This is a genomic window from Paenibacillus sp. NPDC058071 (assembly GCF_042885235.1).
In the GTDB taxonomy this organism is placed as follows: domain Bacteria; phylum Bacillota; class Bacilli; order Paenibacillales; family Paenibacillaceae; genus Pristimantibacillus.
In genome coordinates this window covers 368,214-425,884 of the sequence record NZ_JBHVSK010000004.1, presented here as the reverse complement: position 1 = coordinate 425,884, position 57,671 = coordinate 368,214, and the positions used below count along the sequence as shown (strand labels likewise).

At 49.8% G+C, this 57,671-nt stretch carries 55 protein-coding genes and 1 pseudogene; 12 read left to right on the top strand and 44 right to left on the bottom strand.

The window, feature by feature from the left end; genetic code table 11:
- Window positions 1-206 precede the first annotated feature (206 nt).
- From prmC to ychF, 5 genes are all read right to left on the bottom strand, one after another.
- Entirely contained in the window at window positions 207-1,217 is a 1,011-nt protein-coding gene (gene prmC / locus ACFVTB_RS09590) for a peptide chain release factor N(5)-glutamine methyltransferase (protein ID WP_387747820.1), read from the bottom strand.
- A gap of 32 nt (window positions 1,218-1,249) precedes the next feature.
- Window positions 1,250-2,320: a peptide chain release factor 1 gene (gene prfA, locus ACFVTB_RS09585; RefSeq protein ID WP_387747818.1), complete on the bottom strand. Its 1,071-nt coding sequence runs from the start codon at window positions 2,318-2,320 to the stop codon at window positions 1,250-1,252.
- Between the two features lie 296 nt (window positions 2,321-2,616).
- Window positions 2,617-3,258, bottom strand: coding sequence for a YcnI family copper-binding membrane protein (locus ACFVTB_RS09580; protein WP_387747816.1), 642 nt, complete (start codon window positions 3,256-3,258; stop codon window positions 2,617-2,619).
- Window positions 3,259-3,388: 130 nt separating this feature from the next.
- A complete protein-coding gene (locus ACFVTB_RS09575; RefSeq protein ID WP_387747814.1) occupies window positions 3,389-5,023 on the bottom strand; it encodes a copper resistance CopC/CopD family protein in 1,635 nt (544 codons plus the stop codon).
- A 491-nt stretch (window positions 5,024-5,514) separates the two neighbouring features.
- Window positions 5,515-6,615, bottom strand: a complete 1,101-nt coding sequence (gene ychF / locus ACFVTB_RS09570; protein WP_387747812.1) for a redox-regulated ATPase YchF — start codon at window positions 6,613-6,615, stop codon at window positions 5,515-5,517.
- A 157-nt stretch (window positions 6,616-6,772) separates the two neighbouring features.
- On the opposite strand from ychF, the gene ACFVTB_RS09565 reads away from it, so the two are divergent.
- A complete protein-coding gene (locus ACFVTB_RS09565) occupies window positions 6,773-7,111 on the top strand; it encodes a transporter (protein WP_387747810.1) in 339 nt (112 codons plus the stop codon).
- A 187-nt stretch (window positions 7,112-7,298) separates the two neighbouring features.
- Here ACFVTB_RS09565 and ACFVTB_RS09560 read toward each other — a convergent pair whose 3' ends face one another.
- Window positions 7,299-9,140: a glycerophosphoryl diester phosphodiesterase membrane domain-containing protein gene (locus ACFVTB_RS09560; protein ID WP_387747808.1), complete on the bottom strand. Its 1,842-nt coding sequence runs from the start codon at window positions 9,138-9,140 to the stop codon at window positions 7,299-7,301.
- Between the two features lie 369 nt (window positions 9,141-9,509).
- On the opposite strand from ACFVTB_RS09560, the gene ACFVTB_RS09555 reads away from it, so the two are divergent.
- Complete coding sequence (locus ACFVTB_RS09555; protein WP_387747806.1) at window positions 9,510-9,767, top strand: hypothetical protein; 258 nt, start codon at window positions 9,510-9,512, stop codon at window positions 9,765-9,767.
- Here the strand turns inward: ACFVTB_RS09555 and ACFVTB_RS09550 are convergent.
- The 3 genes and pseudogenes from ACFVTB_RS09550 to ACFVTB_RS09540 form a co-directional block, all read right to left on the bottom strand.
- A complete protein-coding gene (locus ACFVTB_RS09550) occupies window positions 9,757-10,425 on the bottom strand; it encodes a vWA domain-containing protein (protein WP_387747939.1) in 669 nt (222 codons plus the stop codon). The two genes, ACFVTB_RS09555 and ACFVTB_RS09550, sit on opposite strands and share 11 nt — an antisense overlap.
- A 75-nt stretch (window positions 10,426-10,500) precedes the next feature.
- A pseudogene (locus ACFVTB_RS09545) lies at window positions 10,501-11,016 on the bottom strand (TerD family protein); the annotation flags it as partial.
- Between the two features lie 329 nt (window positions 11,017-11,345).
- The gene (locus tag ACFVTB_RS09540; protein WP_387747804.1) at window positions 11,346-11,999 is read right to left on the bottom strand and encodes a M48 family metallopeptidase; all 654 of its coding nucleotides are present in this window, start codon (window positions 11,997-11,999) and stop codon (window positions 11,346-11,348) included.
- 510 nt (window positions 12,000-12,509) lie between these two features.
- Here ACFVTB_RS09540 and ACFVTB_RS09535 point away from each other — a divergent pair.
- Both ACFVTB_RS09535 and ACFVTB_RS09530 read left to right on the top strand, forming a co-directional pair.
- Window positions 12,510-13,364: a DNA-primase RepB domain-containing protein gene (locus ACFVTB_RS09535; protein ID WP_387747802.1), complete on the top strand. Its 855-nt coding sequence runs from the start codon at window positions 12,510-12,512 to the stop codon at window positions 13,362-13,364.
- A gap of 216 nt (window positions 13,365-13,580) precedes the next feature.
- A complete protein-coding gene (locus ACFVTB_RS09530) occupies window positions 13,581-15,335 on the top strand; it encodes a methyl-accepting chemotaxis protein (RefSeq protein ID WP_387747800.1) in 1,755 nt (584 codons plus the stop codon).
- A gap of 177 nt (window positions 15,336-15,512) precedes the next feature.
- Here the strand turns inward: ACFVTB_RS09530 and ACFVTB_RS09525 are convergent, their stop codons facing one another.
- Both ACFVTB_RS09525 and ACFVTB_RS09520 read right to left on the bottom strand, forming a co-directional pair.
- The gene (locus ACFVTB_RS09525) at window positions 15,513-16,124 is read right to left on the bottom strand and encodes a HEAT repeat domain-containing protein (protein ID WP_387747798.1); all 612 of its coding nucleotides are present in this window, start codon (window positions 16,122-16,124) and stop codon (window positions 15,513-15,515) included.
- Window positions 16,125-16,455: 331 nt separating this feature from the next.
- Window positions 16,456-16,833, bottom strand: coding sequence for a pentapeptide repeat-containing protein (locus ACFVTB_RS09520; protein WP_387747796.1), 378 nt, complete (start codon window positions 16,831-16,833; stop codon window positions 16,456-16,458).
- 662 nt (window positions 16,834-17,495) lie between these two features.
- On the opposite strand from ACFVTB_RS09520, the gene ACFVTB_RS09515 reads away from it, so the two are divergent.
- Window positions 17,496-18,302, top strand: a complete 807-nt coding sequence (locus tag ACFVTB_RS09515; RefSeq protein WP_387747794.1) for an AraC family transcriptional regulator — start codon at window positions 17,496-17,498, stop codon at window positions 18,300-18,302.
- Between the two features lie 78 nt (window positions 18,303-18,380).
- Entirely contained in the window at window positions 18,381-19,352 is a 972-nt protein-coding gene (locus ACFVTB_RS09510; RefSeq protein WP_387747792.1) for a proline dehydrogenase family protein, read from the top strand.
- Window positions 19,353-19,486: 134 nt separating this feature from the next.
- Here the strand turns inward: ACFVTB_RS09510 and ACFVTB_RS09505 are convergent, their stop codons facing one another.
- The 7 genes from ACFVTB_RS09505 to ACFVTB_RS09475 form a co-directional block, all read right to left on the bottom strand.
- Window positions 19,487-20,530 carry a sensor histidine kinase gene (locus ACFVTB_RS09505; RefSeq protein WP_387747790.1) on the bottom strand — a complete coding sequence of 348 codons (1,044 nt, stop codon included), beginning with the start codon at window positions 20,528-20,530 and terminating at the stop codon, window positions 19,487-19,489.
- Window positions 20,531-20,570: 40 nt separating this feature from the next.
- Entirely contained in the window at window positions 20,571-21,260 is a 690-nt protein-coding gene (locus ACFVTB_RS09500) for a response regulator transcription factor (protein WP_387747788.1), read from the bottom strand.
- Window positions 21,261-21,282: 22 nt separating this feature from the next.
- Window positions 21,283-21,843, bottom strand: a complete 561-nt coding sequence (locus ACFVTB_RS09495) for a TlpA disulfide reductase family protein (RefSeq protein WP_387747786.1) — start codon at window positions 21,841-21,843, stop codon at window positions 21,283-21,285.
- A 15-nt stretch (window positions 21,844-21,858) separates the two neighbouring features.
- Window positions 21,859-22,575: a cytochrome c biogenesis CcdA family protein gene (locus ACFVTB_RS09490; protein ID WP_387747784.1), complete on the bottom strand. Its 717-nt coding sequence runs from the start codon at window positions 22,573-22,575 to the stop codon at window positions 21,859-21,861.
- Window positions 22,563-23,087 (bottom strand): hypothetical protein, encoded by a 525-nt coding sequence (locus ACFVTB_RS09485; RefSeq protein WP_387747782.1) that lies wholly within the window; start codon window positions 23,085-23,087, stop codon window positions 22,563-22,565. The genes ACFVTB_RS09490 and ACFVTB_RS09485 overlap by 13 nt, the downstream gene beginning before the upstream one ends.
- A 242-nt stretch (window positions 23,088-23,329) precedes the next feature.
- Window positions 23,330-25,591, bottom strand: coding sequence for a methyltransferase domain-containing protein (locus tag ACFVTB_RS09480; RefSeq protein WP_387747937.1), 2,262 nt, complete (start codon window positions 25,589-25,591; stop codon window positions 23,330-23,332).
- A 116-nt stretch (window positions 25,592-25,707) separates the two neighbouring features.
- Window positions 25,708-26,115 carry a hypothetical protein gene (locus tag ACFVTB_RS09475; RefSeq protein ID WP_387747780.1) on the bottom strand — a complete coding sequence of 136 codons (408 nt, stop codon included), beginning with the start codon at window positions 26,113-26,115 and terminating at the stop codon, window positions 25,708-25,710.
- 88 nt (window positions 26,116-26,203) lie between these two features.
- On the opposite strand from ACFVTB_RS09475, the gene ACFVTB_RS09470 reads away from it, so the two are divergent.
- Window positions 26,204-26,347, top strand: a complete 144-nt coding sequence (locus ACFVTB_RS09470; RefSeq protein ID WP_387747778.1) for a hypothetical protein — start codon at window positions 26,204-26,206, stop codon at window positions 26,345-26,347.
- A gap of 71 nt (window positions 26,348-26,418) precedes the next feature.
- Here ACFVTB_RS09470 and ACFVTB_RS09465 read toward each other — a convergent pair whose 3' ends face one another.
- The 3 genes from ACFVTB_RS09465 to ACFVTB_RS09455 form a co-directional block, all read right to left on the bottom strand.
- The gene (locus ACFVTB_RS09465) at window positions 26,419-28,764 is read right to left on the bottom strand and encodes an S-layer homology domain-containing protein (RefSeq protein ID WP_387747776.1); all 2,346 of its coding nucleotides are present in this window, start codon (window positions 28,762-28,764) and stop codon (window positions 26,419-26,421) included.
- A gap of 234 nt (window positions 28,765-28,998) precedes the next feature.
- Window positions 28,999-29,310: a thioredoxin gene (trxA, locus tag ACFVTB_RS09460; RefSeq protein WP_387747774.1), complete on the bottom strand. Its 312-nt coding sequence runs from the start codon at window positions 29,308-29,310 to the stop codon at window positions 28,999-29,001.
- A 66-nt stretch (window positions 29,311-29,376) separates the two neighbouring features.
- Entirely contained in the window at window positions 29,377-29,796 is a 420-nt protein-coding gene (locus ACFVTB_RS09455; protein WP_387747772.1) for an RrF2 family transcriptional regulator, read from the bottom strand.
- 316 nt (window positions 29,797-30,112) lie between these two features.
- Between ACFVTB_RS09455 and ACFVTB_RS09450 the strand changes: the two genes are divergently transcribed.
- Window positions 30,113-30,325, top strand: a complete 213-nt coding sequence (locus tag ACFVTB_RS09450; RefSeq protein ID WP_387747770.1) for a hypothetical protein — start codon at window positions 30,113-30,115, stop codon at window positions 30,323-30,325.
- A gap of 171 nt (window positions 30,326-30,496) precedes the next feature.
- Here ACFVTB_RS09450 and ACFVTB_RS09445 read toward each other — a convergent pair whose 3' ends face one another.
- From ACFVTB_RS09445 to ACFVTB_RS09385, 13 genes are all read right to left on the bottom strand, one after another.
- Entirely contained in the window at window positions 30,497-30,820 is a 324-nt protein-coding gene (locus ACFVTB_RS09445) for a DMT family transporter (RefSeq protein WP_387747768.1), read from the bottom strand.
- A 1-nt stretch (window position 30,821) separates the two neighbouring features.
- Window positions 30,822-31,217 (bottom strand): DMT family transporter, encoded by a 396-nt coding sequence (locus tag ACFVTB_RS09440; protein ID WP_387747766.1) that lies wholly within the window; start codon window positions 31,215-31,217, stop codon window positions 30,822-30,824.
- A gap of 41 nt (window positions 31,218-31,258) precedes the next feature.
- Window positions 31,259-31,861: a TetR/AcrR family transcriptional regulator gene (locus ACFVTB_RS09435; RefSeq protein WP_387747764.1), complete on the bottom strand. Its 603-nt coding sequence runs from the start codon at window positions 31,859-31,861 to the stop codon at window positions 31,259-31,261.
- A gap of 144 nt (window positions 31,862-32,005) precedes the next feature.
- Entirely contained in the window at window positions 32,006-32,572 is a 567-nt protein-coding gene (locus ACFVTB_RS09430) for a DUF6609 family protein (RefSeq protein WP_387747762.1), read from the bottom strand.
- 205 nt (window positions 32,573-32,777) lie between these two features.
- Window positions 32,778-34,454 carry a ribonuclease J gene (locus tag ACFVTB_RS09425; RefSeq protein WP_387747760.1) on the bottom strand — a complete coding sequence of 559 codons (1,677 nt, stop codon included), beginning with the start codon at window positions 34,452-34,454 and terminating at the stop codon, window positions 32,778-32,780.
- A 128-nt stretch (window positions 34,455-34,582) separates the two neighbouring features.
- Window positions 34,583-35,002 carry a hypothetical protein gene (locus ACFVTB_RS09420; protein WP_387747758.1) on the bottom strand — a complete coding sequence of 140 codons (420 nt, stop codon included), beginning with the start codon at window positions 35,000-35,002 and terminating at the stop codon, window positions 34,583-34,585.
- Window positions 35,002-36,066 carry a histidinol-phosphate transaminase gene (hisC, locus tag ACFVTB_RS09415; RefSeq protein ID WP_387747756.1) on the bottom strand — a complete coding sequence of 355 codons (1,065 nt, stop codon included), beginning with the start codon at window positions 36,064-36,066 and terminating at the stop codon, window positions 35,002-35,004. The genes ACFVTB_RS09420 and hisC overlap by 1 nt, the downstream gene beginning before the upstream one ends.
- Before the next feature lie 132 nt (window positions 36,067-36,198).
- Window positions 36,199-36,810 (bottom strand): Yip1 family protein, encoded by a 612-nt coding sequence (locus tag ACFVTB_RS09410; protein WP_387747754.1) that lies wholly within the window; start codon window positions 36,808-36,810, stop codon window positions 36,199-36,201.
- Window positions 36,810-36,971, bottom strand: a complete 162-nt coding sequence (locus ACFVTB_RS09405; protein ID WP_387747752.1) for a hypothetical protein — start codon at window positions 36,969-36,971, stop codon at window positions 36,810-36,812. Before ACFVTB_RS09405 ends, ACFVTB_RS09410 begins: the two co-directional genes overlap by 1 nt.
- A 350-nt stretch (window positions 36,972-37,321) precedes the next feature.
- The gene (locus ACFVTB_RS09400) at window positions 37,322-37,840 is read right to left on the bottom strand and encodes a GNAT family N-acetyltransferase (RefSeq protein ID WP_387747750.1); all 519 of its coding nucleotides are present in this window, start codon (window positions 37,838-37,840) and stop codon (window positions 37,322-37,324) included.
- A 157-nt stretch (window positions 37,841-37,997) separates the two neighbouring features.
- On the bottom strand, window positions 37,998-38,909 hold the full coding sequence (locus ACFVTB_RS09395; RefSeq protein WP_387747748.1) for a MetQ/NlpA family ABC transporter substrate-binding protein: 912 nt from the start codon (window positions 38,907-38,909) through the stop codon (window positions 37,998-38,000).
- Window positions 38,910-39,005: 96 nt separating this feature from the next.
- Window positions 39,006-39,671 carry a methionine ABC transporter permease gene (locus ACFVTB_RS09390; protein WP_387747746.1) on the bottom strand — a complete coding sequence of 222 codons (666 nt, stop codon included), beginning with the start codon at window positions 39,669-39,671 and terminating at the stop codon, window positions 39,006-39,008.
- Complete coding sequence (locus ACFVTB_RS09385) at window positions 39,668-40,453, bottom strand: methionine ABC transporter ATP-binding protein (protein ID WP_387747744.1); 786 nt, start codon at window positions 40,451-40,453, stop codon at window positions 39,668-39,670. Before ACFVTB_RS09385 ends, ACFVTB_RS09390 begins: the two co-directional genes overlap by 4 nt.
- Before the next feature lie 291 nt (window positions 40,454-40,744).
- On the opposite strand from ACFVTB_RS09385, the gene ACFVTB_RS09380 reads away from it, so the two are divergent.
- Window positions 40,745-42,103, top strand: a complete 1,359-nt coding sequence (locus ACFVTB_RS09380) for an LLM class flavin-dependent oxidoreductase (protein ID WP_387747742.1) — start codon at window positions 40,745-40,747, stop codon at window positions 42,101-42,103.
- A 120-nt stretch (window positions 42,104-42,223) separates the two neighbouring features.
- Here the strand turns inward: ACFVTB_RS09380 and ACFVTB_RS09375 are convergent, their stop codons facing one another.
- Both ACFVTB_RS09375 and ACFVTB_RS09370 read right to left on the bottom strand, forming a co-directional pair.
- Window positions 42,224-42,478: a hypothetical protein gene (locus ACFVTB_RS09375; RefSeq protein ID WP_387747740.1), complete on the bottom strand. Its 255-nt coding sequence runs from the start codon at window positions 42,476-42,478 to the stop codon at window positions 42,224-42,226.
- Window positions 42,479-42,502: 24 nt separating this feature from the next.
- Window positions 42,503-42,961, bottom strand: coding sequence for a hypothetical protein (locus ACFVTB_RS09370; protein ID WP_387747738.1), 459 nt, complete (start codon window positions 42,959-42,961; stop codon window positions 42,503-42,505).
- 209 nt (window positions 42,962-43,170) lie between these two features.
- Here ACFVTB_RS09370 and desA point away from each other — a divergent pair, with 209 nt between their 5' ends.
- Genes desA through ACFVTB_RS09355 form a run of 3 tightly spaced genes read left to right on the top strand, consistent with a single transcriptional unit; the run spans window position 43,171 to window position 46,044 of the window.
- Window positions 43,171-44,247: a Delta(5) desaturase DesA gene (desA, locus tag ACFVTB_RS09365; protein WP_387747736.1), complete on the top strand. Its 1,077-nt coding sequence runs from the start codon at window positions 43,171-43,173 to the stop codon at window positions 44,245-44,247.
- A 57-nt stretch (window positions 44,248-44,304) separates the two neighbouring features.
- Window positions 44,305-45,432 carry a sensor histidine kinase gene (locus tag ACFVTB_RS09360; RefSeq protein WP_387747734.1) on the top strand — a complete coding sequence of 376 codons (1,128 nt, stop codon included), beginning with the start codon at window positions 44,305-44,307 and terminating at the stop codon, window positions 45,430-45,432.
- A gap of 12 nt (window positions 45,433-45,444) precedes the next feature.
- Entirely contained in the window at window positions 45,445-46,044 is a 600-nt protein-coding gene (locus ACFVTB_RS09355; protein ID WP_387747732.1) for a response regulator, read from the top strand.
- Window positions 46,045-46,909: 865 nt separating this feature from the next.
- Here ACFVTB_RS09355 and ACFVTB_RS09350 read toward each other — a convergent pair.
- From ACFVTB_RS09350 to ACFVTB_RS09315, 8 genes are all read right to left on the bottom strand, one after another.
- Window positions 46,910-47,311, bottom strand: a complete 402-nt coding sequence (locus ACFVTB_RS09350; protein WP_387747730.1) for an RDD family protein — start codon at window positions 47,309-47,311, stop codon at window positions 46,910-46,912.
- 24 nt (window positions 47,312-47,335) lie between these two features.
- Window positions 47,336-47,692, bottom strand: a complete 357-nt coding sequence (locus ACFVTB_RS09345) for a YrdB family protein (RefSeq protein WP_387747728.1) — start codon at window positions 47,690-47,692, stop codon at window positions 47,336-47,338.
- 306 nt (window positions 47,693-47,998) lie between these two features.
- Window positions 47,999-49,660, bottom strand: a complete 1,662-nt coding sequence (locus tag ACFVTB_RS09340; RefSeq protein ID WP_387747726.1) for a glutamine--tRNA ligase/YqeY domain fusion protein — start codon at window positions 49,658-49,660, stop codon at window positions 47,999-48,001.
- Window positions 49,661-49,873: 213 nt separating this feature from the next.
- Window positions 49,874-51,223: a sodium-dependent transporter gene (locus ACFVTB_RS09335; protein WP_387747724.1), complete on the bottom strand. Its 1,350-nt coding sequence runs from the start codon at window positions 51,221-51,223 to the stop codon at window positions 49,874-49,876.
- A 187-nt stretch (window positions 51,224-51,410) separates the two neighbouring features.
- Window positions 51,411-53,123, bottom strand: coding sequence for a tetratricopeptide repeat-containing glycosyltransferase family 2 protein (locus ACFVTB_RS09330; protein ID WP_387747722.1), 1,713 nt, complete (start codon window positions 53,121-53,123; stop codon window positions 51,411-51,413).
- 34 nt (window positions 53,124-53,157) lie between these two features.
- Window positions 53,158-54,651, bottom strand: coding sequence for a tetratricopeptide repeat-containing glycosyltransferase family 2 protein (locus ACFVTB_RS09325; protein ID WP_387747720.1), 1,494 nt, complete (start codon window positions 54,649-54,651; stop codon window positions 53,158-53,160).
- Window positions 54,608-56,785, bottom strand: a complete 2,178-nt coding sequence (locus ACFVTB_RS09320; protein ID WP_387747718.1) for a glycosyltransferase — start codon at window positions 56,783-56,785, stop codon at window positions 54,608-54,610. Before ACFVTB_RS09320 ends, ACFVTB_RS09325 begins: the two co-directional genes overlap by 44 nt.
- 16 nt (window positions 56,786-56,801) lie before the next feature.
- A partial coding sequence (locus ACFVTB_RS09315) for a DUF6385 domain-containing protein (RefSeq protein WP_387747716.1) occupies window positions 56,802-57,671 on the bottom strand: 870 nt, incomplete at its 5' end.

Here is a 57,671-nt window from a genome sequence, read left to right as displayed (position 1 = left end):
ACCTCCCTGCACCCAAATGATGACTTGAAGACTAGAAATGTACTGCTTGTTGTTCTGCTCGTTGGCCAAACCAAAAACCAATAACATAAAAAAACCTGCCGATTGGTAAGCCCCTAATAGGATAATTCCTAATAGGGCAATCCCTAATGGGATAATACCGACTGGCAGGCTTTTATGATCTTAGAATATCCTGATCCCGGATGAGATCATACGGAGTTTCCATTCGATGTTCGCACAGCGATGACATGGCGTTCAATACCGTTGTAATCGGTCACGATACGCACCTCATCCCAAGCGCCGTAACGCTCCAGCATAGCTGCGATATCGGGAGCCTGGCCTATGCCGAGCTCGAAAGCAACGATGCGCGGAGGACGAGGCAGCGCAGGCAACTGCTCCAGCATTCGACGGTATGGGACTAGCCCATCCGCACCGCCATCCAACGCGAGATGAGGCTCATAATCCCTCACTTCGCGTTGGAGACCCGGGAGATCATCCGCCGGTATATACGGCGGATTCGATACGAGCACATCGACGCTAGACTCTGTCTGCCGCCGAGACAATTGCTCGGCTCCCTGCTTCGAAGCCGAAGCAGCAGCCTCCGCAGGCTGAGCCTCCGCTACCGGCAAAAACGGCTCCAGCAGATCGCCCTGCCGGAACGATACACGATCCGCCGCTTCGTGGAGGGCAGCATTGCTGCGGGCGACGGCAAGCGCGTCCTCCGACAGATCGGACGCGTTCACGCGCCAACGGGGGCGTTCCGCCGACAGTGTTACGGCAATAGCGCCGCTGCCTGTCCCAACATCGACGACCGACGGCACACCCTCGCCTCCAGCAGGCCACAGCCGATCGGCCGCTTCCAGCACCGCCTCGACGAGCAGCTCCGTCTCGGGACGCGGAATCAGCACAGCCGGCGTCACCGTGAAGGGCCTGCCGTAAAACCATTCTTCCCCGATGATATACTGCACCGGCTCGCCCTCGCCCTTCCGACGGACCGCGAGCTCCCATTCGTCCGCTCGCTCCGCCGGAAACGGTTCGTGCCATTCGCTCAACATCGCCGAGCGTGTCAGTCCCAGAATGTGCATAAGCAGCAGCTCCGCATTGGAACGCGCCTCTTCCACGCCTTGCTCCGTCAAAAACGAAGAAGCCTGCAAGCAGGCTTCTCTAATAGATAACGACGAATTGGCCGCAAACGGCCTTCCGTTCGTTTGGTCGCTCATTCTTTCAGCGCTCCTTCTCTTTAGCGAGCGGCTTAATGCAGCTCTTTTTCGAGCAACTCCGCTTGCTCCGCAATCGTCAACGAGGAGACGATATCGGCCATGTCTCCGTTCATCACCTGATCCAGCTTATGAAGCGTCAAGCCGATACGATGATCGGTTACGCGGCTTTGCGGGAAATTGTACGTCCTAATCCGCTCACTGCGGTCACCCGTACCGACTTTGCTTTTACGCTCGCCCGCATACTTCGCTTCTTCCTCTTGACGGCGAATATCGTAAATACGCGCCCGTAATACTTGCAGCGCCTTCGCTTTATTATCGTTTTGCGATTTGCCGTCTTGGCAAGTCGCCATAATCCCGGTTGGCACGTGAAGCACGCGTACGGCCGATTTCGTCGTATTGACTGACTGACCGCCGGCGCCGCTTGAGCAGAACGTATCGATCCGAATATCTTTATCCAAAATTTCGACCTCGACCTCTTCAACCTCCGGCATAACCGAAACCGTCGACGTCGACGTGTGAATCCGGCCGCCCGATTCGGTTACCGGAATACGCTGCACGCGGTGCGCGCCGCTTTCGAATTTCAGCTTGCTGTACGCGCCTTTGCCGGTAATCATAAAAATGACTTCCTTAAAGCCGCCCAAGTCGTTCTCGCTAACATCCATCAGCTCTACGCGCCAGCCTTGAGCATCGGCGAATTTGGTGTACATCCGATACAAATCGGAAGCGAACAACGCGGCTTCGTCTCCGCCCGCGGCTCCCCGAATTTCGACGATAACGTTCTTATTGTCATTCGGATCTTTCGGCAGAAGAACGATTTTGATCGTCTCTTCCAGTTCTTCCTTGCGCGCGGACAACTCTTCAATTTCCATCTTCACCATTTCGCGCATTTCGTCGTCCAGCTTCTCGCCCTGCATCAGCTTGGCGTCGTCCAGCTGCTCCGACACTTGTTTATATTCAGTATAGGCTTCGTACGCCTCTTGCAAATCCGATTGTTCCTTGGAGTATTCCCGCAGTCGTTTCGGATCGCCGGCTACGTCCGGATCGCACAGCAGTTCGCTCAGCTTCTCGTAACGATCGGCAAGTGCTTGTAAACGGTCCAACACAATTCGTCACCTCTGTCATCTTTCCATCATAATAACATTTATTATATCATAGCGGCGCCATTCTTTCGACTGGTGTATTTGACCTAACCTGCCCCTTGCTGCATGCAATCAAATGTGGCTCAAAACCGAAATCAGTGCACGACTTGAAGTGAGGAGAATCGCTGCGGGTCAGAGGGTTCTTCCGACCGCCATTAAAGCCTGAGTCCTTTATTTTATAGCTGCTGATTTTTTAGTTTGAGCCTAAAATGTTATAAAAAATCGGCCGTTCCACAAGAACGGCCGATCCTACCAAACATTTATTTTTTCTTTTTCGTCGCCGAAACAACCAGTGCTGCAGCTCCAAGCACTACTCCAATAATCGATAAAACGAGCGGCAACGTGCTGTTCGAAGACTCTTTATCGCCAGACTCCTCTGCTTGGGCTGCTTGCCCGCCGTGTCCGTCTCCGCCTCCAGCGTCAGCGGCTGTCACTTTCGTTACCGAAGCCGGTTTGTCGGAGTCAGCCCCGCCGGTCCATTCTGCCACGCTGTTGTCGCTGTATGTTTGATAAGCGCGCCATACGAGTTCCTTAGCATCCTCAGCCACTTTGCCGCTGACGCGGAATTCGGTGAATTCCGTTTCCGCAAGGCCGCTTCCTTCCGATGTCCAAGTTACGCTCGCAACGGAACCGTCTGCCGCTTTCTCGATCTCATGCTTCCAGCCCGGCTTTGGCTCAACGCGTGACACAACTGCGCCCTCGGCCGTTTTCAGCTCAACCCTAACCGTGTTCACGCCTTTCGTTTCGCTAGGCACTCGTACCGTAAACACTTGATAGGAGTTAGCCGGAACCTCCTCCGGTCTAACCGTTACGTGTGCGCTCGCCAAGCTTGCGAACAAAAATAAGCTCATCGCCACCAATGTGACGGAGGCCCAGCCCTTTACGCTTTTTCTAACTGTCATTTGCACTCCACACCTTTCCCCTAATCTTTATCCGTAACCCAGTATACGTTCGCTCGGGGACAATCACATGACTCGAACGAGCTATAACCGGTGAAAAAAATGTGTCAGCGGCTTGCGCCTCTAGCAGCCCTCAATAATTCTCAAAGTTAAAATCTCGCGGCTTCTCGAAATCGTCCTTTGTCATAATGCGAATTTCAGCCTTCCACTTGTCCGCGTACGGCAAAAACGGCCCTTTGGCGCGATAAGAAGTTCTCACAAAGCCTTCGAACGTATCGTACGATTGATCGTCGAACAGCTCCAGCGGCACTTCGATCGGCTGATCGGCGCGGCCTTCAGAGCGGAGCCGCAGTACAGCCGACTTCGGCGCTCCATCCTTGACCGGAAGCCAGATTTGAAGCGTAACTTCATTGTCTCCGCCAGGCACGTTCGGCGTAATCGACAAAGTGTAGTGCATATCCTCGCCCATCACGTGATGACGAACCGGAGCATTGGACGGCAGCGGGCTAATATACGTAAAAATCGCGGCAAGCGCAACAATAACAAGCATTAAAGCCAAATCGACGCGCAGCAATTTGCCGTCGGGCATGCCGGAGCGCTTCATCCGCACTCTCAGCCAAGCGCCGGTGGCGAGCACCAGCACCGTAGCCGCCGTTTTTATCGTAAGCAGAATGCCCCATGGAGTCAGCCATAAATAGCTAAGCTTAGGCAGGAACAGCATCGTCATCATGACGCCGCTCACAACGAGTACGATCAGGGAAATAAGCGCTCCCTTCGAAAAGCTTGCAGCGAACCTTCCCGCTTCCTTGCGGTCCTCGAACCAAAGCACGACAAGCGGCAGCAAGCCTCCGGCCCATAATGCGGCAGCAGCCAAATGAATGAAATCCATTGCGATTGTTAGCACTCTCGGATCGTTAGCAGCGGCATGTCCAATCAGACTTTCAACCCCGAGAATAAGCAGCGGCCATAGCAGCCGCAAAAACTGCGGTGCGCGCTGCACGGCAAAACCCGCAAGCGCAAGCACGATCATTTCCAGCCAAGCGCGGCCTGTCGCCGTGCCCGTAAAGTATTGTCCCCATTTGCTGAGCGGCTGACCCGCCATCACTTCCCGCACCTGCAGGAATACGAACACCAGAATGGAGATCAGCAGGACGCGCAGCGCGAGCAGCGTCAGCCGTCGAAACGTGTTTCGCACAGATTCACTCGGATTGCGATACAGCGCCGACCAAGCCATTAATCCGGCAGCAATAAGCAGCGATGCATAATACAAGATGCGGATGGTGTAGATCAGCCAGTCTCCGCTGCTTAAGCCACCTCCCGTATCTTTTGCATCGATGAACGTCGAGCCGTCTTTCCAACCCGGCGGATTGCCGACCACGAATGCATATGAACCGCTGACCGGATGTCCGTCCTCCGATACGATACGATACATAACGGTATAGACACCGTCATCGAGCGCCGGAAGAGCCAACTGAAGCGTTGTACGATCAGCGCTCAGCTTGGGAGCCTGATCGGTAACTTTCCGGGAATGCGAATCGACCACCTCAAGTGACCCAGCCCCAGGCTCAACCGCCTCGTTAAACGTTAATTCGATCTGCGGCGGCGACGACTTCAGCCTATCGTTCGCGTTCGGCTCAGTTTTCGTCAGCGTCGCATGCGCGCTTACCGTGTTCCCTCCTGCGGCAAGCGCCAAAAAGACAAGCAGCGCAAACGCAATTGCATGTTGCCAGCTTATTTTTATTTTCCAAAATTTAAATAGGTTCGTCATTGTTTCGTCACTTCCTTATCGTTTCATTCCTTTAATGACACCCTCGCTTCAGTTCCTCGCAGCTCCGAGAGCGGTTTTTCAGTGCTTAAAGGCAGTTTGACGGCTACTTTTTTGACATAGCACTGATTTTTCTGGCATCAAGTATACGCTGACCGCTCGGGAAGGGCATGACTCGAAAGAGCTATTGGGCTGTGAAGATTTTGAGGCGTTTGCCGACCTCCCACCCCAACCCGTAGCTCTGTGATATGAAAAAAAGACCGGAAGCGGTCTTTCGTATCGATTTAACCTTAGACAAGGACAACCGCTGGCGGAAAGCCAGCCGCCGAACGCTATTCTCCAGTTGGCGCCCAACTCGTCCACACTCCAAGAACAAATCGGGAATTCTGCTCACTAAAGCGCGGCCGAACGCCCAAACGGAAAAAGAATAACTGCATACTCTCATGCAGTTATTCTCCGTCATTTGCCGCAGTGCGGCTATTCAATTAATTTAATTATACGTTGAAACGGAAATGCATGACGTCGCCGTCTTTGACAACGTAGTCTTTGCCCTCAAGACGAAGCTGGCCCCGCTCGCGAACAACGTTCATCGAACCGGCATCGGCCAAGTCATCGAAGGAGACGACCTCAGCGCGGATAAAACCGCGTTCGAAGTCGGTATGAATGACGCCAGCTGCTTGCGGCGCTTTCGTTCCTTTGCGAATCGTCCAAGCGCGAACCTCTTGTACGCCAGCTGTGAAGTAAGTGTAAAGCCCCAGCAGCTTGTACGCCGCCGAAATGAGACGATCGAGACCGGATTCGTTCAAACCGAGCTCCTCCAGGAACATCGCTTTGTCGTCGCCCTCTAGCTCGGCGATCTCTTCCTCAACGCGCGCACTGATCGGCACTACTTCCGCATTCTCGGAAGCCGCAAATTCGCGAACTTGTTGCACGTATGGATTATTGTCCGTGTTGGACACTTCGTCTTCGCTGACGTTTGCCGCATACAGCACCGGCTTCATCGTGAGCAGGTGAAGATCCCGAAGAATCAACTGCTCATCGTCGCTCAAATCGAGGCTGCGAGCAGGCTTGTCGTTGTAAAGCGCTTCTTTGACGCGCTCCAGCACTTCGACCTCTTGCGCGACCTTTTTGTCGCCGCCCTTCAAGTTTTTACGGGAGCGTTCGATTTTGCGGTCTACCGAATCGATGTCAGCCAGTACAAGCTCCAGATTAATCGTCTGGATGTCGCTGAGCGGATCGATTTTGCCGTTAACGTGCGTAATGTTCTCATCTTGGAAGCAGCGAACAACATGCACGATCGCATCGACTTCACGGATATGCGCGAGGAACTTGTTGCCCAAGCCTTCGCCCTTGCTCGCACCCGCTACCAAGCCCGCGATATCGACAAATTCGAAAGCGGTCGGCACGATGCTTTTTGGCGTTACAAGCTCAACCAGTTTATTCAAACGATAGTCGGGAACTTCTACCACGCCGACGTTCGGTTCAATCGTACAAAACGGATAGTTGGCGGATTCCGCTCCCGCCTGCGTAATTGCATTAAACAAAGTCGATTTGCCCACGTTTGGCAGTCCGACAATACCAGCTTTCAAAGCCATGCGATAAGACACCCCATTTTCCGAAGTAACAATCTCAGGTCATTATACCCGATGCGGCTGTTCAAGGAAAGAGCGGTAAATATTGAATACGCCCATTCACTTATCTCCGCTCCTACATACAATGGTTTAGCCCACTAGTTAAGGAGTGACACAGAACATGTCTTTTTTACCGCCTCCTCCAGGATTCCCAGGGCAACCCGGCCAACCTGGGCAACCAGGACAGCCGCCGTCGGGACCGCCGGGAGTCACGGCTCCCAGCTCGCCTCCCCCGGGATTCGTCCCTCAGCAGCCGGCTTCGACCTTTGCTGTCGACCCTAGAGCGATTGCTGGTTGTTTATTTCGGAATACGTACGTTTGGCTCGTCAATAGAAATCAATTCTGGTTTTTCCCGGTTTTCGTAGGACGCACCTCGGTTGCAGGGTTTCAGTGGAACGGAAGGTTCTGGGTGTATACGGGATTGAGTCTGCAGTCGATTCAACAATTTACTTGTTTCTAAAAGAGCAGGGACAAAGGTTCCATTCCACTAAAAACTGCACCCCATTTGTTAGACACCATCTAACAAGTAGGGTGCAGTTTTATGCTGCTGATTATGGAAAAGCATTTTTTAAAAAGGACAGCTAAAATCTCTTAGCTGTCCTTCTATTGCTGCATCCGCTTATGCATCATTCAGTGGATATTGCACCTTAAAAATTCAAATTCATAAGCCACTGAGTCAACGCCGACAGCGGCTCCATTCGGAGCTCCTCTTCAATAGCAAACGCATCCTCGGGGAAATCGGTTATGATACCGTCGACACCCATGCTGAAGAATCGTCTCATGTTTTCCGTGTTATTCACTGTCCACACATAGATAGGCTTATGATGCCGTTTAGCTGAATCGATAACCGATTGTTTAACCATATATTCTTCCATAACAACAAAATCAGCACGAATCCGTCCCATATCCGGCACACCAGCGAACATAATATAACCGACACGAAGCTCAGGAGCCGCAGTTTTAACTTGCTGCACGATCTCATAATCCAGCGATTGCACAATACATTCCTTTTCAAAATGATTTTCCTGTACAATTCGAATGAATGTATCCACCAGATTTTTTTCCATGCCATGTGTTTTAATTTCAATGTTTAGCTTTATTTTACCTCTAGCCATCTCCATAACTTCCGCCAGACTACTGATTCGTCCTGTAAAATTACCCTGCTTCACTTCCAGCTGTCGCAAATCATCCATTGTCAGATCGTACACCTGTGCAGAAGTGCCTGTTAGCCGCTTCAGATTCGTATCATGGATGACAGCAAGGTCTCCGTCCTTCGTTTCCAATACGTCAATTTCCACATAATCGGCCTTTGCCTCAATAGCACCCTGTATGGCTTCCATTGTATTCTCAGGTCCCTTGGAAATGTATCCCCTATGGGCCATAATCTTCGTTTCCCGATCCTCTGCCTGCTCTTCAGCGATAGTTGGCAGTACAGAAATTGTTACTGCAAGCATAATAACGGAGCCAAGTATGATTAGCGTTTTTTTATGCTTATGCAGCAGCACTTGATACTGATTCTTAAAGGAACGTTCTTCCTGGCTCTTTGGCTCTGAAAGCTGCAGCACGACATGATCTGGGTTCGCCTTCGCCATATATAACCGCGTAATCGCGGTCATGTAAAGCGGCATAAAAAATAACGTCGCCAAATAGAACGATAGGATCAGACTCTTCAATGCGACTACCCGCACAACGCCGGCAAATACGGTCTGCTTCTCCCATAGGAAGTATAGAAGCCCAACCGCACCCACCAGCAGGACCACCAGCAGAATAACGACGAGCAGATATAACAGCACCACCGACAACGTGACCACTATTATGCGAATATGCCTTTTTTTAAGGAGAGCAGCACTTTTTTTAGCCGCTTTCCGAAAGCTTGCCACCCCTTCAATCACTACAATTTGAAGCAAAAAGGTCCAGCGGATATTAAAGAATACGATAATTCCGAGCACGCCGATAAGCAGCAGTGTGCCTCCGCCTGTTTTGACCAGCTCACCCGTAATGAAATTGGGAATGTCTAAAGAAGGCAGCAGCGTAGCTCCGAATCCCGCCCCTAGCGGGAGAAACAGCAGCAGATAGATCGCCAACCCTAGAAATCCATATTTGAACAGGGACGGAAGATAGGAAAGCGACTGCAAAAACGCCGGAATCAGTCCGATTCGCTGCCTCTTTTGACCATAATACGAAAGAATAATGAGAACCGAAAACTCTAAAAAAACCAGCACCGTGGCTATAGGAATCAGAATAAGCATGCATAACAAGCCATACTTACTCATCGCAAACTGCAGCAGCTCATAATTCGTAGCTCCGGCAAATCCGCCTAAGCGGAGAAAACCACGGAATAGGGATGATATGGCCGGGATAAAGACAAATAACGTTAACGCCTTATACAGAAGTTCGAAAACAAGAATTTCTCTATACGAAAAAGCAAGAATGCGAAATACATCGGCAATCTGCTTGTGTATCGGAACCTTTGAAGCCTCGTTCACCATTTTGCACCTGCTTGTAAAAGAGTCATCCATGATCTAGCTGCCTTCAAGACGGCTAGGCCGAGTTATTGTTCATTTTACCAAAAAATCGAAGAACAACGAAAGGCTGGAGTAGTGCTTCTGTGTATTTAGACTTAAAAAAGGAGGGCTTTATCGTATATTGCTTGGCATAGTAAAAAATCCACTACCTCATGCGGCAGTGGATTTAGATGGCGGAGACATATGGCGTCACCGTAAAATAAACCAACTTGATTTTTCACTGATTTGGTAATAAGCTGTTCCAAAATGGTCAGGGAATAGCTTCTTTTTACTCAACAAGTCTTATTGGTTACATCCAACCCATACTTCCAACCCATATTCAAAGGAGATAGCATGAAAATTTACAAGTCAGACCAAGTTCCTCCTCATATGTACACCAGGGCAAAATTGAGGAAAATGGGCTTTAAACCGAAATCAAAGCATATCGCCTATCTCACTTTCCCTCCTAACAAGAGGAAATATAGATTATATAGTATGGATTCTGTGGAACCGAGAAATCCTCAGATGGGATTCTCCTTACTGCAAGTAGTCGATTCTCCTCAAGCTAAAGCAAAATTTGAAGAGATAAGAAGAAGATTTATTACCGAATAATCCTTTTCTCTGTCGCAGCCTGGATCCACATTGGGAATTCATTCAGGAGCTGATCATACAGCATTTCATCGGATACCGCTGAGATATCCTCCAAATGAATGAAATTCGCATTATCGACAATTCGCCCTTCCATCGAATCCAGCTTCTTCAGCACTTCAAAATCAGAATTACCAATGCCAACAAACTGCCAAAAGATAGGTTGAATCGCGGATTCGACAATGACCTTTTTCGTCGACTTCACTGCGCCTCCATCATTAATAAAGATAATGAATGCCGGCAGGCTCGATTGTTCTTCGACGGTATATTTCTTAATGACATCCTCCATAACCAGCGGCTCATTGTTGCGGCCAAACTTATGGATATTCTTATTTTTTAATATTTGAGTCGTTACATAGGAATTGAAATCCTGCTCGGTCACAGCGGGTAATCGGCTGAATTCATGATCATAGACCCATACATCCAAAGCGCCATTGTCATCAAATTTACTAGCCACGGCCAATATACGCTCAACAACCTCTTGGACCGTTCCATTCTTGTACAAGCCCTGCATAGAGCCTGTAATATCAAGAACGATGCCCACCCTAGCCGAAATATGGGCAAGTTGCTTCCTTTCCAACATATACTGCACAATGTTCTTGCGTAAATCTATTTTGGACAATATGATCTCTTCTTTGGCTGGCGCAACCTCGACGTTCTCTTCCGACGGCTCGACCTCAAGCCCATAATTCATGCAAAGAGCAGCCAGCCCGCCATAGAATCCACTGCCGATGGCATTAAACTTCCATTCCTCGTTATATCGATACAGCTCGCCCACTACGATCGCCGTTTCCTTTGACAAATCACTTCCGTATTCAAAACGAAATAATTGTTCCCCCGTAATCGTATCTATAAGCTGCAAATAAAAGTCCGAAGCATCCTTAATCGTATGCCCTTGCTCATCCCCCGCATGAATAGTGACGGAAAAGGCTACTCTTGCAGCGCTTTTCGGAAGTTTTGAGAGCTCCAGCTTGATCGTCTCTTGACCTCCTTGCGTAGAAGCACCATGTGTAATTGCACCATATCGATCTGAAGGATTCCCATAAAAAATAAAATCCTCGTCTCGCTCGCATAGATTTTTCTCCGATAAAACAAAGCATGCTGCATCGATGCTCATTGCCGCTTTCTTCATCGTCCAACCAAACTGAAAGCTAAGGGCAGATAATTTTCTACCTTTCGTAATATCTATCTTCTGTCCTTTAAGCAGCTTCATAGGATCGCTCCCCTTTTAAGGATATATTCCAATTTTACACCAAAATATAGGAGCTTTTCTATTAGCCGCATCGGAAACAAAAAAACACAGGCACTCGGCCTGTGTAGAATACAATCATGAATAAGCCCTGCTACTACGAACAGATGACGCTAGTCGCCAACTGCATGTAGAGGAGAAGCCTTTCTTATGATTGAAGGCCGAATCAAACGGTTCATGCTATTGTTGCATTTTGCAATAAATATACTTAACACGTCGATCGCCTCCTCTCATAATGAAAACCAGTTATTAACATCATACTTAATGAAACGGCAAAAAGTCAATTCATCCCGTTATAGTGTCATGGCCTGTCCATACCTTGCTAGGAAGGCCTCCTTCTCTTTGTAATCCGGCATGACGCTGCCAACCAATCGCCAGAAGGAGCGGTCGTGATTCATATGCGCAAGATGGCATAGCTCGTGAACGATCACATAATCGATGACTTCAATCGGGGCCATGGCAAGTCGATAATTGAACTCTAATTGTTTGCTTGAGCTGCAGCTTCCCCACTTCTTACTGGAATCAACGATTTCAATCGATTTCGGCGTTAGCTTCAGCTGCCGCTGATAACCTTTTATCCGTTCCGATACAACTTTCTTACAGCTGGCAAAATAAAATTTTTTCAGCCGTTGCCGAAGCTCGTCTTCACTTTCCGCCGTCGTATCAATCAGCTCTTTCAGCGAGTAATATCGGCCAAGGTGCAGAAATCTGCCTTGATCCTCATATTCCCGAATGAACGATGCATCGCGGGATTTCTCTATCGCATCGAGTTGAGCCGAGATTCGCTCCCCATGCTGTTGCACGACGTGCACAATCGTCTCCTCGCTTGTACCGTTAGGTGCCTTCACCGTGACCAATCCAGTCGGATCGACATGGATAGACAGCTTCTTGCGAGGCCCGTACTCCACTTGAAAATTGATGATTCGTTGCCCTTGTGTAATCTTCATAAGGACTATTATAGCTTATAAGCTGGTTCGATTGTTGTGCAAAACCACAATTCGGCGGGTGATGATGTGTGTACAAGTTCACTAGGGGCTAAAGGCTAAAAACTTGTGCTCCTACGATTAGTAATATACCGATTAGAATAGAACCTACGCCTACCACTTTATTTAAAAGAATCAACATCTTTTTAATTTTCTCTTCCTTGCCAACTCCTATGGAATAATGATAAACCCCGTTCATTCGAAGCAATCTCTCGCTCTTTGCAAATTTAACTAATAAAATGCCTAAGGCTATGAACACCACACCTAATATTAAGTAGACTAATATATGAATCCCTCCTAAATCTTCTGTAGTTCTATTTATCGGTATGTAAGGTGTTTTTTGTAACGTCGGAATTCGTCCAACATCGAAAAATGGGTACTAGCACTTACACTTGTATCCCCTTGCCGGAATATGATTGTTTAGAAAAGCACCGACGGTATGACACATGCCATGCTATATAGGAGATGTGGTTAATGACGCAATATTTAAGTTCAACAAGATACTCCAGAACTTTGCGAAGATTTTCCGGCCACGCGTACCATTTTATAAACAAACTAGGCTGCAAACAGAATGAACAGCTGCATTTTATATTAGTCCATGACCCTAAAAACCAAAACAAAAGATTCAGCTCTTCTTCTAATCACCCAGCGATGACACTTCATAAACCTCTAAATCTGCTTGAAAAAAGCTCTCCTCAATTCACACTCTTCTCCAAACGAAATAAACACATCCATGTGCTCAGCCAAAACAAACGGGGCTATGCCGTATTTATGGAAATCAATTATCGAGAAACAAAGTCTAGTGAATTCAATAAAATTAGAGCGCAGTTCATCGATGTCGATCTAAACAAGATTTCCGTGCATTTAGACACAAAAGAACAAGTCAAACAAATGATTGAATCCATTAAAGCCGATCCTACCGAACAGTTTCAATCGATTACCGTTAAAAAGAACAAACAAGGCCGCTACCATCTTCTAGCTCTGCGAAAAAAACAGAGAGTAAAAAAATTGAAGAATGCATTTATAAAAAAATATAGAAATCAAATTAAGGATACGATGATCGTTGAAACGAAAAACGGTTATCACATCTATTGGGTTGTTCAAGGCGGATCTGTCAGCAAATTTGTGCCTATTCAAAAAGCTTTAGCCAAAAAATTCAGCTCCGATCCCATGATAACCAATTTATCCAGAGTCATGCGTATACCCGGCTTTTTTCATATGAAAAACCCTCAAAGCCCTTTCATGGTAAGGATTAGGCAACTGGGCAGAAAGAAGCCTTTCTCCCAAGAGGAAATTATTAATTCACTGGCATTAGGCCCTATTAAATAGCTTTTATTAAATCAACTTCAGAACAGCGACTCTTATATCTAAAACAAAAAATCCCAGCCTTACACGGTTGGGTTTATACATATGAGGATATTTGTCGATAACTAACAAAGGAAATTGCAGAATAATGGAGAATAATATCGAACAACATTTGAAATTAGGAAGGTTTTGTCGAATAACATTCAGGGAACTAGGACACCTAGGGAGAGGAACAGCTTCATGTTAAAACCTAAAAGCTACCTGGCAGTAAAATTATCCATTAGTATTCTTGCGTTACTCATCATCTTGTCCGCCACTTTCATTTACATGCAAATCCAGAACACCAAGAAGGCTAGCAATGAAACGATCGGCAACTTTAGTATTCACGTAGCTGAAGCCTACGCGCAACGATTCGATTTGAAAGCCTACAAAGAATTTCTGAAAGATCCAAAAGAAAACGATTTGTATTGGAGCATTCGCGCAGAGATGGATCAATTCCGCTCGCAGATTGGCGCGCAGTATGTATACACTTTTATGATCGACGACGAAGAGCAACCTATTCTGCTCATTGACGGCCAGCCGAAAGAATCGGATTCTGCATCGCCGATCGGGGAAGTCACCGATGTGCCCCATGCATCAATTCGTGCGTTGCTGAGCGGGAGCACGTCGAAGTCCGACGTCATCCGCAACCCCATGTACGGGGATTATATTTCTTCCTACGCGCCTTTCCGCGACTCGGATGGAACGATTATCGGAGCGCTGGGAATCGATACCAATGTATCTGTTGCGTCTACGATTCATCAGCAGATCATGAAGGATAGCATCCCATTATTCATTCTGATGGGAAGCTTAACCTTGCTTATCTTTATTCTGATCGCATGGTTCATGTCCCGTTCACTGCGGCCTTTGCGTCTTATCGTGGGCAGTGCGGAGGCAATCGCTCGCGGCGATCTTGCAGAAGCGAAGACGCTTCTGCTCTCTAAGAACGTCAAGTCCAGCGATGAAATCGGACAGGCATACTCCGCCATGAACAAGATGCTAGAGCGACTGGGGGGTACTCTTGGAGATGTTCTTGGCAATATTACGGAAACGACGGATGATCTCGTCCATTCCACCGAGCAGTTCAGCTTGGAAGTAAACCAGCTGGTCTCCTTAAACCAACAGCTTGAGCAATCGATGACAGAACTAGCCGATGGCGCACAACACCAACGTATCGCGTCCGAAGATAGCGCAAAATCGATGGAGGAAATCACGCTTGCCATCCAACGGGTATCCGCGGCTTCCGCCGACGTATCCAATGCTTCCGGCGAAGCATTGGATACGGTCGAGAACGGACGCAGCTCCATCAATGAATTGAGGGAGCAAGTCGTGTTCATGTCCCATGTCATCAAGCAGACAACAACCTCCGTACAAGCGCTGAATACATACATGTTAGAGATCGAGCCTGTCCTCCAATCCATTTCTAGCATTGCCGATCTCACCAAGCTGCTTGCGCTTAATGCATCGATTGAAGCTGCTAGAGCAGGCGAGCACGGTTCCGGTTTTGCCGTCGTTGCCGGTGAAGTGCGTAAGCTAGCGGAAGCTTCCTCGGTTTCTGCCGCGCATATTACTTCGCTTCTCCAGCAAATCCAGCAAGAATCCACACAAATCGGAGCATGGATGCTGAAGGAAAGCGATGAAATGGCAAAAAGCACAGAGCTGTTCAATCAAGTAGAGTCGCTGTTCAACCATACGGCTGATCGGTTCCTAATCGTCAACGACCAGATACAGGATATTACTGCGGCGGCTCAAGAGATTTCGGCCGGCTCCGAGGAAGTCGCCGCATCTGTCGAGCAAATCTCTCAAATCTCCATAATGGCTGCAGACAGCGCGACAGCGATCCAATCGATGTCGGCCAATCAGTTAGAGGCCACGAAACGTATTGCCGATACGACCAAACAGCTCGAGACCAGGACGACCGGCCTGGAAGAAGCGGTGCAGAAATTTAAGTTGTAGGCTGCTTCGGCTATCGTTGAAAAGCAAAATCCACACCCTCATGAGGTTGTGGATTTTTTGATGGTAGAGCATCCTTAGTTAACTGAACCATCTAACCCCCCCCCGTTACTTCAATAAAACGAAACGGAGCCACCAAGTAACCCCTGACTAAACGAACTTCGTTGATGTTTTAATGATCTATTTTTCATCTTTATAATTTTGGAGTCTATGGTAGTGAGGAGAGTCTAATTGCTCAAGAACGTGGAGTGCAGCTATCCTTTGATATTCCATTCCTGTATTCCATGAATTAAGCGCACATTTTTCTGCGTAATTTGATTTAATAATTCCTAATGCTAAAAGGGCACGTCTTTTGACGTACTCGTTTTCATCGTCGTAATACCTATAAATAATCTGTTCTGCTTCAGAATAATGGGTGGATATGCATTCCGTTAGATAATGAGCCAGTTGCCACTTTGTATCGCGGTCAGGATAACTGATCCCTTTTTCAGCAAGAAAGATAAAGCTTACGGGGAATTCTGTAAGTTTATGGATCAGTAATTCACATTCATTATCTCTCCCTATAATAAAAAGCAAGTTATTAATTATTCTTTGATCCCATTCATTATGGTCTGTTGTTCCGATTAGGCTATCAAAAATAGTGTTAAGTATAGTCCAGTTCGGATATGACGCTTCCCATTCAAGCTCATGCTTTACCGATTTGGACCATTGCCAGAACTCGTTTACCTGCTCATCTAATTTCTGATAAATATCTTTATTGGGGTCATGTATTATCCTGTACAAGTCATCCATAATAATCACCTTACTCCGTTAGCTCAATAGTTTTTCCTTAATAATGCAAGAAAATGATCCAATGCTTTCGTCGTCAATCTAAAATGTTCCGACTCTAACTGTGTATACAATATAAGCTCCAAGTTGTGAAGCCTGATTGAAAATTCAGGTATAGGCTTATCGGGCATTAGTGTTGTATTCAATCTACTTTGAAGTTCATGAATACCGAATTCCTAATTCTTAAATCGTTCAACCAGAACTTCGAAATGCTGGTAGTTCATTTCCTCTCACCTTATCTGCCACGGAGTCTTTTTGGACTCACTAGTTCAATAACAATCTCAATCGTACCCACTCACCAAATCACCATATGTTCAAGGTCTATCCTACTTAGCATATGCCCGTATGAACTGTTCCCTTCAAACACTGTTCCGTTTATAACAGCGCCACGCCAATCGACTGATTCCACTGAGCAGTATCGTATTTCAGCATCGGTTAATTCTGCATCTTGAAATATACAAGTTTTAAGGTTGGTGGTAATAAATCGTGCACTTTTTAAATTACACTTTTTGAAATCAACACCAGTTAAAAAACATTCTTCAAAGGTGACACCTTGCAAATCCCAGTTTGAAAGATCCCCTGAGTTCACGACATCAATTGAACGAAAACTTCTGGTGCCATTCCTCAACTCGATTATGAGTTCTTCAATCGTTATTTCTCGTTCGATGTACATTATTATCACTCCATTGAACCAATGCACCCGCTAGTTCAAATTTTTTAACTTTATACGGCGTGTTTGAGGTGCTTTGATTATATGTAATACACACGCTCGAACTCAGATTCATAATAACCAACATTATAATTGTGTCATATCTATGAGGTCACTGAACGTATTCGGAAGATCGCAGTTCCACTTTATAAAATCGAAATTTCATGTAACTGATAATTTTCGACCAATGACCATATTTTCTTGAATTATCTTTTTTTGCCGCGAAACTTCCTCAAATTAATTCTCCAGAAAGTTAATATTTGTTAATCAAATAATAACACAGGAGGGTCCTTAAGCATCGTATTAAACTGCCTTTTGCTTAAATTTAATCAACAACTTAGTAATGTTGTCATATGTAAAAAAATAAAAAGACAGTTACGGCTTTTAAAGTGCCCTAACTGTCTTTTTATTTTTTAAGCCAAACTGTTGATGAGAATCCACTAACTAAGTATATTTTGATAGTTTTTAGTGAGATAGGTGGAGGCGAACCGTGGCTGTGCAAAACCACAACTTACCCTCAGGCATACGGCATCAACGCTGATTGTTATTTGCCCTGTCTAAATGTTCTACCTAAAGTGCCTGTGATAAAATAGATGTGTTGATTCACATTGGAGGGTTACAGATACATGGCTGATGTAACATTTTATCGAGACGAGGCATTGCCTTTCTTAGAAGCAAAACAATGTCGTAAAAGCGACTTAGCGTATCAGAAACATTTTCATGAGGAACTCTCAATCGGATTAATAGATGAAGGTGAAACGCAGGCGTGGTGCGAAGGCTTGTTATGGCGTGTAGAATCGGGAAGAATGATCAACTTTCCGCCGCACATGCTCCATGCTTGTCAGCCTGCTGCGAATGCCAATTGGAAATACAAAATGTTGTTCATTAAACCGGAATGGTTAGAACAAATTGAATTGCCTCATGTCCACAGACTTCAAATTCCTTTTCTACTAGAGGACGGGAAGAACAAAACTTGCAGCCAGCTATTCAATCAAACCATGGAATCCCTTACCCGTAATGAATCTTCCCTGGAGATTGAAACTTCGTTAATCGAACTCGTGCACATGCTCATAATTAAGCATGATTCCGACCTTGTGCATGAACCGTATGGCGCGTTGGAGCAGAAGTACGTCAAGCGAGTTAAAGAATATATTCATGCACATTTCAAGGATCGGATCACGCTTGAAAAGTTGGAGCAAGAGACCGGCGCCAGCCGTTATCATCTCATACGATTATTTAAGAAAAGCACGCATTTGCCTCCCCATGCGTATCAGAATCTGTTACGCATCAATCATGCCAAGATTGAACTGAAAAAACGACGGCCCATTGCCGAAATAGCCGTTGACACCGGCTTCTATGATCAAAGTCATTTTACGAAAGCTTTTGCCAAAATAGTAGGTACGACACCTCAAGCTTACGCGATATCCATATAGAATAGAGCAATTTTATACAATCCTCTTCTTTTGTCTCGATTGTACACTGGGATGAGAGTATAAGAGGAGGACTACTATATGGTGACAAAAGATGATTTAGAAAAGCAATTTACAGAAACAATGAAATCCATTGCCCGGCGAGTAGATTTGAAGGCTTATGTCGAGCAGACGCCGTCCATTTACCATATGCTGCAACGTGCTGCGGCAAAGTATGTGACGGGAGATGATCGAGCAGCCGGTCTTCAAGCTGGGCGGATGCTGGTTAATAAGGGCTATGCGGTTTCCTTAGAATACATTGGAGAAAACGCGACAGATGTCCAGTCTTGTGAAGCAGCGGCACTGGAAATGAAGCAGCTCATTCAGAATCTGAATGAGCGCGGAATAGCGGCTCGCGTGTCGTTTGACCTTTCCCACATCGGTCTATCGGTAGACGACGCGTTGGCATTCAAGCAGTTGGCCGCCTTGGCGGAACAGACCCAGCGGACTGGTATCGAATTATATATAAGTATGGAGGAATCCGCCAAGGCGGAAGCGATCCTTGCGATCTATGAGCGTGCGGCAGCCATCTATCCGAATATTGGCATCACATTGCAGGCACAGCTACACCGCACAACTCAGTACATGAATGACCTACAGGCTAGTCCTAGACGATTACGCCTTGTGAAGGGAGCATATCAAGAGTCGGAACATCTGGCTATTTCACGTTCAGACGCTCTAAATGAGCGCTATTTACAACTCTTGGAGCAATCCATCGATAAGGGGCATCGCGTATCAATAGCTACCCATGATGAGCGCATCGTAAATGAGGTGATCAATCGGGGATGGGCTCAGAAGCCAGAGGTAGAATTCGAAATGTTATACGGGATTCGGCCGGATTTGAGCAGCAAGCTGAAAAAGGCAGGCTATCCCGTTCGCATCTATCTAACCTATGGCCATGAGTGGTATTTGTATTTATGCCACAGAATCGCAGAGTATCCTCCAAATTTATATCAAGCAGTTATCGACATCGCGTCGGATAAACCGGTTGATCCTGTTATGGATTATATGTAGCGCTTATCCTAAAACTGAACCCGGGTTCGCCCCCTCTGGGCATCTCCATACATATCAAAAGGGACTGGCACAATAGCCAGTCCCTTTTGATATGTATGGAGTCGAACCCCGATAGTGCAAACCGCAGTTCATCGCTACGAATCATGCTTTGAACCGGTTAGGACCGGCACAGTAAACCAAAAATAATGCGTATTTCCCTGGGATCGCAACCCTACTTGTCCATGATGCTGTTCAATAATTTCCCTCACTAAGGACAATCCTAATCCTGAACCGCCTGTTTCGCTATTACGCGAACCGTCCAAACGATAAAATCGTTCAAAAACAAGGGCCGCCTGTTCTTCTGGAATCGGTTGACCCGTATTTATTACAGTAACTTCATAGAAAGAACCAACAACTCTTCCTTCCACTTTCACCCATCCACCTAGATCATATCGCATTGCGTTCGTCAACAGGTTCATCATTGCTCGCGTTAGCCCATCCTCATCTCCCGCTACAATTGCTGCTTCAAAGTTCCATTCGGAAACCATCTCTCTCGCTCTCATTTCCAGCGCGAAGTTGTCTCTGCAGGTTGCCATTACTTTATCAATTGAAAGCGATCCTATTTGCGTATCTTCGGAGAGCTTCTTGGACTGCCATACATTTAATTGGTGGAGCTGTTCAACTAAGCGGGTAATCCGCAATGATTCTTCATGAAGGGATTGAAAGAGCTCAGAGCTGCTTTGAATCGTACCCGTGCTCAACGCTTCCAAATAACCGTTCATATTGGTGAGCGGTGTGCGAAGCTCATGGGCAATATCAGAAACCATCATTTTTCGCGATTCCTCTACTTGCCTTAATTTCTTACTTAAATAGTTAAAGTCGGCAGTTAACTGCCCAATCTCATCTTGATGATGGATCGGCAATGGTTCCGGCGCTTCTCCTTGAGCCATCTGCTTAGTCGATTTGCCTAGCATTTCAAGAGGATACAGCAATCTTTTGACAAAAAAATAATGAATTATTCCCGCCACCACAACTGCCCAAATGCTTGCTTTCAATAGAAATCCTTGCATCGTTTGAGCAAAGAAGGCGCTCTCTTCGGCGTTCACAGAAGGATATTGCGTAAACAGTACACAGGCGTAATCTTTCACAGAAACACCCGCCAGCCAAATCGCTATACCGATGACCACACCATTGATCATAATTAACTTCCATAGCATACTTACATGCACAGGACGGTTCTTAATAAGCCACAAAACGATACCCCTTCCCCCGAATCGTTTCAATTAATTCATGATCGCCATCATAAGCTATCTTTTCTCTCAATTTTCCAATATGAACATCTATCGTCCTTTCAATTACTACTTTTTCGTTATACGGATACAGCTCATCAATCATTTGTTCTCTTGTTAAAATTTGATTAGGATGTCTCATCAGAAAATGTAATAAACGAAATTCATGCTGCGTCAATTGAATCGGTTTGCCGCGATAATGAACTTCTCCGCGCTGTGACCGAATCGTCAATCCTCTGTACGTCAATTTTCCGCATCGATTGCCCGTTCTACGCAAGACCGTTTCCACACGGGCAACCAGTTCACCTGGGCTGAACGGCTTGGTAATATAATCGTCGGCGCCCATTCTCAGCCCATTAATACGATCCTGCTCCTCCACTCTAGCGGTTAACATAACGATAGGCACTTCTTCCTTCATTTCTGCACGAATGGTATGGCAAACTTCCGCACCGCTTATTTTCGGTAACATTAAATCCAGAATGACCAGACAAGGATCATACATTCTAAAAGCATTTAAAGCCGTTTCCCCGTCCTGCGCCTCATAAACTTCATATCCTTCCTTCTCCAAATATAAAGTAATCAACTTGCGAATCTTAACGTCGTCTTCCACAACTAAAATAGTCATTTCATTTACAGGCATAGCGACAACCTCCAACCTTAGCTTAACGCATCTTCAACACCATTTTTGTCATCATTTCATTGTTCATTGGACCGATTATCTTTTGCTGAATTACACCGTCTGAGTCAATCATATAGCTTGTCGGAAGTGACCTCACTTGGTATAAGTTGGCAACCTCGCTTTTTTCGTCTAATATAACCGGAAACGTGATCCCATATTCGTCCAAAAATGAGGGCACCTGACCAACACTCTTCTCCGACTCCGTCATATTTACCGCTAGAACTGCCACCCGATCATCCTTATAAGTGTCGTAAAACTTTTGCATATCCGGCATTTCGGCTCTACAAGGCGGGCACCACGTTGCCCACATATTCACTATAACCCTTTTCCCGCGAAAATCGGACAGTTTGACAACCTCCCCGTCCAACGTTTTCAATTCGAAGTCAGGGGCCACATTCCCTTGTGCGAGCCCAATTTGCTGCCCGTCATCCACGCTCTGTGGTAATTGCCGGCCCTCCTTTTCGATCACTGCTTCATATATCCCCCATGTGACAAGTGCTAGCAGTACCAGGATAGTAATCAAGTTTCTTCTCATCGTCGTCATACTCATCATCCTTCCCTACAAGTTGAATAGTTGGTAAGAAGCTAGCCAGGCGCTAATCTTCTGCATTTGTCCCGTAAATAACAACACGCCCATCCCGATCAGAATCCAGCCGTTCAGCAGAGACAACCGGGGCAATAGCTTATTCACTCGCTTGAACACATCCAACGAATACGTGATAAGAATGGAAATAAGCAGAAACGGAATCCCTAATCCAAGCGAGTAGACCATCAGCAAGAGCAACCCGCTGTACATCGTTTCTGACGATCCGGCCAATAACAGAATAGAAGACAGCGCCAACCCGACACAGGGCGTCCACCCCGAGCCAAATGCTAGTCCCATCACAAAGGAATGCCAGCTTTTCTTCTGATGAGTCGATTTGACTTCCCACTGTTTTTGAAACATCAAAAACCGTAAATTGATTATATTTGCCGTCTGCAAACCAAATACGATGACGAGCATTCCACTGATTTTTTCCAATAATGATCGGTTTTCGGCGAAAAACTGTCCCACCATGCTGGCTGATGCACCCATCGCTACAAACACGCAACTGAATCCAATAATGAAACTAATGGAACGCGTCATTAGCACGGTTTTGGAAACAGCCATCTTTCCCCCATCCACATGAGAACCTGTCAAATTAGCTATATAAGCTGGCAGCAACGGAAACACGCACGGCGAGAAAAAGGATAGTATTCCTGCCGTTAAAGCAAAAAAAATCGTCATACTTTCCATATCGCAAACTCTCCTTTCTTTATGTCATCATTCTTTCTCAACAACCCGATAAGCAACATGAAGGCACACCCTATTCGAACGAGATCGAGTGTGAGAACATGCGTATGTTCTGTGAGTTTCATAGATGAATAGACAGCATAATAAGCGACGAAGCCAACTGCTGCAGCTTCCGCATACATCGTGATAGCAAGCCTTTGTTTACGAGACTGATAGTAAATAAAGCCGAGAGCGCATATTACCGATAACCAAACCCCACGATCTCCCCCAGTAAAATAAAGAAGAGCATAGGGATTCTTAATAACATCCACTGGATTAAATAGTATTAAGCTGAATTTCCAGATAATTAACGCCATGATCCCTGCATGCACTAAATCATCCATAATGCGGTTCCCTATTTCATCTTTCTCAAGCAATCGGTGCTTCATCAGTACGTAGGCTGCCAGCACGGAGATCGCGATATAAATCCAATTCACCTTAATGATCAATGGTCCCATAACAATTACTTCCTGCAAGACTCTCTCCCTCCTTGAAACACTCCTCTATACTTTAACGCTCGAATGTTAAGATTCATTAAAGTCTCTTTACTTACATACTTCGTCTCTTTTCGCCATTTTGTTGTATCTGAAAACGCAACAATATTTGAGTCTCATTATTGAAAGTAAAAACCACAACCTCATGCGGTTGTGGTTTTACATGGTAGAGGCGAAAGACTCGCCCACTCCTGAAAAAATTTAGATACTATCCCTTCGCCACTTTATACACTCCGCTTCTTCCTGCACATCGCAATCACGTACATCGGCTCGCTGCTTTTGAATTGAGACAGCGGCACCGGCTCATGGGAGGAGCTTGCCATGATGCGATCGGCCGATCGGCCTGGCGGGAGCCCGCAGGACTGCCTCAGCCAGTTGAGCGAGGCGAACCGGGAGTCGTCCACCGGATTCTGGCCGTAGACGGCTTCGATATCATAATGAACGAGCAGCTCGCCGAGCAGTTCGCTCGTTCGGTACTCAAAGCGATGGAATTCATTTTGCGGTTGCTCCTCGAAGTAAAGCGGCGGATTCGTCACCGTCCGATTGGGCGTCGAGACGATGAACAGGCCGCCCTCGCGCAGTACGCGAGCCGATTCGCTGATCCAATCTACGCCATTAGCGACATGCTCGATCGTTTCGAAGGAGACGACCGCATCGAAGCTGCCGTCTTCGTACGGCAGACGCAGCACGTCGCTCTGCTCGAATGAAATGCCAGCTCCTCCGTAATCGCGGCTCGCCAGCCCAACCGACACCGGATCAATATCGACGCCAACAGCTTCTACAGCCCCGGCCTGCTTCAGCATCGCCGTGCCGTATCCGGCTCCGCATGCGGCATCGAGCACGCGCAGCCCATGAACATACTGGCTCGCCAGCTCGTAGCGGCATAAATGCTCCTCGTATACGTCAGTGAAGTTAGCTTTAACGTCGCGATTAATGACGAGCCTTTCTCCGCTAAAGACAACGTCGTTCTGTTCAATCATTGCAGCCTCGCCCGCTTCACCACCAGACGGCTCACCAATCGCCGCAGTATCCCCAGGAAGCCTGACCAACAGCAGAAAACGTTCCGCCGCCGTTCGCCCTTCTATGTGCCGGCCAACGCTCGCCAGCCGCTCCAGCGCCTCCAGATCGGCCGCCTTCGAGGCATGAGCCGCCATTCCGCTTCCTGAAGCCTCTGAGCTGTCTATGAGCAGCTTGCAATGCAAGGTCTCTAAGCCTGCCTCTTCCGCCAATTGCACCGCCTGCTCCACGGAGTACAGCTGGCTCGCGCCCTCCGCTTCATCCGGCGGCGGACTAATCTCCCCTGCGGCCAGCCGCAAATAGCGCAGCAATAGCTTATAGTAATGACGGTTCGGATAGGAAGCAACGATCCACCCGCCCGGTTTAAGCAAACCTGCGAGCGCCTTCAGCCCCTCCGCATCGAGCGGCTTCGCAGCCTCTCCGATAATAATGCCGTCCAGCCCGGCAGGCTCGACCCCCTTATCCGTGTGCAAACCGCTCTCCTCGATCTCGGCGACGAGGCGAAAACCGGCTGCAGCCGCCACACGCGCCGCTCCTTCGTTGCGCTCTGCGCCGTACAGCACCGCTGAAGGCACGCTTGACTTCAGCCGGAGCAGCGTCGCGCCGCAGCCGCAGCCGATTTCGAGCAGCCGCAGCGGTTCCTTCCTTGTTTCTGCCCGCAGCAGCCCCATCTCATCCAGCAGGATGATTCGATCCTCGCGAATCGCCAGCGCTTCGGAGTCAAAACCCCATTTTTCCGCAAACAGCTTCTTATTGTTCTCGATTAAATCAGCAAATCGTTCCTTCTCCGCCTTAAAGCTGGCGCTCCCATAATGGTGGATGAATACATTTCGGCATAACAGCAGCTTGTAGCCCAGCAGCCGAAGCCGCAGGGAATAATCGTCGTCTTCGTAGTTGCCGATGCCGAACCGTTCGTCGAGCGGCCCTGCCGCTTCATAGGCCTCCCTGCGCAGCAGCAGGCAAAAACCGACCAGCTTGATCCGCTCCTCCCGGCCAGCCGCCAGATCGCCGGAATCCGCCTCCTTGCGGCTAACCGCGAATTGGTCGAGCTCCTCGACCGTTCCATACGATGCCGGCACCTCGGTCCAATAGGAGGCTGAATTCGTCACCGGACCGACAGCCCCTACCGACGGATCGCTCAGGAGCGCTTGTTTCAGCCCGTCCAGCCAACCCGGCGTTACGATCGTATCGTTGTTCAACAGCATGACAAAACGGCCTGCGGATAACCGCAGACCTTGGTTGCACGCTTTTGGAAAGCCGGCATTATGCCCGTTCAGCACCAGCTTCGCTATCGGCTGCGCGCTTGCCCACTCGTCCGTTCCGTCATCGGAACCGTTGTCGATCACAATCAGCTCGTAATCGGCCGCCGCCGTATTTCTGCGTATGCTCTCCACGCATTGCTTCGTTAACGCAAGCTGGTTGCGCGTCACGATAATAATGCTCGTCAAGCCGTTCTGCTCCGCCGTCATCGTCACGATTAAGAAGTCCCCCTTCCACACACTCGCTCGCATCGTTTCTGCACTCAGCATATGTAGAGGGGACCGAAACCGTATAGACGAATCTGCGGACGGACGCTTAGCCGCGTCTATTTTCGACCAATAAAGCTCAAACCGAACAAGTAACCGGCCAGTACATTGATAATCAGGTGATTATGGTCATCAAGAGCAATACGGGACAAAAACTCAAAATAACCGACTGCCTCCGTATGCAGCTGGGCATTATAAACCGCCGTGATATAGCTGCCTCCGATCAACACAATCGCCAGAACCAAAGTCGGCCATGTTGCCGCCAAACGGAACCTCAGTTCCGAAGCCGTCAGCAAATGCAAACTTGCGCCCAGCGCAAACAGCACGCCGTACTGCACGAATAAGTATTTTGCCGTCACAGCCGGATCGCCGTCGCGAAGCAAGGCTATGTTGCTTAAATGGACGACAAACAAGCCGAATATTAAAAACAAAACGAACACCGCATATTTGGGCCATGATCTGCTCACATTGCTACACTCCCTGTTAGAGCTAAACTACGCATGCCTTCCTCCGAGCGGGAAATACTAACTTCCGAAGCAAGGAGGTGCATAAACGATGGAAAATAAGACTCACAAAGGCAATTATAAAGGGACAACCGCTATGAACGCAAAAAATCAGGATATGGCCTTCGTAAACGACAACGTCGAAGACGCCAAATCGACCACCAACTTCTCCACTAAAAAGAAAAAAACGGACTGATGCGCAGCACAAACGCCGCCGGCCCGTCGGGTGTAAATCCCGCGATCCGGCGGCGTTTACCGTTGATCCAGCTAGTTGCGCAGCGGCGCTTCCTGCAAGTCGGCTCGCGTCTGCAGGAACCGGAAGAAGGCGGCGGACGCCTCCGCTCTTGTTACCTGCTTATCGGGTTGGAAGTTGCCTCCCGACAACGACATAATGTTCAGTCCTACGGCAATTGCCGCTTGACCCTTTTTCTCTGTTTTGGCTGCATCTTTGAACGTAATGTTGAATAGCTCTTCGTGATTGGCAAGCGTGTTGTAACCAAGCGCCCGGACGATCAGCTCGGCCATATCCTCGCGGTCCACTTTGCCCTCCGGATTAAACGTTCCATCACCCACATCGATCAGGTTTTGCTGCAGCGCCGTTTCCACATAAGCATAGTAAGCGGAGTCGGCAGCGACGTCATTAAAGGCGGCCTTCGACGCCGTCTCAGCCCCGAATAGGACTGGCGGACGCCCGCTATTAATTGTCAGCACCAGCATTTTGATCAATTCGCCCCGTGTAACGATTTGCTCTGGGCGCACTTTGCCATCTTTCACATCCAGCGCCTTGTAGGCGACCATCAGCTCCAGCTGACGCTGAGCCCAGTGCCCTTTTATGTCGGCAGCCTGCGGCCTTTCCAGCTGCGTTACCTCACCTGTTTCTCTGGATCTCCATTCACCGCTTTGCGCATCGACGAATACTTCTTCGTCAACCGGCCGCGGCACGAGCCGGTATACAAGCTTCGCTTCCGTTCCGTAACCGGCTTCACCAGGCTTAATCTCACCGGCTGCAAGCAATACTTTGTACTTCTCCGGCGACAACGGCTCTCCGTTCCATACATATTGCGAGGACAAATTGTAAGTCAGCTGCAGGTGATAATAACCCATCCATTTCTCTACCGCCTGCTGCTCCGTAATGAGCTTAGGAGCTTCGGTTGGATAAGTAAAGTCCGCCAAGCTTCCTTCATAGCTGTTAACGTCGCCCGTTCTCGCGTCGATCGCAACGCTGATCCCATCGTAAGGGACGATGGCCTGGTGGATTTTGTGTACAAAACGGAAATAATACGTATCGAAGTTGCCTTTGTCGAAATCGTAATTTTTAGCGTTTGGCTCGATGAGATATAATTCGTCTGCTATCCAAGGCAGCTGCTTTTTCACCGTCTCAATCGCTTTCGCTTTGGCCTCATCCAGCTTGACGGTCGGCTTGTCAGAGCCGTTGTTCCGATACACATACGAGTTATAGCCGCTAATTACGCCTGTCTTGCTGTTTACCGATGCGTATACGTTCCCGGTATCATTGCCGTTCTCTTTCACAACCCAATTGACATTCCAATAGGCTGTGCTGCTTCCGGTATTGTCATCGTTATATTCATTGTAGCTCGTACCTTGAAGCGTCGCTCCCGCCGGCAGCTTGAATGCGGAGGTCACAGCGGCTATCGCTTCTTTCTCTCCGTAATTGCCCGATTTTGGAGCCTCGCCTAGCGGTTTGTCAGCCAGCGGAGCAGAGGCAGTCGCTTCCCCTGAAGAGGTTTCTTCAAGCAGCTTGCCGTCGGCAGCATTGATGGCTACGGGGCTCAACCGGTATCCAAGCCGAGGCGTCTTCTTCCCCTTTCCACCGTAAGGAATCAGGTAGGTCAGCTCGGGCTTGGCCAGTTCTTTCAATCTGGCCATCGCCTGCTGATCGGTCAGTCTCGTTTCCAGCTTTGGAAATTGAATCGTATCGTCCCATACGAACGAATATCGCATGACATGACCCTCGCTGTCGATTTCCAACTCCACATAGTTGTCGACATAAGGAATGCCGTTCACGATGCGATCGTAGCGGATCGAATGGCGAACCTCTCCCGTAAGCGGCGGCAGCAGCCGTACGCCGTAGCTCGGATTGTATTGCACTTGATCTTTATAAGCAGGAGCAGCTTCCGCAATATACGAAGCCGCTATTTTAAGTGCAGCGTCCCTTTCCACCTTCAACGGATAAGACGGTTTCACGTTAGGATTGTCGAGATAGGTACTGAACTCAAGCAGCTGTCCGCTATCGGAGTTCACCCGAACGTAAATGCTGCCCTTATGCTTGCCGTTCACCTTCTTGACGAAATCGAGACTCCATGCGCCGCGTTTCCCTCCAGCCAGCGTATCAGCAGAGTAAGACGCGCTTTGCAGCGTATAGTCATCCGGAATGGCGGCTAGCTTGCGAGCTAGAGAAGCCGCCTTCTCTTTCGATACCGCTACATCTCCAGGAGCAGATGCTTCTTCCTTATTCGTTGCCAATCCCCCCGAATCGACCGACGTTTCTGCAGTTGGCGGCGTTTGAGCCGACGCAACTGCAGGCACGGCACCGGTCAGCATGATTGCCGCGGTAAACGCAGCCAGACGTTGTCCGCTCTTATTTCGTTTCATCCGAACCTCATCCTCCGTCTCGTTCTTAATTTGGTATCTTTAACTAATTGTATAGACGCTGAGCGAGGCGGGGAAGTTGCGGCATGTGCAGGAAACCGAAAGAAGGCTGGACGGCGGTCAACAGTCCGCTCGTCCAGCCCTTCAGCCGCTCCTTTCGCTAACTAAGTTACCTGACAAAGCAAAGAGCCGGACAGGGGCATGCCCCTGTCCGGCTCTTTAAACAAATTCCCGTTCTTACAGCTGTCCAGAAATTTTCGCTTTCAAAGCGTCTTTGCTTTGCAGGCCAACCATTTTGTCAACCGGCTGTCCGTCTTTAAATACGATCAGCGTTGGAATGCTCATTACGCCGAATTGCGAAGCCAATTCTGGTTGCTCATCGACATTGATTTTTCCGATTACTGCTTGGCCTTCCAGTTCTGTTGCCAGCTCTTCAACGATTGGAAGCTGCATTTTGCAAGGTCCGCACCATGGAGCCCAGAAGTCAACGAGCGAAACGCCGTTTTGGATGCTGGAAGTAAAGTTCTCTTTAGTCAATGCTACTGCCATTGTAATCATCCTCCCAATAAAATATATGATAAGGGAATTACCCGTCACACCAATCACGCAAACCAACTATCCGCATGCGCGAATCTGGTTCAAAACGTCTTGAATCGTGATCTCGTTGAAATGCGTTTCAAGCTGCTTTTCCGCTTTGCAAAAGATGCCGAACATGACCTGGTTCATATTCGAGCCGACGACACAATCCATGCCCGGGTCTCCCGAACACCAGCTCGGTATAAGCGAGCCTTGCGCCATCACCTTGTATATATCGCCTAAAGTCACTATATTCGGATTCATGGTCAGCTTGTAGCCGCCTCCCGCGCCTTCCCTCGTATCGACATAGCCGCTTTTGCGCAATCCGCTCATTACCTTACGGACACGAGCAGAGTGCGTTCCGACATTGTCGGCGATCGTCTCGCTGCTCGCCATCTTTTCCGGCAAGTAAGCTAAATAAACAAGACTGTGTACGGCAATCGTAAATTCGCTGTTCAATGTGAACGGCCTCCCTGCTTTGTACTGTAATAATATCAATTACAGTTGAAACTGTCAAGCGTCGGGCTGCCCGATTTCACTCTTTATGATGCGAACCGAACGAGCCGCCTATTCTCGCCGGACGGCGGTGCTTTCTTCCTAACCTGCATTCGACTTCATTTTACCATTACTCCGTTCGCTGGAACAAATACAAAAATAAGTCTGAATTTGATAAATAGTTGGCTCGGACAAACAATCATTGTCATGTTCCGGTTCCGACTGTGAATACATTGGAAACGTAACGCAAAATTTTTGCTGATCGGGGAGGTGTGTGAAGATGGCGCTGCTGTGGTGGAAGCGGTGGATCGCCATCCGAACCGAAGGAGGTTCTCGGGCTGATCTGATTGACAGAATTGAAGCGCATTTCAAGGCAAATGGCATCAAATCGAAAATTACACTTGAAGGAAATTCATTGAAACGCATTCATGTATTGCAAAAAGACGAAAGCCTGGCTCGAGAGCTGCTCGCCGCATTTGACGCCGAGCATTAATCGCTCACGGGAAACGGCCTTCTGCCCAACTGCGCATTCGCTTCGCTTGCGCAGCATCTTCCGGCTGCGGTCGCTTGTAGACGGCTCGATTCGCAGAAAGCGGCCCTCCTGGCAATCCGCATATCCGCCAAACCTGAAACGGCACCGCTGCAGCGGTGCCGTTACTTTTGTTTAATGGCTCTCTCCGGTCATCTTCAAACCGATAACGCCGATAATAATCATTCCGACAAACAATAGCTTCTTCCAATTGCGGGAATCCCCGAAATAATACATGCCGAGCAGTACGCTGCCGACCGAACCAATCCCCGTCCAAATTCCGTATCCAACGCTGAGCGGAATATCGAGAAGCGCTCTGGAGAGCAGATAAAAGCTGATAAAGCCAAAGATAATTGCCCCCAGCGTTCCCCGCCATTTCTTAAATCCGTCCGACAGCTTCATCGAAGTAACGCCACCGACTTCCGCTATCCCCGATAAAATCAGAAATACCCATGCCATTTTAGTTCCGCTCCTTTCCGGTTCCCGCAGCTACGGCCGCTTTGCTTCCGCCGCCGCTTCGTCCGCCCGAATCGTCGCTCTTTTCGCCAGAAACGAGCTTTAGCCCGATGATTCCAATAATCAAAATGCCGATGAACAGCAATTTAAGCGGATCGGCTGACTCGCCCATCGCAATGCCGAGAATGACAGTGCCGGCCGTGCCCATGCCCGTAAAAATCGCGTAAGCCGTACCTACCTCGATCACCTGCATCACCTTCGCCAGCACAACAAAGCTGGCAACAATTAAGATGATGGTTATAATACTCGGCCACAACACCGTAAAGCCTTGCGAATGCTTCAATCCGAATGTCCAGGCCACTTCCAGCAACCCTGCTATAATCAAATAAACCCATGCCATTTGTGATCAACCTCTCTTATTCTGACTAACGGCCAATTGAGTTAGAGCGGCCTCGTCCACTGCGCCGCCAATGACTTGCGAACGATTTGTCTCCGTTCCTCGAACAACTCCACATCATAAAGCTGGTTTTCTACCAGCAATCCGTCAATCGCGTTATAAAATTGGGCGAGCATCGTATCGGTATTCTGCTCCGTTATTTCTCCTTCATCCCTGCCCTGCACGATCAATTTAGCCAGCTCGCCGCTCAGTTCCGTTTCATATTCGAAAAAAGCGATTCTCAGCCGGTCGCGCAAATGTCTCGGCGGGACTAGCATGGCTCGTTTCAAGAAAGCGACGCCAGCTGTCAAATGATTAAAAGCAGTGAAAAAATCAAATGCTTTATAAAGACGGGCAAGCCCGGATTCCTGACGGGAACCATTCAGAAGCGCCAGAAACGATTGTCGCTCCTCATCCATGCTTGCATCGCATAATTGGATAAACAGCTGTTCTTTCGATGAAAAATGGGCGTAAATCGAAGGTGTCTTTATACCGACTTCCTTGGCGATTTCCGACAAGCTCGTTCCCTCATAGCCGGATTCTCCGAACATGCGGAGAGCGGCCTCTTGAATGCGTTCCGCTGTTGAGGCGGCCGATGGTGGAGTCATGCTGTACAGCTCCTTTCGTTCTATCCTGCTGGTGCTTCGTTCGCAGAAATAATGTTCCCCTTCCTAACGAACGTTAGTTTCAAGTTATTTTATAGGCAGATCCCGTCATTGTCAAGGGTCTGCCTATGTTCATTTTTTGGATTCCTACTTATGCGCCAACGGATTTTTTGTATAAAGCAAATAAATTCCGAACAGCATTTTAATCCCGGCATCCGCATATCCAATCGTTGAGAAAGCAACACTGCTGTCTAAATATCCCCACGAGATTAGCACAATTAATATGCCGGAAAGATACAGCATGGATCTGCCATGCACATAAGCAAAAGGGATAAAATGAATCGCAACTGCCATTAAAACGCCCATCCAAATCATTTCATAGTTCATTTGTCCATAATAAGGGCCACCTAGACATGACATAAGCAGAAACATGAGAATAAAGGCGAAGACCGTCATTTTATTCTGAAAAACCGAAGGGGGGCCAAACGACAGTTTACCCTTAATCGTTTTATTGCCGAAGAGCAGCCCGATTCCGGCGCCGTAGCCGATGTAGAAAATAAGCTGGTTGATCGGCTGATCACCGCCCGCAAACACCAGGCTTAAAATCAATACAAGACCGACCCAGATCAGCCATACGCCGCAAAGCCTTTTGCTTAAGTAAACCCGCTTCTCCGTTTTATTGTACGACAATTTCGATTGCAGAAACGGAATCATCGTAAGCCTCCTCAACAAGTATGAATTTACTTTTTCAACTCCTTGAACATTATACCAAAAATGACAGTAAGAAGGATCGTCATTCTGGAATCAAACGCAAAAAAAGCCTTATGCCTGCAGCGGTTGCTCCGCTTTGCTGGCATAAGGCTTTTCGTTTTATATCGGCTCGCTAATCATAGTTAAAAGTGGACTGGTTAGGTGCCGATTACACTTCCATGATGATCGGAAGAATCATCGGCTTTCTTTTCGTTTGCTCGTATAAGAATCGTCCGAGCGAGTCTTTCACATTAGATTTCAGCGTCGTCCATTGGTTGACGTTGTCGCTGATTGATTTCGTAATTGTTCTTGTTACAATTCGGCCTGCTTCTTCAAGCAACCCTTCGGATTCACGTACATAGACGAATCCACGGGAGATAATATCAGGTCCCGATTTGATCGTCTTATCCTGCTTGCTGATCGTGACGACGACAACAAGAATGCCGTCCTGCGACAAATGCTTGCGGTCGCGAAGCACGATGTTGCCCACGTCTCCGATGCCCAAACCGTCGATGTACGTATTGCCTGCAGGAACTTTGCCGACCTTGCGCGCATCCCCGTTCACAATTTCCACAATTTCGCCGTTGTCGACAATGAAAATATTTTCGCTCTCGACACCCATCGCAACCGCCAGCTTCTTATGGTGAAGCTGCATCCGGTACTCGCCGTGAATCGGAATGAAATATTTCGGGGACATCAGCTGAATCATCAGCTTCAATTCCTCTTGGCTGGCGTGACCCGATACGTGCATGCCGGTCTGTGAACCGGAGCCGTAAATAACGTTCGCCCCCAAGCGGAACAGTTCGTCCACCGTACGTCCAATACTGCGCTCATTGCCTGGAATTGGCGTAGCGGAAATAATGACGGTATCGCCTTCAAGAATCTCCACCTGGCGGTGATTCGAGCGGGCCATGCGCGTCAGCGCCGACATCGGCTCGCCTTGGCTGCCTGTGCACAAAATGACGACTTGATTGTCGGCATAACGGTTCACTTCATTGGGCTCGATCAGCATGCCGTCTGGAATTTCCAAATAGCCGAGCTCGGAAGCGATCGTAATCATGTTGACCATGCTTCGCCCGATAACGGCCAATTTGCGTCCAGTAGCGGCGCCTGCATCAATAACCTGCTGCAAACGATGTACGTTCGACGCGAATGTCGATACGATAACCCGACGTTCCGCCTTGCGGAAAGCATCGATGAAATTTGCGCCGACAGTGCGCTCCGAAGGCGTAAAGCCCGGACGCTCAGCGTTCGTGCTCTCCGAGAGGAGCGCCAGTACGCCTTTTCTTCCGATTTCCGCCATCCGGTGAATATCCGCATGATAGTCGCCTACCGGCGTCTGATCGAACTTGAAGTCGCCCGTCTGAACGACTACGCCTTCCGGCGTATCCAGCACGATACCGAGGGAATCCGGGATACTGTGATTCGTCTTGAAGAACGACGCTGTCATCGATCCCAGCTTCAAAACCGAATCCGCGTGAATAAGCGTGCGGTCCGTCGATCCGAGCAATCCAGCTTCCTTCAGCTTCCCTTCAATCAGCCCCATCGTCAGTCTGCTTGCGTAGACCGGCATGTTCAGCTGCTTCAGGATATAAGGCAATCCTCCGATATGATCCTCGTGGCCGTGGGTAATTAGCAACGCTCTGACCTTGTCCTTGTTCTCGATGAGGTAAGAGATGTCCGGCACGATAATATCGATACCTAGAAGCTCTTCATCCGGAAACTTGGAACCGCAATCAATGACAATAATATCGTTCGCGTATTGTACCGCGTACATATTCTTACCGATCTCGCCTACGCCGCCCAAGGCGAAAATCGACAGCTTATTTTCTTTTTGTTTACTCAAAAATGATCCTCCTATTCATTAAGACTGACGACGATTATATACTTTCAAACCAAAAAAAATCCGAACCAGTCACTTGCCTCCATTATAGCATGAAGAAACCTCAAAAAGGAAATAGGCTGTTTCGCCTTTTATTCCCTGCCAAACTTTTTCCAGGCGACTGCAGCCGCATTGACTGCCATACCAAGCGCAACGCCAATCAGGACGGCCCCCAGATTAAGACCATGGATAAAAAGAACCATTAATCCGCCGCCGAGGTTGTCCTCTGGCAACGGGAACACAGCGGACATCAAAAAAGCGAAAATGACGGTAAAAGGTATCCACAGTATCGGAATAAACAGCGGAAAGTACCAATACCGGCTGCGAAACCGCCAAATAACGGACGCCGCTATCATCGCCGCAAACAAAATAAACACGGTGTAGCTTTGATCAAGCACCATTGTGTAACGTGAAGCCAGGTAGAAAAAAGTATTCCCGAATATCGCGTAAATAACGCTAATTGCAACCGCCCAAAGCGCCGCGTGAAATTCGAAACGACGGTTTGCGGACATTAAGGCTGCACTATCGCTTTTACCGCATGCAGAAAAGCGTCCATTTCATCGTCAGTACCGATCGATACCCGCAAAAAGCGGTCGATGCGAAGTTGTTTGAAATACCGGACAAGGACGCCCTGCTCCCGCAGCTTCAGGAACAGCGTTTCGGCCTCTACATTCGGATGTGACACGAACAGGAAGTTTGCCTTCGAATCAGTCACGATAAAACCAAGCTCGCGCAGCGCGGCGGACGTCGCCTCGCGGGTCGCGGATACTTTAGCGGCCGTTTCCAGAAAATACGACTCATCCTCCATAGCCGCAATCGCTCCAGCGAGCGCCAAACGATCGATCGTATACGAGTTGAACGAATTTTTCACCCGATTCAGCCCGTCGATCAACTCCTCGCTGCCGAGCGCCCAGCCGACGCGCAGGCCTGCCAGCGAACGCGATTTGGACAACGTCTGTACGACCAGCAGGTTCGGATATTCCCGGACCAGCGCCGCCGCCGATTCGCCGCCGAAATCGATGTACGCTTCGTCGATAATAACTACTTGATTTTGGTTATGCGCAAGCACCGGCCGCAAATCGTCGACCGGAATGAGCATAGCTGTAGGAGCGTTCGGATTCGGTATGACGATCCCGCCGTTCTCCCGATTCATAAATTCGTCCAACGGTATGCGGAACTGCTCGTCCAGCGGCACCAAATCCGCCTGCAGCCCGTAAAATTCCGCGTAAACCTTGTAAAAGCTGTACGTAATATCAGCGAACAGAACGGGCTTCGCCGGATCGAAAAAAGCGGCAAAAGCGAAGGCCAGCACTTCATCCGAGCCATTGCCGACAAACACTTCTTTCGAAGAAAGCTTGTGGTAATCAGCCAAAGTGTCGATCAGTTGCTGACAGGTCGGATCGGGATACAGACGCAGATCCTCGTTGACGGCAGCTTGAATCGCCTCCAGCACTTTCGGCGATGGCGGATATGGATTTTCGTTCGTGTTCAGCTTTATGTATTTTTTGTCCTTCGGCTGCTCGCCCGGCACATACGGCACAAGCTTTGCGGCAAGCGGACTCCAAAATTTACTCATTGCGAATCTTCCTTTCTGGAATACAGCTTAAACAGGCCATAATCGATTGCCTTTATTCAAGAATAATTCATTTGGCTTTGTAAAACCATCTGAAAAATTTCAACTTTCGCCCGAATGGAGATGATTCGCCGATTAGACTGCAAACACAGTTATAATAACGGTAGAAAGCAGCAGTAGAATCAGTATCCCTGCACAAATAATCGCTATGGTTCCGAGCGCCTTCCAAGCAGAAAAACGATGCGCCTCCCCAATCGCCTTCAGTCCTAGGACAACAATCCAAAACATTGCTACGATCTTCAAAATCTCTAGAAGAATAAATAAAAGATACGTAACTGTGCTGTCATCCGGCAGCAAGGGATCTTCCGCCAGCCCGTCTTTTCCGAAGAGCATCAGTTTTACCAGCCATATTCCACCGGTTAAAATAGCGGGAGCATACGATCCCCATGCGATAGCCAGCCTTACATCGCGGTGGCTTCCTTTCCCGCCAAGCCACTGTCCCGTCCATTTTATTAACGCGCCGAACAAGAAAAACATCAACAGTCCGGTGAAGGTGCCGCCAACAATCGCTTGAAAGATGGAAAAAGGCATCCCTTTTTCACCCATTCTCTCCAGCGCATTGAGAATGCCCGCCCCGACGGTAACAGCCAACATGCCGGCAGTTGAACCGGGCTTATCCAGCAAAGATCGAATCGTTTGCCTCGGACGAACCCAGACGGTCAACCAAGGATCAACAAAACCTGCCATTAAACTCTCCGTTCCTTCTCATCCAAATAAATGTCGAGTGCGCGGATGCCTCTTCTCGCCAGCTTGACGATCAATACCATCAAATAAATATAGAAAGCTAGGAACGGTAAATAAATGAATAACATCAAAATAAACGGCCAGATAAGTGCAAATACTTCCATTAAACTTCATCTCTCCAATCAACAGTTGTCATTTAGGAGTATTTTACCATTTTAGTCTTTAATCTGTCTTGCATTTCGACAATAAAAAGCGAAATCATTGCTTAATTTTAGCGAGGAGAAGCGCTGCGGGTCAGAGGGTTCTTCCGATCGCCATTAAAGCCTGATTCCTTATTTTATAGTTGTCTGCGGTAGGAATCCTGCTTTAAAAGCGACCACTATCGTTTCTCCAGAATCCCTCTGCCCCTTCGCTGCTCTCATCTCTTCCATCAAGCAATGATTTTAAAAAAAAGAAAGCTGGCAGCAAGCCATTATAGCTCGCTGCCAGCCCTCATTTGTTACGAACGGCCCTGTTAAATACGCCGTCCCATGATAACCAGATCGCGCTCGATGCCATCGAGTTCGGCTACGCGGGGCAATAACGCCCACTGTTCGAAGCCAAACTTGCGAAGCAGCCCGAGGCTCGGCTCATTGTGGCCGAATACGAAGCCAAGCAAGGTGCGTACACCAATCGAAGGAGCAGCCTCCACCGCTTTTGCAATCAGCATCGAGCCAATTCCGCCTCCCCGCTGCTCGGAGGCAATATAGATGCTAATCTCAGCTGTTGCATTGTAGGCAGGACGTCCGTAAAACGATTGAAAGCTTAGCCAAGCGATAATTTCGCCTTCACGCTCAAGCACCCATAGCGGTCTTGATTCTGGAGAATGCTCATCAAACCAGTGCTGCCGGCTTTCGACCGTTACCGGTTCAAGATCCGCTGTCACGCTTCTCGACGCAATCGTCGAATTATAAATGTCGACAATGCGCGGCAAATCCGATTGAACGGCATCGCGAATGCGGCCGCCCCCCGGACTGCTGCTCAAACTACTCATGCTGTTCACCCCATTTTTGCATTTATAACGGTATAACCTCAACTAAGGAGCATTTTATCACGGAACGGACAGCCTGTCTTTATCCTGCTCTTTCCAGCGAAAAAAGCGTCCTTCCCCAGTTAAGGGGAAAAGACGCTCTTTTAGATTTTCCAGTTTCTTAGAAAGCCGGAACGACCGCCACTTCGTACTTGTCTTCGATAAACTTCTTCACATCTGGGGAGAGCAGTGCCTCGTCCAGCTTCTTAATTTCTTCACGGTTCTCGTCGCCCTTGCGAACAGTAATAATGTTAGCGTAAGGAGAATTGGCGTCCTCGCGGAACAGCGCCGAATTCGGATCGATGCCGGATTCCAAAATGAGATTTGTGTTAATGATTGCGCCGTCTACATCCGGCAGGGCCCGTGGCAACGTCGCGGAATCCACTTCTACAAATTTCAGCTTAAGCGGATTGTCGACGATATCTTTCGGCGTCGCCTCGTACGTCGTAATGCCTTCCTTCAGCTTGATATATCCTTGCTGCTCCAGCAGGACAAGCGCACGGTATTCGTTGGACGGATTGTTTGGAATGCCGATCTTCGCGCCTTCCTTCAGCTCGTCTTTCGATTTCAGCTTCTGGGAGTAGAAGCCGATTGGCTCGACATGCACTTTCGCCGTTACGGCGAAATCATAGCCCTTCTCGTTCTTTACCGAATCGAGGTACGGAACGTGCTGGAAGTAGTTGGCGTCGATTTGCCCTTCCTTCAGCGCCGGGTTCAGCTGTCCTTCGTCATCCAAAATAACGATTTCCAGGTTGACGCCCTGCTCTTTCAACTTCGGCTTTATGAACTCCAGAATTTCGGCGTGAGGAACCGGCGCTGCGCCTACTTTCAAAGTGACTTCCTTCTTCGGCTCTTCTGTCGGCTCTGGCGTTGCGGAAGCCGGCTGCTGCGTAGGCGCCTCCGTTGCCTGCTTACCGTTATTGCTGCCGCTTCCTCCGTTGCCATTCGATCCGCAAGCCGCAAGGGTGAAGCTCAAGACGAGCAGCAAAGCCAGTGTTAATAATCCTTTTCTTTGTTTTCCCGCTTTTACCATTATAAAACACTCCTATCTTTCCTATTTATAGTATTTGCTATAAACCGAGATCAAGTTTGTTTGCATAGTGCCAGTTGTTCTACAAGTGCGCAATGCTTACCGCTGCCGCCGCCTGCGCAGGATCGACTTGGCTGCGCCGTCGCCGCTCCATTGAATGATTTGTACCAATGCGATAATTGCAATCACGGTAGCGATCAGAATATCTTCCCGGAACCGCTGATAGCCGAACCGGATGGCCAGGCTGCCCAGACCGCCCGCGCCGATCGCGCCCGCAACCGCCGTAAATTCGGTGATCGCGATAACAGCGATGGTCATGCCGCGTACAAGGGCAGGCAGCGCTTCGGGAATAAGTACGCGGAATATAATCGTCCATGGACCTGCTCCGAACGACTTCGCCGCTTCAATTTTGCCCGCGCTCACTTCTCTCAGCGAGCTTTCGATAATGCGTCCGAGAAAAGGAGCCGCGCCGATGGAAAGCGAGACAATAGCTGCTGTCGGCCCGAGCGACGTACCGACAACCAGCCGCGACAATGGAAGCAGCAATACGATTAAAATAATGAATGGCAAAGATCTTACGCCATTAATGGCCGTTCCAACCACTTTATGGAGCAGTGGCGCCTCCAGTATGCCGCCTTTCTCCGTCACCGTGAGAATAATCCCGAGCGCGATGCCGAATAGGAGGGCGAAGACGGAAGATATCGACACCATGTAAAGCGTCTCTTGAAGCCCTTCCAGCAGCAGGTCAAACAGATCGTCCCTCATATGCCTGCCCCCGTCCCCTCGATGACGAAGCGCTGATCACGGTAGTAATCAATAATGCTGATGAACCGTCTTGCCGTCTCGCTCTCGGGATTCAGGAACAGCTTGTCGACTGTGCCAGTTTCAGCCACCCTGCCGTATTCAATCACGGCCATGTGATCGCAAACATGCTGCAGCACATCGAGCTCATGCGTAATCAGAACGATCGTTAAGTTTAGCTTGCGATTAATGTCCTGCAGCAGTTCTAATATGGCGTAGGTCGTCTGCGGGTCGAGCGAGGAGGTAGCCTCATCGCTGAGCAGCACGTCGGGATCGTTGACGAGCGCGCGAGCGATACCTACCCGCTGCTTCTGCCCGCCGCTCAGTTGAGACGGGTAATCGTTCTCCTTGTCCTCGAGACCGACCAGCGCCAGCAATTCTCTTACCTTGTCGCGGATTTGATCCTTGGGATGTCCTGCGACAGTGAGAGGGAACGCAACGTTCTGGAACACTGTCTTTGAATCAAACAAGTTGAAATGCTGAAAAATCATGCCGATTTTACGTCTCGCCAGTCGAAGCTGTGCCTCATTCAAATCGGTGATGACGGTATCCCCGATAACGATCCGTCCCGAATCCGGCTCCTCCAGCCGGTTCAGACAGCGAATCAGCGTCGACTTGCCTGCTCCGCTAAAGCCGATGATGCCGAAAATATCCCCTTTTTGAATTTGCAAATTGATTTGACTTAGCGCGGCAATCGTTTCGTTCCCGCTCTTATAGAACTTGCTCAGGTTGGATATCGTGATCACGAAACGCTTCCCCCTGTTCAATCCCTCATCACAACAGCCGGTATAAACAAAAAAAACTAATCGCTACCGCCCCTATATAAGAGCGGATGTACGATTAGTTTCCAGTTGGACTGGTGAACCGTTTATATAACCGACTATGCCGATGAGTTTTCTATAATTTATAGTAGTTTTTAAATGCTGTCAATACATTTTTGACATAAATTTTAAGATTGACGATCGTTGACGCGGATGGTAAATTATACCCGATTAATCTCATGAATGAACTCGGATAATTGTTGGGAGGTTTTTAAGATGAGTACAGCCGCGCGCAAACGGCAAATCAAGCTGTCCGCCTATTTGGTCGGAACAGGCATGCATGTGGCAAGCTGGCGGCACCCGAATGCACAGCCAGACGCCAGCATTGATATCGACTACTATCGGAAGCTAGCTCAGACGGCGGAGCGAGGCAAGTTTGATATTGCTTTTATCGCCGACAGCCTTGCTATTAACGAACAATCACACCCAAATATCTTGAACCGTTACGAGCCGATCACGCTCATTACCGCGCTCGCGGCCGCGACTACTCATATCGGCGTCGTCGCAACCGCTTCGACTTCTTATATTGAACCCTTCAATCTGGCTCGCTCGCTCATGTCGGCTGATCATATCAGCAAAGGCAGGGTCGGATGGAACATCGTGACAACCCGCGATCTATCCGGCAATACGGCGCTTAATTTCGGCAGCAAGGAGCATTATGAGCATGCTCACCGCTATAAGCGAGCGGAAGAATTCGTCAAGGTCGTTAAAGGATTGTGGGATTCATGGGAGGACGACGCTTTTATCAGAGACAAGGAGAGCGGCGTGTTTTTTGATCCGTCCAAGCTGCACCGGATCAACCATCAAGGAGAGTTTTTCTCCGTGCAAGGGCCGCTTAACATCGGGCGCTCCCCGCAGGGACATCCGGTGCTCGTGCAGGCGGGCACATCCGAGAATGGCCAAAACTTTGCCGTACATTCGGCGGAGGTCATTTTCTCGATCAAGTATAATTTGGCGGATGCACAATTGTTTTACCGTACCTTCAAGGAAAAAACAGCCGCTGCCGGACGCAACCCAGACGAAATCTATATTTTGCAGGGCATTTTCCCGATCATCGCCGAGACAGACGAAGCCGCCGACGTGAAGCGTAAACAGCTCGAAGCGCTCATTACCGACGAACAGGGTCTAGCCTTCCTCGCCGACTATTTTCCGGGTGTCGATTTCAGCCCCTTCACGCTGGAGACAAGGGCCAGCGAAACGGGCATCGACCGGCTCGATTTCGCGAAATCCGATTACGTGAAGCACCAGCCGGTCATTGCCCGCGAGAACCCGACACTGCGACAGGTTTATTCGCTGCTGACTGGCTCGTTCAGCGGCGACCACCTGGTCGGCACGCCGGAAAAAATCGCCGATACGCTCCAGCAATGGTTCGAAGAAGGAGCGGCCGACGGCTTCATGCTGCTGGCGCCGCTGCTCCCCGACGGCCTTGACGATTTCGTCAACCTCGTCGTGCCCATTTTGCAGCAACGAGGCCTGTTCCGTACCGAATATGAGGGTAGTACGCTGCGCAGCCATCTCGGTTTGCCTGTGCCAGCGCATCCCGGCGCTCCTGCGTCTGCACCGGTTTCTTCGTAAGGCGTGCAGCACCCCCTTAGAGCGCAACAAACCGTCCTGCTTAGAGCCAGGACGGTTTGTTTTTCATGTCAGTGTCTTAGTAAGACAGCCTATTAGATTCCGGCAGATTTGTCACGCCGCCTAAGAGCGGTCAGACTGGATCAGCTCCGTTTTCAACTCGGCAATCAGCTTATTTTGCTCTCGCAACAGCTCCGCGATTTCATCCATTTTTCTGTCCGAATCGCCCTGCCGCTCTCCCAGTTGGTTGAAGGCTCTTTCTAGCTCCTCTTGTCTCGATCGGCCCGCTATCGAATCGTTAATCGCACTTATAATTAAATACTGCAGCACGAAAAAGACAATAACCGCACCAATAATGACTATTACCCAGAAAGCCATTTCTCTCCCCCCAAGCTTCGAATTTCAAAGCCATCGCCAAAAGGTACTTGTGCTGAACTTTACTTGGTGACGCTCGGCCCAGCTTCTCAGCGCGGCGATCGGCTCGTCGCTATCTCCTGCAAAGCGGAAAGCCAAGTCCATCGGTACAATGCGCTTGCCTCTCGGCTTAATGCCGACGACGGGATAAAAGTACCCCGATACGTAAATGGCTTGGATAGCCTCTGGCTTGAAGTCATTATCCCGAACCGATAGCGCTCCTGATTGAAGAAGCAGATCGGAAGGCTTATTAAATGCTATTTTGACAATCGAGAAAACAAGCAGCGTCAAATTGACCGCCAGCCCGAATACCGCGATATAAATCACCGCCGTAAATCCGCCCTTGGAGTATTGCTGCACGATCAGATACATCATAAGTGCGCACAGAATAAACAATGAAATCGGCGTCCACGAGAAAAAAGAATTCCGAATCGTCCATTTTTGCATGTAAGACTATTTCCCTCCATCCTAAAACTTGTCCAGATTATACCACAACTTCTGTTCGCGTACATGCGAACAGTCTCAGACATGACATTTGTCATGTATCATTACTTACGTTTATGACTTCTTCGTGATGCTTTCTTTCTTTACAATAGAAGAAGCACCCGCGCACGGTAAGGCTGAAAGCCTTATCCGCCGCTTAGGAGGAAGACAGCTTGTCTCAAACCAAACAATTGCAATTGCAGCTAAAAAAAGAAGTAGCTCCCTTCGAGAAAACAAATGCATCTGCCAGCATCAAGCAGCTCGTTAATACGCTGCTGCCGTTATTCGGACTCTGGTACGCTGCATACGCCAGCTTATCCGTCTCTTACTGGCTGACGCTGGCCATTGGCATCCTTACCTCGGGATTCGTCATCCGAACCTTTATTATTTTCCATGATTGCTGCCATGGCTCCTTTTTCAAAAACAAAAAAGCAAACGCCATAATCGGCACCATTACTGGCATACTGACTCACGTCCCTTACGCGCAATGGAAGTACAGCCATGCTGTCCACCACGCTTCCAGCGGCAATTTGGACAAAAGAGGACTCGGCGACATTTGGATTTTGACGACTGCCGAGTACGCTTCCGCGCCTTTGCTGCGCCGCATCGCTTACCGTTTTTACCGCCATCCGCTCGTCATGTTCGGACTCGGTCCGATCGGCGTGTTTCTGGTTCAATACCGCTTCAACCGCAAAGGAGCGAGACGCAAAGAACGTCTGAATACGTATATAACAAATGCTTCTATGGCTGCGCTGTACGCGCTGCTTTGCTGGGCAATCGGCTGGCAGGCGTTCGTGCTCGTACACGGTCCTATTTTCTTCGTATCCGGTTTGTTGGGTATCTGGTTGTTTTACGTACAACATCAGTTCGAGGATTCGTATTTCGAGAACGAAGACGAGTGGAGCTACGTTAAAGCGGCCGTTGAAGGCAGTTCGTATTACAAGCTTCCTCGTGTTTTACAGTGGATCACTGGCAATATCGGCTTTCACCATGTTCACCATCTGAGCCCGAAGGTTCCGAACTACTACCTGGAAAAAGCGCATAACGCTACGCCTCCGCTCCATCAGGCTACGACGATCACGCTGCGCACCAGCCTGCAATCGCTTCGATTCCGCCTGTGGGACGAAGAGGGCAAAAAGTTCGTCAGCTTCGGGGAAGCTCGCAAGCGCTATCGGTCAGCTTCGCAGAAGCCGGCCCAAGCGCCTGTAGGCGGCGGTCCCATCCGTCCGGCCGCAGACAGCAAAGGGTGAATCGCCGCCGTTTTATGGTAGAATATGAGTAAGACCAAGAGCGAAGGAAGTTTGCCCGTGAACAAGTGGTATCATATTTTTCATAGAAGCACCGGCTTAAGCCCTTATGTCTGGGTCGTTTTCTGCATCTTGCCGTTTTACTTCATCATCCGCTCACCGTCGACGACCCAGATCGTAAGCGGTGTCGCACTGATCTTGTTATTTTTCGTCTGCTACGTGATGAGTTTTCTCTCCAAAGGGTGGCAAATCTACTTTTGGACGAGTATGCAAATATTAGTATCCATTGCAATGACCATGTTGTTTAGCTTTGTTTACTTCTCCATTTTTCTCGCTTTTTTTATCGGGAATATCCAGAACAAAGCTGGTTTCATTACACTGTATACCGTTCATATCGTGACGACCTTCGTAACGATCAACTACGGCTTCGTAACGGCCAATTCGATGCTGCTCAGTCAGTTTCCCTTCGTGTTCATCAGCTTGATTGCGGTTATTTTACTGCCTGTTAATAACTATAACCGGAACAAGCGCGGTCAGCTCGAAGGCAAGCTGGAGGATGCGCAAAAACGAATCTCGGAGCTTGTGAAGCAAGAAGAGCGCCAGCGTATCGCCCGTGACCTGCACGACACGCTCGGCCAGAAGCTTTCGCTGATTGGGCTGAAAAGCGATCTAGCGGGCAAGCTCATCGAGAGCGACCCGTCCCGTGCCCGCTCGGAGCTGCAGGACGTCCGTCGAACGGCCCGCATGGCGCTCAAAGAGGTGCGTAATTTGGTTACACAAATGCGGGGAGTCCGGCTCGCCGACGAATTTCAGCGTATCAAGCAGGTGCTCACGGCCGCACAGATCAATTTCGAGCTGGAGGGTACCCTTAGCGAGGACGAGACGCAGCTGACGATTCTGAGCGAAAATGTGCTCAGCATGTGTCTGAAGGAAGCCGTCACCAACATTGTTAAACACAGTCACGCCGCCACATGCAAGGTCACGCTCGAAACGGAACCTGCCAATCTCATTATGCGTGTAAGCGACGATGGAATCGGCCTTCCTGCCGGCTCCGCCCGCAATCAGGGGAATGGATTGCAAGGGATGAAGGAACGAGTTGAATTTGTGAATGGCAGTCTGGAGATCGCACCGGTACCGAAAGGAACGACGCTGGTGTTCAAAATTCCTCATATTATTAAACAAGCATAGGAAGTGATTGCTTTGATCCGTATCGTTATTGCCGAGGATCAGCGCATGCTGCTCGGAGCATTGGCCTCGCTGCTCGATCTGGAGGAAGATATGAAGGTTGTCGGGCGCGCAGGCAATGGCGAGGAGGCCGTAGCCCTCGTCAGGGAGCATCAGCCGGACGTGTGCATCATGGACATTGAGATGCCGCTGAAGAGCGGCCTTGAAGCAGCCGAAGATTTAAGAAATTGCGGCTGTAAGGTTATCATCCTTACCACCTTCGCCCGTTCCGGCTATTTCGACCGCGCTATGAAAGCCGGCGTCAGCGGTTATTTGCTCAAGGATAGCCCGAGCGAGGAGCTCGCTGCCTCTATTCGCAGCATCGTCGAAGGCCGGCGCATCTACGCCCCGGAGCTGATGGACGAAGCCTATGGCGAGGAAAACCCGCTAACCGATCGGGAAAAGGAAGTGCTCGGCCTAATCGCCGACGGTAAGAACACGAAAGAAATCGCCAGCGAGCTCTACATCACGACCGGCACCGTCCGCAACTACATCTCGATCATCCTCGATAAGCTCGATGTAAGCAACCGGATCGAAGCGATCACCCGTTTCAAAGAAAAGGGTTGGTTTAAGTAGAGTCTGCCCTCCTTGTTGGCTAGCTCTGCGTCATCTTGGTGTGGGATAGGTTGCGCATGATTTTGAGGTGAACCCCGTCGCGGACGGGGGGGAGCGAACTACGAGGAACTACGAGAAATAACTGCAGAAATGCAGTTATTGTACCGCTTTTGAGCCTGAGACGAGGAAATAAATGCATTTTGGCAGTTATTGAACAGGGAATGCGTCCTGACAACGACATAAGGCCAGAAATAAATGCGGAAATGCAGTTATTGTACCCTTTTCGAGCCTGAGACGAGGAAATAAATGCATTTTGGCAGTTATTGTGCAGGGAATGCCTCCAGACGACGACATAAGGCCAGGAATAACTGCAGAAATGCAGTTATTGTACCACTTTGGAGCCTGAGACGAGGAAATAAATGCATTTTGGCAGTTATTGAACAGAGACTGCGTCCTGACAACGACATAAGGCCAGAAATAACTGCGGAATTGCAGTTATTGTACCGCTTTTGAGCCTGAGACGAGGAAATAAATGCATTTTTGCAGTTATTGAACAGGGACTGCGTCCTGACAACGACATAAGGCCAGAAATAACTGCGGAATTGCAGTTACTGTACCACTTTTAAGCTTGAGACGAGGAAATAAATGCATTTTGGCAGTTATCCGAATGAGAATGCGTCCTGACAACGACATAACGCCAGAAATAATTGCGGAATTGCAGTTATTGTACCCTTTTCGAGCCTGAGACGAGGAAATAAATGCATTTTGGCAGTTATTGGGCAGGGAATGCGTGCAGAGGGCGAGGTAGGGCAAGGCAATAAAGCAACTGCATAAAGCAGTTCAGGCCGTCAAGATGTTCATCTCGACAGCCCGACATTCTTGAAAACTAGTAGCTATTCGAACTCACCGTGTCTGCGTAAACGACTTTCGTTCCGGCGATAAAATCGTGCAGCCCTCGTTTGTCATCACGCAAGCCGATCATAAAAGCGCTAACGATCACCGCGATGCCGAACGTAATGGTATAGATGAGACCGGCCACTAAATTGCGCAACAGCATCGTACCAATCCCCGGCGGCGAACCGTCCAGCTTGCAAATCTTAATGCCGCAAATGCGTTTTCCAACCGTATAGCCTTGCCAGAAAACCGGGAGCAGCAACGCATACAGGCCCGACAATACATCCTCCACATAATCCGTGCCAATTCCCTTCGCAAACAAATAAATGGGCAGTCCTATAATTAGCCCGTCGAGCAGATTAGCTCCCAGTCGAATCCAAAATCCCGCGTTCATCTCTGATCCACTCCTCCACACGTGTTATTCCACTTTATAAGGCCAGTCTTCTACCTTTCTTGCAATAAGCAGCGCACGATTCAGCACCTCTACCACTGCAAAAACAATCGCAAGTACACGGAACCCGAGATCATATAAGCATACAAAAGCGCCCGCCATGAGCAGCAATTCGATTCCGAGCCGACCATACAAGCCGAGCTCTACTGAGCGTTTCGGCGAGATCAGCTTACCCCAAACCACTGCAGCCGCGATCGGCAAACCAAGTCCAGCCGCAAATTGCACCCATAGGCTCTGATCGAGCTTAAACCCCCAATAGGCAAGCGATAGAAATAAAATGAGCTCTAAAACAAACCGTATAGCCAATTGGAAAACCGCGAACACCGCTTACCCTCCCCTGTCTATTTATCGCATCTATGCTTCTGTTTCTAGGTATACGCCGTTCTGTCTATTTATCGCATCTATGCGCCTGCTTCTAGATATACGCCGTACCGGCCCCTCAATATGACGGTACGCAGGCTCTTCAACGATCCGATTTTGATCGACATTACTCTACAAAATTCTTCATTCACTTCCAGAATCCTTCATACACTGCCTCAACTTCAAACCAACAGTCCCCTTCTTGCACGAAAAAAGCTTGCCCGCCAAGAAAGGCGGACAAGCCAACGTACCGTATCGTATCGTTTAAAATTAAGCTTTCGATGGATCGAACGAGCTTTTCAGCGATACGATCCGGTTGAAAACGAGCTTGGAAGGAGTCGAATCCTTCGGATCGACATTGAAGTAACCATGACGGAAAAATTGGAACTTGTCTCCGCCGGAAGCATCCTTCATGTTCGGCTCCACGAAGCCTTCCAACACTTCTTGATTGTTCGGATTGATGCATTCGAGGAACGGCTTGCCTTCCTCTTCCGCCTCATTCGTAATAAGCGGCTCATAGAGGCGGAACGAAGCCGGAACGGCTTGCGAAGCTTCTACCCAATGCAGCGTGCCTTTTACCTTGCGGGCGTTAAAGCCCGATCCGCTCTTCGTCTCTGGGTCGTAAGTGCAGTGAAGCTCCACAACATTGCCGTCAGCATCCTTGATAACCTCTTGGCAAGTAATGAAATACGCATGCTTCAAGCGAACTTCGTTGCCAGGGAACAACCGGAAATATTTCGGCACCGGATTTTCCATGAAGTCGTCGCGCTCGATATAAATTTCACGGGAGAAAGGAATTTGGCGTTTGCCCATTTCCTCGTTCTCGGCGTTGTTTTCGGCTTCCAAATACTCGATTTGGCCTTCCGGATAGTTCGTAATCACGACCTTAAGCGGCTGCAGCACAGCCATCGTACGGAGCGCCTTCAGCTTCAAGTCTTCGCGAATAAAATGCTCCAGCATCCGCTCGTCGACCAGACTGAACGCCTTCGCCACGCCGATCTCGCGACAGAACGCGCGAATCGCTTCCGCCGTAAACCCTTTGCGGCGCAAGCCGCTGATGGTCGGCATCCGCGGGTCGTCCCAGCCTTCAACGACATGCTCGTCGACAAGCTGTTTCAGCTTTCTTTTACTCATAACCGTATTTGTCACATTCAGTCTTGCAAACTCGTACTGACGCGGCACGGCCTCCATCTCGCATTCGGCAATAGCCCAATCGTAGAGCGGCCGATGATCGGCGAATTCCAGCGTACAAATCGAATGCGTTACGCCTTCGATGGCGTCGCTGATCGGATGCGCATAATCGTACATCGGATAGATACACCATGCGTCGCCCGTACGATGATGGTGCGCGTGAGCAATACGGTACAAGACAGGATCGCGCAGGTTGATGTTCGGAGAAGCCATATCAATCTTCGCGCGAAGCACCTTTTCCCCGTCCTTGAACTCGCCTGCACGCATGCGGGCGAACAGATCCAAATTCATTTCGACAGTCCGGTCGCGGTAAGGGCTGTTTTGGCCAGGCTCGGTCAACGTGCCCCGCGTCTCGCGCATTTGCTCGGCGGACAGGTCACATACGAACGCTTTGCCTTTTTTAATAAGCAGCACGGCGCGGTCGTACAATTCTTCGAAATAGTCGGAGGCGAAGCGCAGGTCGTCCCACTCGAAGCCGAGCCACCGCACGTCTTCTTGGATCGACTCGACATACTCCGTGTCCTCTTTCACCGGATTGGTGTCGTCGAAGCGAAGGTTCGTTTTGCCTTTAAACTCGTCTGCGAGTTCAAAATTCAAGCAAATGGACTTCGCGTGTCCGATATGCAAATAACCGTTTGGTTCCGGCGGAAAGCGGGTCACGATTTCCTGCACGCGGCCTTCTTTCAAATCTTCGACGACGATGTTCTTGATAAAGTTTGAGGATGATGTCTTATTCTCCACAGTGTTCTCCACGGCGACCAACCTTTCCCACGATAAATAATTATCTTCCTATCATACACAATATCGCGAAAAAAAACACGACCGAAGTGGATAAGTCCCTGCTCTCCTTTTCCTAAACAGCTTTCAATAGAAAACCACGCATGCGCTCCGTTCCGTAAAAGGCGCCACAACGGCGGCACATCGAATGTCTCCGGGCTAAATGTCACTGACCTGCTAGAAACGAATGATTCCCGCCGAATAAAGCAAGACGAGAATAACGAGAATCGGAGCGACGAACCTGACCATGAACAGCCATAACCGGAACCACCCGGCACGCAAGCCAGCCTCCTCTGCTGCTCCTTTCCATGCATACCCGACGAAGATCGTCACAATAAAGCCGCCGAGCGGCAGGACGATGTTGGACAAAATAAAATCAAACCAGTCGAACAGCGTTTTGCCGCCGAAAGTCAGGCCTGGCGCTGCACCGCCTACCGACAACGCGCATGGAACGCCAATTAGAAAAATCAAGGAAGCGGCAATAGCTGCGGAAGCATTACGGCTTAACCCGAACGTATCCTTTAAGAAAGCGACAGGCACCTCCAGCAGCGATACGGTCGAGGTCAACGCCGCGAACGCGAGCAGCAGGAAGAATAAGCCGCCGAAAAAGGCGCCGAACGGCATCGCCCCGAATGCCGCAGGCAGCGCCACAAAAACGAGACCCGGCCCCTGGGAAGCTTCCAGGCCGAAAGCGGCCGAGGTCGGAAAAATGATCAGGCCCGCCAGCAGCGCATAGACCAGATCTCCTGCGCCGATCGCAAGCGCGCCAGACCCGAGCGATTGCCTTTTATCGACATAAGCGCCGTAGGTAATCATCGTGCCCATGCCCAGCGAAAGCGAGAAAAAGGCGTGCCCGAGCGCCACAAGCGCCGATTCCGTCGTAATCTTGGAAAAGTCGGGACGAAGAAAAAAGGAGAGCCCTTCCCCCGCCCCTTCCAGAGTTAACGCACGAATCATAAGCACAATAAGCAAAATAATCAGACCCGGAATAAAAACTTTATTGAATTTCTCGATTCCGGAGGAAACGCCTTTCATAATAACGGCGGCCGTCACCAGCATCGAGACGAAATGCCACAGAACCGGCAGCCACCCTCCGATGAAAGCGCTGAATTGGCCGGCATAGTCGCCGCTGGCGTACAGCTTGCCTGTGAAGGAAATGATCGCATAATGAATCGTCCAACCGGCTACGACCGAATAGAAGCATAAAATAAAAAACGGCGCCAAAATCGAAAGGAAGCTGATCGCTCCCCAACTTTTTTTGCCGCTTAGCCGAATAAAGGAGGTCGTCACGCTGCCTCTTCCACCTCGTCCGATCGCAAGCTCCGCAAGAAGCACGGGCAGTCCGATAACGACCATGCAGACGATGAACATCAGGAAAAAAGCCGCCCCTCCGTATAGGCCCGTAATATACGGAAACTTCCACATGTTGCCGAGCCCGACCGCGCTGCCGATTGCCGCCAATATAAACCCGGACGAAGAAAAACGCTCGCCCGATTCCTTTAAACCTCCCGCTTCATGTCCGCTCATACTTTCACCTCGAGTATCCCATCTGTTTGTCCTCTTTTTAGCTCTGTTTCCAGCTTCGGCTAGTATGGCCCTTCTGCCCGGTTTACACTCCGACGCCGTAAAGCCCTTCCGGCTGAGCCGAAAGGGCGGGAAGCAGAACGTATGGAGTAGAAGATCCATGGCAAGCAAGCCGGATTAATAAGAAGCGTTACGCCCTATAAAAAGGGTACAAAGCAGACGTCACAACGAGCAGAAGGTCCTTCTCGCAGTCGAGCCGGAGCAGACCGTTCTTTTCATCCCGGCCTAGCATCCCTGGTTCGGCTTTACGCGCCCGGGCTGTGAAAGAAGCGGCAAGGCCGGCTGCAGCGGCACGCGCCAGCCATGGACGCGGCGCAGCGGCCAACGCGTCCGCGAATCGGTCCGCCGCGCTGTTCCATTTGCCCGCTGCGGCATAAATAGCGCCCGCCGCCAGCTGCTCAGACGCTTGCGCTTGCGGCGAACGGCAAGCTAAAGCCGCTTCACCATTCGCGGAAGCTTGCGCGCCAAGCTGCGAGCACCATTGCAGCAAAGGTGGCAGGAAAAAGGCTCCTTCTCGGTCCGTCAGGAAGTTCCGAGTCTCCCTCCTGGAGGCCAGCTTTACATCTCCCGCTCCGGGAATGGATAATTCCTCGGCCAGCCAAGCAAGAGCGTCGTGGTCTCCCAGCATGCCGAGCGCCTGTTGAGCCGCCTGCGGGCCATTGGAGGAGATGGTTTCTGAAACCACGCTGACGAATAACGGACGCAATCCGACCTCCAACACAGCGAGCATCGCAAGCCGCTCCCAAGCAGGTACATAATCGGAGTTAAGACGGATTGCCCTCGCATAGTGCAAGGCTGCCGCTTTCCAGCGTCCTAACCGCTCTTCGGCATAACCTGCGGAAGCCAACGTCCGGTAGCTTCCGGCACCTCGAGCCGACGTATAGTGAACAGGGGCCGGACCGATCTGCGCCGCTCGCTCATAGAGAAGCAATGCTTCCTCTGCCCTGTCCTGTTCCATAAGCGCCGCCGCCAGCAGCTCGTACAAATCGGCAAAGTCGGCAAATCCTCGCTCGACGATCCCGTATTCAGCCCAGTACGCCGCCTTTTCAGGCTTGCCCGCCGCCAGGCTGGCGGCGCTCAGCTTTAGCAGCGCATCCGACATGAAACCGCCGTCCGCTTCTGTATTCTTCGCAAGCGGCTCCAACCACCGTATGGCTTGCTCCCATTCACCGTAAGTAAAGCACTCGGTGCCCATTGCATATTGAAGAAGGAGATTGGCGGGCTGGTCACGCAGAGCCGATTCTAGAATACCTGTGTTTCGCTCTCGTTTATTTTTAGCCGCCATCCGCTCGTCGGTATAGCCTTCGTGCCTAATTTCAAGCGGAGCGTAAGCAAGCGCATCGGGGCCGATTGCCGCTACAGCGGTTGCTGTCTCCTCGTGCAAAGCACCTGCGAAACGAATGCGCGGGTCATTGCGAAAAAGCCTGCACACGGCATCGGAAACAACCGATACCGATCCGGCTTTTCCTACCGCGCTTGTGAGTCTGACGTAATAGCCAAACCGCCGCTCGTCGGCAAGCAGTTTCCGCCATAATTGATCATCCTGCGGCAGCAGCCGCTCGTCGGCATCGAGCACCACGATCCACGGCTGGCTGGCTGCAGCCAGCGCTTTATTCCTTGCTTCGGCAAAATGGTCGGTCCATTCGATGGACAGAATTACCGCGCCATATCGTTCTGCAATTTGTAAAGTCCGGTCGATAGAACCGGTATCCGCAACAATCATTTCACTCACGTAAGGAAGGGCCGACTCAAGACAAGCTGCAAGCAGCTCCTCTTCATCCCGGACGATCATGCATAAAGACAAGGGCAGCCTTTTGCTCGGCTTCAGCTCGCTGCTATCCACACGGCTCCCCCTCCTGGCACGCGGCGCTTCATTTTTACCAGCCGTCATTGCCAGGCAGTAATAGCCGGACCGCGGTCAATGCCTTTTTCTCTATCTCCGTCCTCCGAGCTTGCTGGGACTGGGCCAGAAATAGGTCAGCCCGCTTCCGCCATACTGCCGATACCGTATCCTTTTCCTTGCTCGAAGCAAGCAGCGGCAGCCCTGACCAGTCGCCGTTTCTTAGAAGCTCGGATGCGTGCAGCAGCTCCCGCTTCGTTTGCTCTTCTTTCTGCAAGCTCGCTTGCAGCTTCGTCCACGCGTAGGACTCTTGCTCACAACCAGAAAGCGCCAGCACGGCGCTCAGCTTTAACGCCGCCGCAGCGTCCGTACATTGCAGGCGCGTTGCCAGCAGCTGAGGCAGCTTTGCGCCTTGACCGGAAGCTTTCATATAAACGCACATCCTGAATAAAGGCGGAAGGAGATCGGGCTGGTGGCGGAGCGCCTCTACATAACTGCGTATAGCGCCTTGGGCGTCCTGCAGTGCTTCGAATATTTTTCCAAGCAAGTAGGCCGTCCGGTACGTCCCCATGCCAGCCTCCGTATGATAGCCTAGCGGAGCGGTGCCGATCGCAATCGCTCGTTCTGCAGCATCCTGCGCTTTTTTCAAACGGCCGCAGTAGGCGCTGCACAGAGCCAAGTAATGCCACATGTCGGTATAGTCGGCATAGCGCTGTACGCCTTCCTCTGAAATGGAGGCCGCTTCCTCCCAACGACTGAGAAGCTGCAAGCTCAACGCTTCGTATTTAATGACCAGATGAGCATAGTTCAGTTGATCAAAATCCGGCATCTGCCGCGATAGCCGAAAAGCAGCCAACGCCGCCTCCGGTTCCCCCAGACGCAAATGCTCCACTCCAATGTTGTACCGATGAAACCCGTTATCGGGTTCCTCTGCTATAGCCATTTTTAACAGCTCTATATTACGCATTTCTTTTTTCTTGGACAAAACCACTTCTTGCTTATAGCCTACATGGTGAATGACCGCTTCGGTCATATGAAAACGGGCGTGTGGATTGTTCCGCACGATCGCCGCCGCAATCTGTTCATGGATGCGCCCTTCAAAACGGTGCTGCGGGTTATTTCGAAACATTCGCAGCACGGGATGAACGGTTTCACCTTGCGACTCGCCATTGCCGACCACATTCCGAATTTGCAGCAGCATGGCAGAGATGCCGGGATCGCCCATATATTTTTGCAATTCCTCAGGTGCGCCCTCCATCAGTCTCTCATCAGCATCCAGAAACAGTATCCATTCACCCTCGGCCCGCTCCAGTCCTGCATTTCTAGCTTTGGAGAAGTCCTGTTCCCATGCCTTGGAGATCACGCGTGCGCCATATACGGATGCGATTTCAACGGTGCGGTCTTTGGAGCCGGTGTCGACGATGATAACTTCATCAGCAAATCCTTGCACGCTATCTAAACAAGCGGCCAAATAATCTTCCTCATCCTTAACGATCATGCACAAGGAAACCCGTTTCGGATGCCTCTTCATTCGCCCTCCTCCTTTGCACGCCGCGCCAGTTCGTTTGCCATCCGCAGCTTTCCGTCCGCTGGAGAGCCACGCTAAGACGCTCCTTATCCGTTACAGCCCAGCTTCCGTCCCAGCTTCTGCTGCCGCTATATTCCTCGGGAGAAAGCGCCTGAAGCGCCAGCTGCAAGCAAGCCGACGCCGCACCGAGGCGAGCCCTTTCAATCGTTCTCATAGACGCCGCATCCCGCCTCGGAGCCTCGGCCGCCTGTTCCAGCAGCGCCAGCGCTTCATTGAAATTACGCTTCTGGTAGAGAAGTTCCCCCAGTCGGTATGCCTGTTCGCCGTCCAGCTTTCCCGTATGTTCATACTCCAATAGCATGCATTCGGCGGCTAATTCCAGAAAACCGTGATCGTACAACTGTATGGAGAGCTCCGAGCTCAGACCGGTCCACACCGTGGAGAGACGGATCGCCAGATCCAGCAGCCCGTGCCGAACCGCTCTATCCTGCCAAGCAGACGCCCAAGCCAAGCAAGCGGCGTCTGGCAATATCGGTATCTCTGCTGGCGAGTCTGATGTCAGCCGGGCATTCATTTCCTTGAGCCATTCGTACTCTCTGCCGCCCATCAGCGGTCTGAATGTGGAGAGCAGGTCATCCTCGCTTTTGTCTGCTGGCCGGATTTCTTGATGGGCCCATCTGCAAAGCATTTTATCCGCTACAATAATGGCTAGTTCATTTCCCGTCGCCTGTTCGCGGGCTTCGAAGGCCTGATTTAGAATAACTTCTGCCTTGCTTAAGTTCCCTTCACCGATCAAAGCCTCTGCTGCCAAAATAAGATCAGCAGGCTTCGCCGCAGTTGAAACGCCCTCTCCAGACTCCGTCTTTTGGAGTTGCTTCGAATCTATCGCTGCCAGCCACAACGGCGCAGCTAAACGATATGCGCCGACGGCTGTGAGAACTCTCGCTCTTGCACTCAAAACGTCTGCCTCGTCTTTTTTGATGAGAAAGGCCGTCGACATTTCATCGATGTCCTCGTCGCTTTTGCCAGACATATGCATCGCATGCGCAATACCAATAATGGCTGGCTCCCAGCCAGGAACAGCAGCCAGCGCTCCTTCGAATCTCTTATTCGCCGCCGGGAGATCGCCCAACTGGAGCAATGCTTCACCCCATGCCGTGAGTGGCAGGCAATCGCCGGAGCCTTTCTCCGCAATGTAGGATAGTTCTGTATCGCAGTGCGTTGCGGTTGCCGCTTCGAAGGCTGCACAGGCGTCCGGGAGCATTCCAAGCGCCAAATAGCATTGACCGAGTAAATAGTGAAGCTCGGAATAGTCTGGGTACCCAAGTGACTCTCGGGTTAACCATTCGACTGCTTGAGCGTTTTGTCCGATCTCCATTAGCGTTTTTGCATAATCTCTTACGAGCGTTGCGCGATAGGGAGCTTGCACAGGCGCCGTATCTAGCGCTTTGGCCATGACTTCCGCCGCTTCTTTTACTCTTCCTAGCTGACAAAGCGTCACCCCGTAATTGTAAAGGCAAAAAGGATCATTCGGCCGATTGGACAGCTGCCGGGTAATGATCCTGAAGTTACGCTCTGCTTTCTTTTTTCTAGCAACGTTCTCTGGCTTATAGCCGTCGTGAAAAAGCTTGACGGAGCTTTTACAGCGCTGCCCGTCCACGCTTTTGTGCTGTACGAAGCCTCGCTCCTCCGTTGTTTGCACTAACTGCTCGTGAATTTCCCCGTCGAATCTATAAGCTTGGTCGGTTCGGAACAACCGCACAGCTTCGCTTGTAATCGCCGTTGAACCGTCATTGTCCAGCAAATGCTCCATAGAAAGCTTGAGAGCTGTCTCTTTTATTTGATGCAGTTCGTCGCGCAGCGCCTTTCTATCTCCGACAAGCCATTCATCTGCATCAATGACCAACACCCATACCGTCCTAGCTCGCTGCAACAAAGCATTGCGGGCGGCGGCAAAATCATCTTGCCAATCCACCCGCACAACCGACGCTCCGTAGGCTGCTGCAATTGCTGAGGTCTCGTCGGTAGAACCTGTGTCTCCGACAAGCAGTTCATCTGCGATGTCTCGAACGCTGGCAAGGCACCGATCAAGCACATCGGCTTCGTTGAAGGCAATGATATGAACACCCAGCAGCATCTTCTGTACCTCCCGTTTACGTTCCTTGTCCATTGAAATAAACATCTATCGTCGTCGGGTTTCCGGTAGTAGTTGATTTGTAGGAAAGTCTCGTGTATTTCAGAAAACGCTGCGGAACCAGCACATCGACCGAACCGACCGCTATCCCGCTATCGGTCGCTACGTCTGTATACCAGTTGCTGCCGTTGGCGCTAATTTCGACTATCGCATCAGCTGTATTGGTGCCCGGTCCCCGATTGTAAACGAAGTAGGAATAGGTTCCGTAAATGCTGGTCGTTACGGCCGACAGTGACGTATAGGCGTCGGCTGTGACATTATTCAAGCTTGCCGACTCTTGGAAGCTTTTTTGCGAAATCGAAGTTATGCTGCTAAGTGTACCTGTTGTAATTGTTGCGCCTAGCAAACTAGTCAAAGTTCCTGCTGTAATTGTGGCTCCGAGCACACTCGTCAGCGTTCCTGCTGTGATTGTCGCACCGAGTACTGCTCCCAATGTACCCGCTGTGATTGTTGCTCCGAGTAAAGCCCCTAGCGTTCCGCCTGTTATCGTCGCGCCAGAGACAGCTACTGTTCCTCCAGATATGGCGACTGTGCCGCTCGATATGGCTACCGTACCTGCTGTTATCGTCGCTCCTAGAATACTCGTCAGTGTGCCCGCTGTGATTGTCGCTCCGAGCAACGCCCCCAATGTCCCCGCGGTAATCGTGGCTCCCAGTACCGCTCCTAGCGTTCCGCCCGTGATTGTTGCTCCAGAGACCGCTATTGTGCCGCCAGATATGGCGACCGTTCCGCTCGAGATGGCTACCGTACCTGCCGTAATCGTGGCTCCGAGGATGCTCGTCAGCGTTCCCGCTGTAATTGTAGCTCCAAGCAACGCTCCCAATGTACC

Excerpts from the sequence above, each read along its gene's own strand:
- prmC (WP_387747820.1), bottom strand. The coding sequence starts at position 1,217 with ATGAGCGACCAAACGAACGGAAGGCCGTTTGCGGCCAATTCGTCGTTA.
- ACFVTB_RS09580 (WP_387747816.1), bottom strand. The coding sequence starts at position 3,258 with ATGACAGTTAGAAAAAGCGTAAAGGGCTGGGCCTCCGTCACATTGGTG.
- ACFVTB_RS09575 (WP_387747814.1), bottom strand. The coding sequence starts at position 5,023 with ATGACGAACCTATTTAAATTTTGGAAAATAAAAATAAGCTGGCAACAT.
- ychF (WP_387747812.1), bottom strand. The coding sequence starts at position 6,615 with ATGGCTTTGAAAGCTGGTATTGTCGGACTGCCAAACGTGGGCAAATCG.
- ACFVTB_RS09565 (WP_387747810.1), top strand. The coding sequence starts at position 6,773 with ATGTCTTTTTTACCGCCTCCTCCAGGATTCCCAGGGCAACCCGGCCAA.
- ACFVTB_RS09560 (WP_387747808.1), bottom strand. The coding sequence starts at position 9,140 with ATGGTGAACGAGGCTTCAAAGGTTCCGATACACAAGCAGATTGCCGAT.
- ACFVTB_RS09555 (WP_387747806.1), top strand. The coding sequence starts at position 9,510 with ATGAAAATTTACAAGTCAGACCAAGTTCCTCCTCATATGTACACCAGG.
- ACFVTB_RS09540 (WP_387747804.1), bottom strand. The coding sequence starts at position 11,999 with ATGAAGATTACACAAGGGCAACGAATCATCAATTTTCAAGTGGAGTAC.
- ACFVTB_RS09535 (WP_387747802.1), top strand. The coding sequence starts at position 12,510 with ATGACGCAATATTTAAGTTCAACAAGATACTCCAGAACTTTGCGAAGA.
- ACFVTB_RS09530 (WP_387747800.1), top strand. The coding sequence starts at position 13,581 with ATGTTAAAACCTAAAAGCTACCTGGCAGTAAAATTATCCATTAGTATT.
- ACFVTB_RS09525 (WP_387747798.1), bottom strand. The coding sequence starts at position 16,124 with ATGGATGACTTGTACAGGATAATACATGACCCCAATAAAGATATTTAT.
- ACFVTB_RS09520 (WP_387747796.1), bottom strand. The coding sequence starts at position 16,833 with ATGTACATCGAACGAGAAATAACGATTGAAGAACTCATAATCGAGTTG.
- ACFVTB_RS09515 (WP_387747794.1), top strand. The coding sequence starts at position 17,496 with ATGGCTGATGTAACATTTTATCGAGACGAGGCATTGCCTTTCTTAGAA.
- ACFVTB_RS09510 (WP_387747792.1), top strand. The coding sequence starts at position 18,381 with ATGGTGACAAAAGATGATTTAGAAAAGCAATTTACAGAAACAATGAAA.
- ACFVTB_RS09505 (WP_387747790.1), bottom strand. The coding sequence starts at position 20,530 with ATGATCAATGGTGTGGTCATCGGTATAGCGATTTGGCTGGCGGGTGTT.
- ACFVTB_RS09500 (WP_387747788.1), bottom strand. The coding sequence starts at position 21,260 with ATGCCTGTAAATGAAATGACTATTTTAGTTGTGGAAGACGACGTTAAG.
- ACFVTB_RS09495 (WP_387747786.1), bottom strand. The coding sequence starts at position 21,843 with ATGACGACGATGAGAAGAAACTTGATTACTATCCTGGTACTGCTAGCA.
- ACFVTB_RS09490 (WP_387747784.1), bottom strand. The coding sequence starts at position 22,575 with ATGGAAAGTATGACGATTTTTTTTGCTTTAACGGCAGGAATACTATCC.
- ACFVTB_RS09480 (WP_387747937.1), bottom strand. The coding sequence starts at position 25,591 with ATGACGGCGGAGCAGAACGGCTTGACGAGCATTATTATCGTGACGCGC.
- ACFVTB_RS09470 (WP_387747778.1), top strand. The coding sequence starts at position 26,204 with ATGGAAAATAAGACTCACAAAGGCAATTATAAAGGGACAACCGCTATG.
- ACFVTB_RS09465 (WP_387747776.1), bottom strand. The coding sequence starts at position 28,764 with ATGAAACGAAATAAGAGCGGACAACGTCTGGCTGCGTTTACCGCGGCA.
- trxA (WP_387747774.1), bottom strand. The coding sequence starts at position 29,310 with ATGGCAGTAGCATTGACTAAAGAGAACTTTACTTCCAGCATCCAAAAC.
- ACFVTB_RS09450 (WP_387747770.1), top strand. The coding sequence starts at position 30,113 with ATGGCGCTGCTGTGGTGGAAGCGGTGGATCGCCATCCGAACCGAAGGA.
- ACFVTB_RS09445 (WP_387747768.1), bottom strand. The coding sequence starts at position 30,820 with ATGGCATGGGTATTTCTGATTTTATCGGGGATAGCGGAAGTCGGTGGC.
- ACFVTB_RS09440 (WP_387747766.1), bottom strand. The coding sequence starts at position 31,217 with ATGGCATGGGTTTATTTGATTATAGCAGGGTTGCTGGAAGTGGCCTGG.
- ACFVTB_RS09435 (WP_387747764.1), bottom strand. The coding sequence starts at position 31,861 with ATGACTCCACCATCGGCCGCCTCAACAGCGGAACGCATTCAAGAGGCC.
- ACFVTB_RS09430 (WP_387747762.1), bottom strand. The coding sequence starts at position 32,572 with ATGATTCCGTTTCTGCAATCGAAATTGTCGTACAATAAAACGGAGAAG.
- ACFVTB_RS09420 (WP_387747758.1), bottom strand. The coding sequence starts at position 35,002 with ATGTCCGCAAACCGTCGTTTCGAATTTCACGCGGCGCTTTGGGCGGTT.
- hisC (WP_387747756.1), bottom strand. The coding sequence starts at position 36,066 with ATGAGTAAATTTTGGAGTCCGCTTGCCGCAAAGCTTGTGCCGTATGTG.
- ACFVTB_RS09410 (WP_387747754.1), bottom strand. The coding sequence starts at position 36,810 with ATGGCAGGTTTTGTTGATCCTTGGTTGACCGTCTGGGTTCGTCCGAGG.
- ACFVTB_RS09405 (WP_387747752.1), bottom strand. The coding sequence starts at position 36,971 with ATGGAAGTATTTGCACTTATCTGGCCGTTTATTTTGATGTTATTCATT.
- ACFVTB_RS09400 (WP_387747750.1), bottom strand. The coding sequence starts at position 37,840 with ATGAGTAGTTTGAGCAGCAGTCCGGGGGGCGGCCGCATTCGCGATGCC.
- ACFVTB_RS09395 (WP_387747748.1), bottom strand. The coding sequence starts at position 38,909 with ATGGTAAAAGCGGGAAAACAAAGAAAAGGATTATTAACACTGGCTTTG.
- ACFVTB_RS09390 (WP_387747746.1), bottom strand. The coding sequence starts at position 39,671 with ATGAGGGACGATCTGTTTGACCTGCTGCTGGAAGGGCTTCAAGAGACG.
- ACFVTB_RS09380 (WP_387747742.1), top strand. The coding sequence starts at position 40,745 with ATGAGTACAGCCGCGCGCAAACGGCAAATCAAGCTGTCCGCCTATTTG.
- ACFVTB_RS09375 (WP_387747740.1), bottom strand. The coding sequence starts at position 42,478 with ATGGCTTTCTGGGTAATAGTCATTATTGGTGCGGTTATTGTCTTTTTC.
- ACFVTB_RS09370 (WP_387747738.1), bottom strand. The coding sequence starts at position 42,961 with ATGCAAAAATGGACGATTCGGAATTCTTTTTTCTCGTGGACGCCGATT.
- ACFVTB_RS09350 (WP_387747730.1), bottom strand. The coding sequence starts at position 47,311 with ATGAACGCGGGATTTTGGATTCGACTGGGAGCTAATCTGCTCGACGGG.
- ACFVTB_RS09335 (WP_387747724.1), bottom strand. The coding sequence starts at position 51,223 with ATGAGCGGACATGAAGCGGGAGGTTTAAAGGAATCGGGCGAGCGTTTT.
- ACFVTB_RS09325 (WP_387747720.1), bottom strand. The coding sequence starts at position 54,651 with ATGAAGAGGCATCCGAAACGGGTTTCCTTGTGCATGATCGTTAAGGAT.
- ACFVTB_RS09320 (WP_387747718.1), bottom strand. The coding sequence starts at position 56,785 with ATGCTGCTGGGTGTTCATATCATTGCCTTCAACGAAGCCGATGTGCTT.